54 protein-coding genes and 2 pseudogenes (1 of these 56 only partly in view) are annotated in these 55932 nt (G+C 73.4%); 28 read left to right on the plus strand and 28 right to left on the minus strand.

The genetic code is table 11. From position 1 onward, the window contains the following. Positions 1 to 180 precede the first annotated feature (180 nt). A complete protein-coding gene (locus tag AB0B76_RS39985) occupies positions 181 to 621 on the plus strand; it encodes a hypothetical protein (protein ID WP_360385511.1) in 441 nt (146 codons plus the stop codon). Between the two features lie 617 nt (positions 622 to 1238). After that, positions 1239 to 1502, plus strand: coding sequence for an alcohol dehydrogenase catalytic domain-containing protein (locus tag AB0B76_RS39990; RefSeq protein WP_360385512.1), 264 nt, complete (start codon positions 1239 to 1241; stop codon positions 1500 to 1502). On the opposite strand, the gene AB0B76_RS39995 is transcribed toward AB0B76_RS39990, so the two are convergent. The 4 genes from AB0B76_RS39995 to AB0B76_RS40010 all read right to left on the minus strand — a co-directional run bounded on the left by AB0B76_RS39995 (position 1453) and on the right by AB0B76_RS40010 (position 4832). After that, positions 1453 to 2076, minus strand: a complete 624-nt coding sequence (locus tag AB0B76_RS39995; RefSeq protein WP_360385514.1) for a CBS domain-containing protein — start codon at positions 2074 to 2076, stop codon at positions 1453 to 1455. The two genes, AB0B76_RS39990 and AB0B76_RS39995, sit on opposite strands and share 50 nt — an antisense overlap. A 98-nt stretch (positions 2077 to 2174) precedes the next feature. Further along, a complete protein-coding gene (locus AB0B76_RS40000) occupies positions 2175 to 2606 on the minus strand; it encodes a lycopene cyclase family protein (protein ID WP_360385516.1) in 432 nt (143 codons plus the stop codon). 22 nt (positions 2607 to 2628) lie between these two features. Further along, the gene (locus tag AB0B76_RS40005) at positions 2629 to 3861 is read right to left on the minus strand and encodes an acetyl-CoA hydrolase/transferase C-terminal domain-containing protein (protein WP_360385518.1); all 1233 of its coding nucleotides are present in this window, start codon (positions 3859 to 3861) and stop codon (positions 2629 to 2631) included. Next, a complete protein-coding gene (locus AB0B76_RS40010; protein WP_360385520.1) occupies positions 3849 to 4832 on the minus strand; it encodes a nitroreductase family protein in 984 nt (327 codons plus the stop codon). The genes AB0B76_RS40005 and AB0B76_RS40010 overlap by 13 nt, the downstream gene beginning before the upstream one ends. Positions 4833 to 5051: 219 nt before the next feature. Here AB0B76_RS40010 and adhE point away from each other — a divergent pair, with 219 nt between their 5' ends. Both adhE and AB0B76_RS40020 read left to right on the plus strand, forming a co-directional pair. Then, positions 5052 to 7709, plus strand: coding sequence for a bifunctional acetaldehyde-CoA/alcohol dehydrogenase (adhE, locus tag AB0B76_RS40015; protein ID WP_360385522.1), 2658 nt, complete (start codon positions 5052 to 5054; stop codon positions 7707 to 7709). Next, positions 7687 to 8667 (plus strand): nitroreductase, encoded by a 981-nt coding sequence (locus AB0B76_RS40020; protein WP_360385524.1) that lies wholly within the window; start codon positions 7687 to 7689, stop codon positions 8665 to 8667. The genes adhE and AB0B76_RS40020 overlap by 23 nt, the downstream gene beginning before the upstream one ends. An 81-nt stretch (positions 8668 to 8748) precedes the next feature. Here AB0B76_RS40020 and AB0B76_RS40025 read toward each other — a convergent pair whose 3' ends face one another. From AB0B76_RS40025 to ppdK, 6 genes and pseudogenes are all read right to left on the minus strand, one after another. Then, entirely contained in the window at positions 8749 to 9006 is a 258-nt protein-coding gene (locus AB0B76_RS40025; protein WP_360385526.1) for an SHOCT domain-containing protein, read from the minus strand. Positions 9007 to 9014: 8 nt separating this feature from the next. Continuing rightward, on the minus strand, positions 9015 to 9335 hold the full coding sequence (locus AB0B76_RS40030) for an HPF/RaiA family ribosome-associated protein (protein ID WP_360385528.1): 321 nt from the start codon (positions 9333 to 9335) through the stop codon (positions 9015 to 9017). A gap of 53 nt (positions 9336 to 9388) precedes the next feature. Continuing rightward, positions 9389 to 11881, minus strand: a complete 2493-nt coding sequence (locus AB0B76_RS40035; protein WP_360385744.1) for a cation-transporting P-type ATPase — start codon at positions 11879 to 11881, stop codon at positions 9389 to 9391. A gap of 51 nt (positions 11882 to 11932) precedes the next feature. After that, a pseudogene (locus AB0B76_RS40040) lies at positions 11933 to 12061 on the minus strand (cation-transporting P-type ATPase); the annotation flags it as partial. Positions 12062 to 12207: 146 nt separating this feature from the next. Further along, a complete protein-coding gene (locus tag AB0B76_RS40045) occupies positions 12208 to 13074 on the minus strand; it encodes a universal stress protein (RefSeq protein ID WP_360385530.1) in 867 nt (288 codons plus the stop codon). Between the two features lie 96 nt (positions 13075 to 13170). Continuing rightward, entirely contained in the window at positions 13171 to 15786 is a 2616-nt protein-coding gene (gene ppdK, locus AB0B76_RS40050) for a pyruvate, phosphate dikinase (protein ID WP_360385532.1), read from the minus strand. Between the two features lie 142 nt (positions 15787 to 15928). On the opposite strand from ppdK, the gene pflB reads away from it, so the two are divergent. Continuing rightward, positions 15929 to 18178: a formate C-acetyltransferase gene (gene pflB / locus AB0B76_RS40055; RefSeq protein WP_360385746.1), complete on the plus strand. Its 2250-nt coding sequence runs from the start codon at positions 15929 to 15931 to the stop codon at positions 18176 to 18178. Then, a complete protein-coding gene (pflA, locus tag AB0B76_RS40060) occupies positions 18175 to 18903 on the plus strand; it encodes a pyruvate formate-lyase-activating protein (RefSeq protein ID WP_360385534.1) in 729 nt (242 codons plus the stop codon). The genes pflB and pflA overlap by 4 nt, the downstream gene beginning before the upstream one ends. A gap of 4 nt (positions 18904 to 18907) precedes the next feature. Here pflA and AB0B76_RS40065 read toward each other — a convergent pair whose 3' ends face one another. The 3 genes from AB0B76_RS40065 to gap all read right to left on the minus strand — a co-directional run bounded on the left by AB0B76_RS40065 (position 18908) and on the right by gap (position 21601). Beyond that, entirely contained in the window at positions 18908 to 19069 is a 162-nt protein-coding gene (locus tag AB0B76_RS40065) for a hypothetical protein (RefSeq protein WP_360385536.1), read from the minus strand. Positions 19070 to 19172: 103 nt separating this feature from the next. Then, the gene (locus AB0B76_RS40070) at positions 19173 to 20519 is read right to left on the minus strand and encodes a GAF domain-containing protein (RefSeq protein WP_360385538.1); all 1347 of its coding nucleotides are present in this window, start codon (positions 20517 to 20519) and stop codon (positions 19173 to 19175) included. Between the two features lie 59 nt (positions 20520 to 20578). Next, positions 20579 to 21601 (minus strand): type I glyceraldehyde-3-phosphate dehydrogenase, encoded by a 1023-nt coding sequence (gene gap, locus AB0B76_RS40075; RefSeq protein WP_360385540.1) that lies wholly within the window; start codon positions 21599 to 21601, stop codon positions 20579 to 20581. A 221-nt stretch (positions 21602 to 21822) separates the two neighbouring features. Here gap and AB0B76_RS40080 point away from each other — a divergent pair, with 221 nt between their 5' ends. Next, on the plus strand, positions 21823 to 22581 hold the full coding sequence (locus AB0B76_RS40080; protein ID WP_360385542.1) for a hypothetical protein: 759 nt from the start codon (positions 21823 to 21825) through the stop codon (positions 22579 to 22581). Positions 22582 to 22622: 41 nt separating this feature from the next. Here AB0B76_RS40080 and AB0B76_RS40085 read toward each other — a convergent pair whose 3' ends face one another. Continuing rightward, positions 22623 to 22964 carry a hypothetical protein gene (locus AB0B76_RS40085; protein WP_360385544.1) on the minus strand — a complete coding sequence of 114 codons (342 nt, stop codon included), beginning with the start codon at positions 22962 to 22964 and terminating at the stop codon, positions 22623 to 22625. 159 nt (positions 22965 to 23123) lie between these two features. Between AB0B76_RS40085 and AB0B76_RS40090 the strand changes: the two genes are divergently transcribed. The 3 genes from AB0B76_RS40090 to AB0B76_RS40100 are packed head-to-tail and all read left to right on the plus strand — an operon-like array spanning position 23124 to position 25339. Beyond that, positions 23124 to 23783 carry a CBS domain-containing protein gene (locus AB0B76_RS40090; RefSeq protein ID WP_360385546.1) on the plus strand — a complete coding sequence of 220 codons (660 nt, stop codon included), beginning with the start codon at positions 23124 to 23126 and terminating at the stop codon, positions 23781 to 23783. Between the two features lie 32 nt (positions 23784 to 23815). Continuing rightward, the gene (locus tag AB0B76_RS40095) at positions 23816 to 24724 is read left to right on the plus strand and encodes a universal stress protein (RefSeq protein ID WP_360385548.1); all 909 of its coding nucleotides are present in this window, start codon (positions 23816 to 23818) and stop codon (positions 24722 to 24724) included. Positions 24725 to 24772: 48 nt separating this feature from the next. Then, a complete protein-coding gene (locus AB0B76_RS40100; protein WP_360385550.1) occupies positions 24773 to 25339 on the plus strand; it encodes a hypothetical protein in 567 nt (188 codons plus the stop codon). Positions 25340 to 25408: 69 nt separating this feature from the next. Here the strand turns inward: AB0B76_RS40100 and AB0B76_RS40105 are convergent, their stop codons facing one another. The 5 genes from AB0B76_RS40105 to AB0B76_RS40125 all read right to left on the minus strand — a co-directional run bounded on the left by AB0B76_RS40105 (position 25409) and on the right by AB0B76_RS40125 (position 29997). Continuing rightward, the gene (locus AB0B76_RS40105; RefSeq protein ID WP_360385552.1) at positions 25409 to 25846 is read right to left on the minus strand and encodes a hypothetical protein; all 438 of its coding nucleotides are present in this window, start codon (positions 25844 to 25846) and stop codon (positions 25409 to 25411) included. An 11-nt stretch (positions 25847 to 25857) separates the two neighbouring features. Then, on the minus strand, positions 25858 to 26283 hold the full coding sequence (locus AB0B76_RS40110; RefSeq protein WP_360385554.1) for an Hsp20/alpha crystallin family protein: 426 nt from the start codon (positions 26281 to 26283) through the stop codon (positions 25858 to 25860). After that, positions 26280 to 28880 carry a cation-transporting P-type ATPase gene (locus AB0B76_RS40115; protein WP_360385556.1) on the minus strand — a complete coding sequence of 867 codons (2601 nt, stop codon included), beginning with the start codon at positions 28878 to 28880 and terminating at the stop codon, positions 26280 to 26282. Before AB0B76_RS40115 ends, AB0B76_RS40110 begins: the two co-directional genes overlap by 4 nt. Positions 28881 to 28925: 45 nt before the next feature. Next, positions 28926 to 29393, minus strand: a complete 468-nt coding sequence (locus AB0B76_RS40120; protein ID WP_360385558.1) for an FMN-binding protein — start codon at positions 29391 to 29393, stop codon at positions 28926 to 28928. A gap of 121 nt (positions 29394 to 29514) precedes the next feature. Continuing rightward, entirely contained in the window at positions 29515 to 29997 is a 483-nt protein-coding gene (locus AB0B76_RS40125) for a DUF2231 domain-containing protein (protein WP_360385560.1), read from the minus strand. Between the two features lie 98 nt (positions 29998 to 30095). Here AB0B76_RS40125 and AB0B76_RS40130 point away from each other — a divergent pair, with 98 nt between their 5' ends. The 17 genes from AB0B76_RS40130 (at position 30096) to AB0B76_RS40210 (ending at position 47795) form a co-directional block, all read left to right on the plus strand. Further along, a complete protein-coding gene (locus AB0B76_RS40130; RefSeq protein WP_360385562.1) occupies positions 30096 to 30755 on the plus strand; it encodes a response regulator transcription factor in 660 nt (219 codons plus the stop codon). Continuing rightward, a complete protein-coding gene (locus AB0B76_RS40135) occupies positions 30752 to 31960 on the plus strand; it encodes a HAMP domain-containing sensor histidine kinase (RefSeq protein ID WP_360385564.1) in 1209 nt (402 codons plus the stop codon). The genes AB0B76_RS40130 and AB0B76_RS40135 overlap by 4 nt, the downstream gene beginning before the upstream one ends. Positions 31961 to 32033: 73 nt before the next feature. Next, positions 32034 to 33320, plus strand: a complete 1287-nt coding sequence (locus AB0B76_RS40140) for a wax ester/triacylglycerol synthase domain-containing protein (RefSeq protein WP_360385566.1) — start codon at positions 32034 to 32036, stop codon at positions 33318 to 33320. A gap of 64 nt (positions 33321 to 33384) precedes the next feature. Further along, the gene (locus tag AB0B76_RS40145; RefSeq protein ID WP_360385568.1) at positions 33385 to 34245 is read left to right on the plus strand and encodes a slipin family protein; all 861 of its coding nucleotides are present in this window, start codon (positions 33385 to 33387) and stop codon (positions 34243 to 34245) included. Position 34246: 1 nt separating this feature from the next. Beyond that, entirely contained in the window at positions 34247 to 35083 is an 837-nt protein-coding gene (locus AB0B76_RS40150) for a universal stress protein (RefSeq protein WP_360385570.1), read from the plus strand. Between the two features lie 477 nt (positions 35084 to 35560). Then, entirely contained in the window at positions 35561 to 36334 is a 774-nt protein-coding gene (locus AB0B76_RS40155) for a hypothetical protein (protein WP_360385572.1), read from the plus strand. Positions 36335 to 36352: 18 nt separating this feature from the next. After that, a complete protein-coding gene (locus tag AB0B76_RS40160; protein ID WP_360385747.1) occupies positions 36353 to 36976 on the plus strand; it encodes an ABC transporter ATP-binding protein in 624 nt (207 codons plus the stop codon). Then, positions 36973 to 38460: a DUF6297 family protein gene (locus AB0B76_RS40165; protein ID WP_360385574.1), complete on the plus strand. Its 1488-nt coding sequence runs from the start codon at positions 36973 to 36975 to the stop codon at positions 38458 to 38460. The genes AB0B76_RS40160 and AB0B76_RS40165 overlap by 4 nt, the downstream gene beginning before the upstream one ends. Positions 38461 to 38614: 154 nt before the next feature. Beyond that, positions 38615 to 40426, plus strand: a complete 1812-nt coding sequence (locus AB0B76_RS40170; protein ID WP_360385576.1) for a cellulose binding domain-containing protein — start codon at positions 38615 to 38617, stop codon at positions 40424 to 40426. Beyond that, positions 40423 to 42093 (plus strand): extracellular solute-binding protein, encoded by a 1671-nt coding sequence (locus AB0B76_RS40175; protein WP_360385578.1) that lies wholly within the window; start codon positions 40423 to 40425, stop codon positions 42091 to 42093. The genes AB0B76_RS40170 and AB0B76_RS40175 overlap by 4 nt, the downstream gene beginning before the upstream one ends. After that, positions 42090 to 42995, plus strand: a complete 906-nt coding sequence (locus AB0B76_RS40180) for an ABC transporter permease subunit (protein ID WP_360385580.1) — start codon at positions 42090 to 42092, stop codon at positions 42993 to 42995. Before AB0B76_RS40175 ends, AB0B76_RS40180 begins: the two co-directional genes overlap by 4 nt. Then, positions 42992 to 43888, plus strand: coding sequence for a carbohydrate ABC transporter permease (locus AB0B76_RS40185; protein ID WP_360385582.1), 897 nt, complete (start codon positions 42992 to 42994; stop codon positions 43886 to 43888). The genes AB0B76_RS40180 and AB0B76_RS40185 overlap by 4 nt, the downstream gene beginning before the upstream one ends. Further along, positions 43885 to 45372, plus strand: coding sequence for a glycoside hydrolase family 43 protein (locus tag AB0B76_RS40190; protein ID WP_360385584.1), 1488 nt, complete (start codon positions 43885 to 43887; stop codon positions 45370 to 45372). The genes AB0B76_RS40185 and AB0B76_RS40190 overlap by 4 nt, the downstream gene beginning before the upstream one ends. 4 nt (positions 45373 to 45376) lie before the next feature. Next, positions 45377 to 46411 carry a substrate-binding domain-containing protein gene (locus AB0B76_RS40195; RefSeq protein WP_360385586.1) on the plus strand — a complete coding sequence of 345 codons (1035 nt, stop codon included), beginning with the start codon at positions 45377 to 45379 and terminating at the stop codon, positions 46409 to 46411. Positions 46412 to 46444: 33 nt separating this feature from the next. Beyond that, the gene (gene yidD / locus AB0B76_RS40200) at positions 46445 to 46846 is read left to right on the plus strand and encodes a membrane protein insertion efficiency factor YidD (RefSeq protein WP_360385588.1); all 402 of its coding nucleotides are present in this window, start codon (positions 46445 to 46447) and stop codon (positions 46844 to 46846) included. An 18-nt stretch (positions 46847 to 46864) separates the two neighbouring features. After that, positions 46865 to 47515 (plus strand): DUF2278 family protein, encoded by a 651-nt coding sequence (locus AB0B76_RS40205; RefSeq protein ID WP_360385590.1) that lies wholly within the window; start codon positions 46865 to 46867, stop codon positions 47513 to 47515. A gap of 52 nt (positions 47516 to 47567) precedes the next feature. Next, the gene (locus AB0B76_RS40210; protein ID WP_360385592.1) at positions 47568 to 47795 is read left to right on the plus strand and encodes a DivIVA domain-containing protein; all 228 of its coding nucleotides are present in this window, start codon (positions 47568 to 47570) and stop codon (positions 47793 to 47795) included. A gap of 3 nt (positions 47796 to 47798) precedes the next feature. Here AB0B76_RS40210 and AB0B76_RS40215 read toward each other — a convergent pair whose 3' ends face one another. From AB0B76_RS40215 to AB0B76_RS40235, 5 genes and pseudogenes are all read right to left on the minus strand, one after another. Continuing rightward, on the minus strand, positions 47799 to 48311 hold the full coding sequence (locus tag AB0B76_RS40215) for a tetratricopeptide repeat protein (protein WP_360385594.1): 513 nt from the start codon (positions 48309 to 48311) through the stop codon (positions 47799 to 47801). Between the two features lie 4 nt (positions 48312 to 48315). Further along, the gene (locus AB0B76_RS40220) at positions 48316 to 48624 is read right to left on the minus strand and encodes a hypothetical protein (RefSeq protein WP_360385596.1); all 309 of its coding nucleotides are present in this window, start codon (positions 48622 to 48624) and stop codon (positions 48316 to 48318) included. Between the two features lie 110 nt (positions 48625 to 48734). Beyond that, the gene (locus AB0B76_RS40225; RefSeq protein ID WP_360385598.1) at positions 48735 to 49400 is read right to left on the minus strand and encodes a dihydrofolate reductase family protein; all 666 of its coding nucleotides are present in this window, start codon (positions 49398 to 49400) and stop codon (positions 48735 to 48737) included. Next, on the minus strand, positions 49400 to 49864 hold the full coding sequence (locus AB0B76_RS40230; protein WP_360385749.1) for an SRPBCC family protein: 465 nt from the start codon (positions 49862 to 49864) through the stop codon (positions 49400 to 49402). Before AB0B76_RS40230 ends, AB0B76_RS40225 begins: the two co-directional genes overlap by 1 nt. A 21-nt stretch (positions 49865 to 49885) precedes the next feature. Continuing rightward, positions 49886 to 50224, minus strand: a pseudogene (locus AB0B76_RS40235) (metalloregulator ArsR/SmtB family transcription factor); the annotation flags it as partial. 99 nt (positions 50225 to 50323) lie between these two features. Here AB0B76_RS40235 and AB0B76_RS40240 point away from each other — a divergent pair. Further along, positions 50324 to 52546: an MMPL family transporter gene (locus AB0B76_RS40240; protein WP_360385600.1), complete on the plus strand. Its 2223-nt coding sequence runs from the start codon at positions 50324 to 50326 to the stop codon at positions 52544 to 52546. Between the two features lie 9 nt (positions 52547 to 52555). Here the strand turns inward: AB0B76_RS40240 and AB0B76_RS40245 are convergent, their stop codons facing one another. The 4 genes from AB0B76_RS40245 to AB0B76_RS40260 form a co-directional block, all read right to left on the minus strand. Next, the gene (locus AB0B76_RS40245; protein ID WP_360385602.1) at positions 52556 to 53296 is read right to left on the minus strand and encodes an ATP-binding protein; all 741 of its coding nucleotides are present in this window, start codon (positions 53294 to 53296) and stop codon (positions 52556 to 52558) included. Between the two features lie 337 nt (positions 53297 to 53633). Continuing rightward, entirely contained in the window at positions 53634 to 54104 is a 471-nt protein-coding gene (locus AB0B76_RS40250; protein WP_360385604.1) for a nucleoside deaminase, read from the minus strand. A 16-nt stretch (positions 54105 to 54120) separates the two neighbouring features. Then, positions 54121 to 55578, minus strand: a complete 1458-nt coding sequence (locus AB0B76_RS40255) for an MFS transporter (protein WP_360385606.1) — start codon at positions 55576 to 55578, stop codon at positions 54121 to 54123. 78 nt (positions 55579 to 55656) lie between these two features. Beyond that, positions 55657 to 55932: the 3' portion of a YbhN family protein gene (locus AB0B76_RS40260; protein WP_360385608.1), read on the minus strand. Its footprint extends 711 nt past the window's final position; the window shows 276 of its 987 coding nt (coding positions 712-987); the start codon falls outside the window, past its right edge — the gene reads right to left on this strand; its stop codon occupies positions 55657 to 55659.

Here is a 55932-nt window from a genome sequence, read left to right on the forward strand (position 1 = left end):
GGTCACACTGGCGCCGCCGACGCCAATACCAAGCCCGCCTCAGCCACTACCGACGACGCGGCCACCCACTCACCTAACTGCCGTTGCAGTACTAGAGCCCACTCTAGAACACCGGCCCAGGCCGTCTCTTGACACAGAGGGGTGCCATGAGTGGCCCGTTGTCGAGTAAGGTCGAGATCTATGCAGGTCGACGGGGCCACTTCGGACCTGCGATGTCCGTCATGCGGCGGCCCCACCGTGCATGAGGTTTCCGAGGGCGTGCAGGGTGGCCGGCTGGTCTGGTCAGAGGAGATCAGTTGTCGGGACTGCCCGCATCTCGTACTCGCATGCGGCGAGGGCGATCTGCCGTCCTCGCTCCGTGCCAAGCTGCTGGCCCGGTACGGCGCGGCAACAGTCCACCTGGACCCCGCCGAGGCCGGTCCACTGCGAGTCCGGCTGCTGAGCGTCCTACGCGCGTCCGGTGATCGGTCGATTGCCGCTGCGGTCGCCGAGTACGACCGCCTCACCGGTGAGGGCGTGACCGGCACCGCCGGCGAGATGCGGCTGCTGGCGGACCGACTGACGGCCGCCGGCGCCCGCGTCTACCTCGACCCACCGACGCACCCTGAGCGCCTCGAATGACGACATCGGCCCGGTAGAAGACCCTGCCAACGTTCATCGGGCCCGACCCAACCTTCCGCGACGGGCGCCAGCGGCCGTCGCGCGCCCACAGCGGCAGATGCGCTGCGCCGCGAGGCGCCTTGTTGTACCCCCGGTGCAGCTGGGAGGGCGCTGTTGCATTGAGCCATCGTCAAGATCGCCTGCCGCAAGAATTTCGGCCGAGGTCCGCGTTCGTGTGCCGTGGCGGCAACGAAACTGGATATAACGGACAGCAAAAGGGGGTGCTGCACAGCGACAGCCGGCCTCCGGCGGACTTCGCGACGAAGAATATCCGGTGCTCGCTCAACTCGATCGCTCAATGCAACAGCGCCCGGAATTCTCATGTCCGTCAGCCCGGAGCAAACTGTCCGCCGACCCGGATCATGCCGCGTCCGCTGGCAGATGAAAGCAATGGTGTCCGAGGTCCGGGTTGGAAGACCCGGACCGATGTGCCGGAACAGGCATCCAGGACCCTCGTGATGCCATCATCCGCATCGACACCATGACGATCTGCGGCACGGACCTGCATATCCTAGCCAGCGACGTGCCGGCCGTGCAGCCCGGACGCGTCCTGGGGGCACGAGGCGGTCGGTACCGTCGTGGGGGTCGGCAGCGCTGTCAGCGGCCTGGCGGCCGAGCACCGTGTGCTGGCGTCGCGCATCTCGGCGTGCGGCGTCTGCCGGTTCTGCCGGGCCGTGCACTCCGGGCAGTGCCTGGGTGGCGGCGGCTGGATTCTGGGCCACCGCGTGGACGGGGTGCAGGCGGAGTACGCGCGGCTGCTCGAGCGGGACCCGGCGCGGCTTTCGCCCGGCGTCACGCGGAGCGCGAACGGTCGGTGGCGATGTTGCTGCGCACCGCGGTAACGCCGGTCAGGTTCGCGGCGATCTCGGCGGCCAGCCGGGCGGCGTCGCGTCCTCCGGGCCCCCCGGACAGCTGCACCTCACCGTCGTGCACCGTGGCTGTGATGTCGCCCGGCTTGTGCCAGAGGCCGTGCAGCAGTAGCTCGTCCATGAGTTCCCGCTCGATCGCCTCGTCGGAACGCAGCGCGTTGCGCAGCAGGTCTCGGCGTGTGACGATGCCGACCAGCGTGCCGCGGTCGTCGTCGAGGACGGGGAGCCTTTTGACGCGGTACCGCTGCATGAGCCCGGCCGCCGTGCTCAGCGCCGCGCCCGCGCGGACGGTGACCGGCGGGGTGCTCATGAGCTCGCCGGCCGTAAGGCCGTCCGCCGGCGGCGTGTCAGCGCCATCCCTGGCAGTGAGCCTGGACAACAAATCGGCCTCCGAGATCACGCCGATCACCCGGTCGTCCTGGCCGACCACCGGCACACCGCTTACGCCGAACTCGGTGATGACGTCGGTGACGTGCCGGCTGGTGCAGTCCGCGGTCACCGCGACCACCGACGGACTCATGACATCTCGGACGCGCAGCTCGCTCATCGGAGACTCCCTTCGCCCACCTTCGACCCCTACGATGTCACCGTCCCGGGGCCGGCACCTGGGCCGAAGGACACCTCTGCGCCGGGACGGGAGCCCAGTCATGGCGTGCCGAGCGGGTTGCCGGCCAGGGCGCGCAGATATGGCGCGGGCGGCAGTGACGCGACGATCCGCAGATCGTCGCGGAGCGAGCTCTGCTCGTCGAGGAACCGCAGGACCCGATCGGCCGGACTGGCGGCGAACAGCCGGGCGAACGCGGTTTCCAGCTGGTCGGGATCGCGGTCGAGGACGCGCAGCAGCACGGTGTCCAGGCGGCGGAACCGCCGGCTCGTCGTCGGGACCGCGAAGGGGTGTCCGTGCCGGGCCAGCGAGGCGGCGATGGCGGCGCTGTCCCGGCACCGGTGGACCTCGTCGATGAGCACGGCGCGTACCTCGGCGCGGGCCGCTACGCGGAGGATGGCCGGCGGGGCTTCGGTGCTCCGCTGGAGCTCCTGCGGGGTGAACGAGGCGCGCCCGTACCAGGCGCCGGTCATGTTTTGAAGGGCCGGGACGGTGTCAGCGCAGGGGTAGCCCGAGGCGCCGTCCCGCGTCCAGTAGCGAGTCGTGCACGCCCGGGTGGGCGGCGTGGTCGAGGATCTCCTGTGCCTGCTCCACCGAGTCGCGGCCCCAGATCTGGGCGGTACCCTGCTCGGTGACGATGTAGCTGTGCTGGAACGAGGTTACCGGCCCGGACAGCAGCGGCACGACCGCCGACACGTCCGCCTTCGGGTGCCACGAGCGCAGCGCGATGATCGCGTGGCCGCCCGGGGAGTGCATCGCCCCGACGATGAAGTCCGTCTGGCCGCCGAAGCCGGAGTGGGTCCGGGCGCCGACGCGGCTGGCGTTGGCTTGGGCGAACAGGTCGACCTGCAGGGCGCTGTTGATGCTCATGAGGCCCGGGTGCGCGGCGATTGCGGCCGGGTCGTTGGTCTTCTCCGTGCGCAGCATCCGCACCCGGGGGTTGCGGTCGATCCAGTCGTAGAGCTCCTGGGAGCCGAAGCAGAACGACGCGGTGACCGGGGTGTCGGCCTCCAGCGCGCCGGCCTTCTCCAGCGCCAGGGCGCCGTCGGTGAACATCTCCGACCAGACGCGCAGCCCGCGCCGGTGCCGCAGCGCCTCGAGGGTGGCGTCGGGGATGGCGCCGATGCCGAGCTGCAGGGTGGCCTGCTGCGGTACCAATGCCGCCACCCGCTCGCCGATGGTCCGGGAGGTGTCGTCGGGCGCGGCCGGGGCGTGCGTGGCCAGGGGCTCCCCGGCCTCGACGAGGTAGTCGACCGCCTCGACCGGCAGCTGGGCGTCGCCGTACGTGACCGGCATGTGCGGGTTGGCCTGGGCCACGACGATGCCGCCGCGGGCGCGGACCGCCTCGACCGCGGCGGGCAGCACGTTGACCTCGACGCCGAGGCTCACCGCGCCGCCCGAGGCCGGCGACGTGTGCAGCAGGACGACGTCCGGCACGAGACGCTGGCGCAGCAGGTCGGGGACGAGCGAAAGGCGGCAGGGGAAGTACCGCAGCCGCGCACCACCCCGCATGCCCGGCCCGACGAACGACGTCTCGTGGACGACGCCCTCCCGGTCCGGGATGCCGGGCTGGGCGTTGAGCATCACGAGCCGGAACTCGGCGATGCTGGCGTCGGCGATGGCCAGCAGCCGCGCCGGCGCGGCGAAGTTGCCGCTCGCGACGATCCTCGGCACGCCGGGCAGCGCGCCGAGGATGTGGCCGAGCTCGGCCTCGCTCACCGTTCGCATGGGTTCTCCCTCCGATGGGAATGCAGCAGGAACGTTCGCAGCGGCCGGCGGCGGCTCGCCTCGACGGGGCCGCCGTAGCCGACGCGCAGGATCATCTGCGGATGCCAGACACCGCCGGGCGCGGCGAGCATCCGGCGCAGGTGTGCCACCTCGAGCGCCTGGGTCATCGGCTGGACGGCCAGGCCGTGCAGGGTGGCGGTGAGCAGCACGCGCTGCAGGGCACCACCGGCGTCGAGCCAGGCCTCGGGGGTATCGCCGCGGGCGTGCAGGACGACGAGCGTCGGGTGCCGCTCGAACCGGGCCGCCTCCCGCGACAGCCGGGGCAGCGCGAGCCCGAAGTCCCGCAGCGGCAGGCCCGCGGTCGTCGCGCGGGGCCCGAACCAGGGGGCGAGCACACCGTCGCGCCGGTCGCCGCGTTCGCTGGTCCACCGGGCGAGCTCCCGCCGGTACCGCGGATCCGTCTGCTGCCAGGCGTCGGCGGCCTGGGTGATGGCCAGCACCGCGCCGCGGCGCACCGGGTCGAGTACGACGAGCCGGCTGCTCCCGCCGGCGGCGGCCCGGCGCAGCGCCTCGAGCAGGGCCCCGGGCACGGCGGCGTCGTCGTAGGGGCCGCGGTTGGTCCGGCGGCGGTTGATCGCCAGGGCGAGGGCCTCGATGTCCGAGCTCGGATCGCGGGTGGCGACCGGCACCACGCGCACCGGCCCGCCGGCGGTCGCCGGCCGTTCCAGCCGCGAGACCCAGCCGTCGGCCGCGAGCGCGAGCCGCAGGTTGCACACGGCCGCCCCGACGCTGATGTGCAGGGCGCGGCCCGCGGGGTCGGTGGCCGGGAGGGCGCGCTCGGCGTCGGCATACACGTCGAACCCGAGCCCGTCGAACCGGAACCGCCACGGCTGGGTGTTGTGCATCGAGGGTGCGGCGACGGCGGCGTTCAGGCACGCGGCGGTCGTTCGGTCCGGCAGCTGCTCGGACATGGTGTCGTCACCTCCAGCGGCGGATGCCCCTCCGACGGTGGCGGATTCGGGCCGACGCGGACAGGGCCGATGGTCCCGATCCCGGGGGCCGGTCCGGCCGCGGCCGGGGTTCGGGACCAAAGGCGGAGCCGCGCGGGACCGGTGGCCCTGGGGGGCCGGGCCGGCACGGCGAACGATCGAAGGTGGATCGACCGATCCGTGCCGCCGAGAAGGGATGTGATGACGGTGACCGGGACGCTTGCCCCGACGCCCGCCGAGCTCGAGCTGAGTGTCGAGGACACCGCGGCCGCGATCGACCGCCTGGTTCTGCGGGCGCTGGGGGCGCTGGACGGGTACACCGGACTCGACCAGGAACGCATCGACCACATCGTGAAGAAGGCGTCGGTGGCCGCCCTGAGCGCGCACGGCCGCCTCGCCGAGCTGGCCATCGAGGAGACCGGCCGGGGCGTGTTCGAGGACAAGGCGGTGAAGAACGTCTTCGCCTCCGAGCACATCGCCCACAGCCTGGCCGGGCTGCGCACGGTCGGGGTGGTGGCCCGCAACGAGATCGACGGCATCGTCGAGATCGCCGACCCGGTCGGCGTCGTCTGCGCCGTCACGCCGGTGACGAACCCGACCTCCACGACGGTGTTCAAGGCGCTCATCGCGCTCAAGACCCGCAACCCGGTCGTCTTCGCCTTCCACCCGTCGGCCCAGCGCTGCAGCGCCGAGGCGGCCCGGATCGTGCGCGACGCCGCCGTGGCCGCCGGCGCGCCCCGGCACTGCATCCAGTGGGTCGAGCAGCCGTCGATCGAGGCGACCCAGGCGCTCATGGCCCACCCCGGCGTGGCCGTCATCCTGGCCACCGGGGGCGGCGGCATGGTCCGGGCCGCCTACTCGGCCGGCAAGCCGGCGCTCGGCGTCGGGCCGGGCAACGTTCCCGCGTACATCGAGCGCAGCGCGGACGTGGTGCGCGCGGTCCACGACATCGTGGTGTCCAAGACGTTCGACAACGGCATGATCTGTGCCTCGGAGCAGGCCGTCATCCTCGACGAGGCGATCGAGGAGGAGGCTCTCGCGCAGTTCGAGCGGCTGCACGCGCACGTGGCCACGCCCGAGGAGAAGCGGCGGCTGGAGCGGCTCATCTTCGGCGACGGCCCGCGGGTCAACCCCGACGTCGTCGGCCGGTCCGCGGCCTGGATCGCCGCGCAGGCCGGGTTCGAGGTCGCCGAGGACACGTCGGTCATCCTCGTGCCCGTCGCCGAGGTCGGCGCCCAGGAGCCGCTGACCCGGGAGAAGCTCTGCCCGGTCCTGGCCGTGCTGCGGGCCGGCTCCCGGGAGGACGGGTTCCGCCTGGCCCAGGAGATGGTCGAGCTCGACGGGCTCGGCCACAGCGCCGTCATCCACACCGCCGCGGCCGACGTGGCCGAGGAGTACGGCCGGCGGGTGAAGGCCGTGCGCATCATCTGGAACTCGCCGTCGTCGCAGGGCGGGATCGGCGACGTCTACAACGCCTTCCTGCCCTCCCTCACGCTCGGCTGCGGCAGCTACGGGCGCAACTCGGTGTCGGGCAACGTCTCGGCGGTCAACCTGCTCAACATCAAGCGGGTCGGGCGGCGGACGAACAACCTGCAGTGGTTCAAGATCCCGCCGAAGATCTACTTCGAGCCGAACGCGATCCGGTACCTCACCGACATGCCCGACGTCCACCGGGTGACAATCGTGACCGACCCGACGATGACCCGGCTCGGGTACGTCGACCGGATCCGCACGGCGCTACGGGCCGGCGCGAACCCGGTCACCGTCCAGATCCTGGACGACATCGAACCCGAGCCGACGATGGCCACCGTCGAGCGCGGCGCCGAGCTGATGCACCAGTTCCGGCCGGACACGATCATCGCGCTCGGCGGCGGCTCGCCGATGGACGCGGCCAAGGTCATGTGGCTGCTGTACGAGCACCCGGGCACCGAGTTCGCCGACATGCGGGAGAAGTTCTTCGACATCCGCAAGCGCGCCTTCACCTTCCCGACCCTCGGCCGGCTCGCCCGCCTGGTGTGCATCCCGACCACCTCGGGCACCGGCGCCGAGATCACGCCGTTCGCGGTCATCACCGACACGAAGACCGGCCTGAAGTACCCCCTGGCGGACTACGCGCTCACCCCGAGCGTCGCGATCGTCGACCCGGTGCTCACCGCCGACCTGCCGCCGGCCGTGACCGCCGACAGCGGCTTCGACGCGCTCACCCACGCCACCGAGGCGTACGTGTCCGTGTACGCCAGCGACTACACCGACGGCCTGGCCCTGCACGCGATCCGGCTGATCTTCCAGAACCTGCCCGCGGCCGTGCACCGCGGCGCGGCCGACCCGGTGGCCCGCGAGAAGATGCACAACGCCGGCTCCATCGCCGGCATGGCGTTCGGCAACGCGTTCCTGGGCATCGTGCACGCCCTGGCCCACACGCTCGGGGCGACATTCCACGTCGCGCACGGCCGCACGAACGCGCTGCTGCTGCCGCACGTCATCCGGCACAACGGCAAGGTGCCGGCGAAGCTCAACTCGTGGCCGAAGTACGAGCGGTACGTGGCCCCGGAGCGCTTCCAGGACATCGCCCGGATGCTCGGCCTGCCCGCGGCCACGCCCGAGGAGGGCGTCGAGTCCTACGCCCGGGCGGTCGAGCGGCTGCGCGCCGACGTCGGCATCGAGCCGTCCTTCCAGGCGGCCGGCGTCGACGAGCAGGCGTTCCTGGAGGCGCTGCCCCAGCAGGCGATGAACGCGTACCTCGACCAGTGCGCCCCGGCCAACCCGCGCATGCCGATGCTGGCCGACCTGCGCGAGATCATGCGGACCGCCTACTACGGCGGGGAAGGAGCGGGTCATGACAACCCCCGGACGAGCTGAGATCGACCAGGTCGCGGAGGCGTCGATAGCGGCCCTGCGCGCCCCGTCCATCTTCAACACCCAGCCCTGGCGCTGGCGGCTGACCGGCAACCACGGCGAGCTGTGGGCCGACCACACCCGCCGGCTGGACGGCCTCGACCCCCACGGCCGCCTCCTGCTGCTCAGCTGCGGCACCGCGCTGCACCACGCCGCGGTCGCCCTGCTGGCCGCCGGCTACGCGGCCGACATCACGGTGCTGCCGGACCTGCACCGGCCGGATCTGGTGGCCCAGGTGCGGCAGGGCTCCCCGTGTGAGCGGCACGACCTGCTGTACCGGGCCATCTACCGCCGGCGCACCGACCGGCGCCCGTTCGCCGACGCCCGACCGGCCGGCGCGATCCTCGCCGAGCTCCGCTTCGCCGCCGAACGCCACGGCGTGCGCCTGCACCTGCTGCACTACGACCAGCTGGCCGCCCTGGCCGCCGCGGTCGACGACGCCGGCGCCTTCGAACGCGCCGACCCCGCGATGTGCGACGACGTGCAGAAGTGGACCACCCGCACGCGGCCGGACCGCGACGGCGTCTCGCCCCGCAGCGTCACCGGACCCACCGACCGCCGGATCGCGCCCCGGGACTTCGCCGTGGCCGCACCGGCGGCGCTGGACCCGGGCCCGGGCAGCGACCGCGGGACCGTGTACGTGGTGCTGGCCATCGACGGCGACGAGCCGCGGGACTGGGTCGCGGCCGGGGAGGCGCTGTCGGACGTCTGGCTGACGCTTACCGCCCGCGGCCTGGCCGCGTCGCCGATCAGCGAGGTGATCGAGGTCGAGCCGGTACGGCAGGCCCTTGGCCGCCTGCTCGGCGCGGGCAACCCGGCGATCGCGCTGCGTCTCGGCGTGCCGGTGCCCGACAGCGAACCGGTACCGCCGGCCGTGCGCCGCTCCGGTACCGACATCATCGGACTCCCCGGACAATCCTGAACGACACCCGAAGCGCTGCGCGGACCGGACCGGTCCGCGCAGCGCCTTCATGACCGGGGGGCGGCGTCATTTGCTGTCGTGTCAGGACGTGCGCAGGCGGTTCAGGCGGCGGTGGTACTCCTCATCGTCGATCTCACCGCGGGCGTAGCGCTCCGCGAGGATCGCCGCGGCGTCCCGGCCGCCGTCCGGCGAACCGGGGCGGCGCAGGGCGTAGACGACCAAGCCGGCGGCCGCCAGGAACACCAGCAGCGTCAGCACCAGGCCGCCCATCGGAAAGCCCATCATCCCGTAGTAGTGATGCCACATCATCGTGACCTCCTCCAGATGGCGCCGCCGCATCTCGACGGCTATCGGTGTTCGTGGGTGTCTCGCCGGTCCAGGCGCGCCTGCAGGCGGTCCTGCAGCAGGTCGAGGGCCTCGTACGGGGTGTCGGCGCACGCCTCGGCGTGCAGGACCCGGCCGTTGAGGTCGATCTCCGCGCGGGCCTTCACCGGCCGGTCCGCCGCCGGGTTGCCGATCCGGTCCAGCCGGACCCGCGCGAAGAGCACCGGCCGGGCGGTGTGACCGAGGACCGCGGTGACCTTCTCCCGGGCGTAGCGCTGGATCTGCGGCTCCATCCCCGGCTGCAGCTGCACGTTGATCTCGACCTCGTCGTGGGTGCGGGACATCGTTATCGTCCTTTCGCCGAACGGGCCGGCGGTGGAGATCCGACCGCCTGAGATCATTTGATCTCCGTCGCGGGCCTTCGGGCAGGGTCTTGCGACCCGCGTTCGGGGACAGTGGTCCCGTACCGGGCGTCCACCCGGCGCAGCCGGGCCCGCCACAGCTCGTCGGCGCCCCACACGACCAGCGGGAACGGCAGCAGCAGGGCGATCTGGCCGGGGCCCGGGACCGCCGTGTCGAACAGGCCGTGCAGCGCGGGATTGCCGACCAGCGCGGCGGCGAAGGCCACCTCGAAGCCGATGCCCCACAGCAGCAGGCGGTTGGTGAGCAGCCCGACGGCCCGCAGCGGGGCGGTCTGGGTCCGCGCGGCGAACGCGGTGCCGATCTGGCAGGCGACGATGCCCAGGAAGGTCATGGTCGTGGCCTGCTGCCAGACGTGGTGCAGCGGCGTGCCCGGACCGGTGGCGTCGCCCGGGTGCCATCCGCCGCCGTAGAGCGTGGCGAAGAACCCGGCCAGCACGAGCAGCGCCGAGACGCCGCCGAGCACACCCCAGGCACGCACGAGCATCCGCCCGTGGATGACACCCTGCCGGCGCGCCCGCGGCGGCCGGTCCATGAGACCGGGCTCGGCCGGCTCGCGGCCCAGGGCGAGGGCCGGGAGTGTCTCGGTGCCCAGGTCGATGGCCAGGATCTGCAGCACCGTCAGCGGCAGCGGCACGGCGCCGCCGGACAGGGCGAAGACCAGGAACGGCACGACCTCCGGCGTGGCGTGCGCGAAGATGTACAGGATGAACTTGCGCACGTTGTTGTAGACCCGCCGGCCCGCCTGCACCGCGGTGACGATGGTGGCGAAGTTGTCGTCGGTGAGGATCATCGTGGCGGCCTCGCGGGCCACGTCGGTCCCGCCCCGGCCCATGGCGACGCCGATGTCGGCCCGCCGCAGCGCCGGGGCGTCGTTGACGCCGTCGCCGGTCATGGCCACCACGTGCCCCTGGGCGCGCAGGGCGTCGGCGATGCGCAGCTTGGCCTCGGGCGAGCTGCGGGCGAAGATCAGCTCGCGGTGCTCGGTGAGCAGCCGGTCGAGCTCCGGCTCCGGCATCGCGTCGAGCTCGGCCCCGGTGATGACGCGGGTGTCGCCGGTCGCGATGCCGACCCGCCGGGCGATCTCCGCGGCGGTGAGCCCGTGGTCCCCGGTGACCACCATCAGCCGGATGCCGGCGGTGTGGCAGCGCGCGACGGCGGCGGCAACCTCGGGCCGCGGCGGGTCGAACATGGCCACCACGCCGAGCAGCGTGAGATCCTGCTCGGCGTCCTCGCGGCGCTCCGGCACCGGGCCCGGCGGAAGACGGCGCACGGCAACGGCGAGGAGGCGCAGCCCGTGGGCGGCCAGTTCGGCCACGGCGGCCGCGACGCGCTCACCGTCCGCGTCCGTGAGCGCGCGGTCGCCCGTGGCGTCGGCAACGCGGGTGCACAACGGCAGCAGCTCCTCCGGCGCGCCCTTGGCGTGCAGCCAGGCCTCGCCGTCGAGGTCGTCGACGGTGGACATCCGGCGCAGCGCCGGGTCGAAGTGGAACTGACGGCGCTGGTCCCGCCGCGCGCCGGCGTCGGCCGGCCGGCCGAGCGCGGCCGCGGCGTGCAGCAGCGCGATCTCCGTCGGATCGCCGGTCTCGGGCTCCAGCCCGGCGTTGTTGCACCGGACCACCGCATCGGCGAGCCGCCGCGCCGGGCCGGCCGGAGCCGGATCGCCGGGCTCCAGGCCGAGGCGCTGCGGCAGCGTCCACACGGTGGTGACCCGCATCCGGTTCATGGTGAGCGTGCCGGTCTTGTCGGTACAGATGACGGTGGTGGAACCCAGGGTCTCCACGGCGCTGAGGCGCTTCACGACCGCGCCGCTGCGGGCCAGCTCCCGTACGCCCATGCCGAGCGCCAGGGTGATCGTGGGCAGCAGCCCCTCGGGCACGTTGGCCACGAGCAGCCCGATGGCGAAGGTGAAGGCGGCGGCCACGCTCAGGTGCGCGGCGAACGTGCCCAGCGGCAGGAAGGCCAGGCCCGCGGTGACCGCGACCAGGGCGATGAGCCACGCGACCCGCTTCACCTGGGTCTCCAGCGGGCTCTCGTCGCGGCCGACCCGCTGGGTCAGGGCGGCGATGCGGCCCAGCTCGGTGCGCATCCCGGTGCCGAAGACGACGGCGGTGGCCTCGCCGCCGGTGCAGTTCGTGCCGCTGAAGACCAGATCGCGGGCGTCCAGCAGGGGCCCGCCGCGGTCGGTCTGCGTGGCCGAGCGGTACGCGGGCAGGGACTCGCCGTTGAGCGTGGACAGGTCGACCTCGACCCCGCCGGTCAGGAGGCGGGCGTCGGCGCAGATGCGCTCGCCCTCCTCGACGACCAGCACGTCGCCGGGCACGAGGTCGGCGGCCGGGATGGCGGTGCGTACGCCGTCGCGCAGCACGGTGGCCTGCTGCGGCAGGTAGGCGGCGAGGGCTTCGACGGCCCGCTCCGCCTGCTGTTCCTGCACGAACGCGAACACGGCGTTGACCAGCACGACGATCACGATCGCGATCGCCAATGCGGTGGTGGCGGCGATGAGCGCCAGCGCGGCGGCCAGCCACAGCAGCGCGGCGAGCGGATGGACGAGCTGGCGCACCAGTTCGCGCCACCACCGCCGTCCGCCGTGCCGGGTGAGCTCGTTCGGGCCGTACACGAGCCGCCGGCGGTCGGCCTCGCGTGCGGAAAGGCCGCGCGGACCTTAGCGCAGGTCCCGCATGAGCAGGCCGACCGGTTCCCGCGGATCCTGCGCGACGGGCACCGCGCCAGGTTGTTCGGATGCGGTGCTCATCGCGGCTGCTCCCTTCACCGCGGCGGCGCGGTGGCGATCGGTCATGCGTCCCGGCGCTCGTGTGCGATGAGCACCGGGCACTCGGCATGGTGCATGAGCTGCTGTCCGACGGAGCCGACGAGCAGGCCGGCGAACCCGCCGTGGCCGCGGCTGCCGACGACGACGAGCTGGGCGGTGTGCGAGACGCCGATCAGGACCCTCGCCGCGCGCCCGGCGGTGACGAGGGCCTCGACCTTGACGTCGGGGTACTGCTGCAGCCACGGGGCCAGCGACGCGTCAAGCGCCGCCCGCTCGTACTCCTCGACGTCCCGCGCCGGCAGCGAAGGCTGGGCCGGGATGAGGTGGGCGCGGATCGCGACCAGCTCGACCCCCCGGGCCCGGGCGGCCGCGAACGCCAGACCGAGCGCGTCCGCGCCGGAGTCGGAGCCGTCGACCCCGACCACGACCGGCCCGTACGTCACCGCGGTCCGCCCGCGCACGACGGCGACGGGGACGCGGGCGTGCGTGGCGACCTGCTGGCTGACCGAGCCCATGAACAGGTTGGTCAGCCCGCCGGAGCCGCGGTTGCCGACGACGAGCAGCCGGGCGCCGGCGTCGCCGAGCTCCAGCAGGGTCGACGCGGGCGGCGCGTCCACGCTCAGGCCGACGACGTCGATGCCGGTGCCCCGGGCGCGGATCCGCTCGGCGATCCCGCCGACGAGCTTCTGGGCGGCCTCCTGGGCGGCGCCCGTCTGCTCGGTGAACGTGGCGTAGTACGCGCCCGGCCACAGGATCTGGTAGGCGTTGACGATCTGCAGCTGCACGGCGGTGCGCTCGGCCTCGTCCGCGGCCCACTCGACCGCCTGGCGGGCCTCCTCGGACCCGTCGTAGCCGACGACGATCCGCGGGGGGTTGGTGTTGGTGCTCATCGCTCCTCCTCGATTGTCCCTGGCTTCAGGCTCGGCCCGGCGCGTTCCTGCGGCCAGGGACCATCGGTGTCACCCAGCGGGTCCAAGGACCCGTCCTCAGCGGGTGTCGGAGCCGGCGGCGACGACCGCGCTGCGGCCGGCCTCGAGCCGGGCGACCGGCACGCGGAACGGCGAGCAGGACACGTAGTCGAGCCCGGCGTCGTGGAAGAAGCGGATCGAGTCGGGGTCGCCGCCGTGCTCGCCGCAGACCCCGATGTGCAGGTCCGGCCGGGCGGCGCGGCCCTCGGTGACCGCGATGCGGATGAGCCGGCCGACGCCGTCGCGGTCGATGGACTCGAACGGCGAGACGCCGAAGATGCCCAGCTCGAGGTACCGCGAGAAGAAGGCTCCTTCGACGTCGTCGCGGGAGAACCCCCAGCCCATCTGGGTCAGGTCGTTGGTGCCGAACGAGAAGAAGTCCGCGGCGCGCGCGATCTCGCCGGCCGTGAGCGCGGCCCGCGGCACCTCGATCATCGTGCCGATGCGGGCCTCGACGCCGAGCTCGGTCAGCAGCCGCCGGGCCTCCTCGCGTACGGCCTCCAGCTCCTGCACCGCCCCGACGAGCGGCACCATGATCTCCGCCCGGGCCCCCGGCACCAGCGCGGCCGCCTCGGCGATCGCCCGGACCTGCATCGCGAAGAGGCCGGGGATGACCAGGCCGAGGCGCACGCCGCGCAGGCCCAGCATCGGGTTGTCCTCGTGCATGCGGTGGACCGCGTCGAGCAGCTCGCGGTCGTGGCCCGGGTCCTCGCCGCGCTCCTCGGCCACGGCGACCTTTACCGCGAGGTCCTCCAGGGGCGGGAGGAACTCGTGCAGGGGCGGGTCGATCAGCCGGACGGTCACCGGTAGTCCGGCCATCTCGCGGAACAGGTCGGTGAAGTCATTGCGCTGCAGCGGGAGCAGCTCGGCCAGGGCGGCCTCGCGCTGTTCGGTGGTGCGGGCCAGGATGAGCCGCTCGACGAGGGTGCGGCGCTCGCCGAGGAACATGTGCTCGGTGCGGCACAGGCCGATGCCCTGTGCGCCGAAGCGCCGGGCCCGGGCCGCGTCCTCGCCGGTGTCGGCGTTGGCCCGCACCGCCAACCGGCGGCGCTTGTCCGCGTGGGTCAGCAGACGGTCGACGGCCCGGATCAGCGGATCGGCGTCGGGGGACAGGGTCCCCTCGAAGTAGCACACGACGGGCGAGGGCTGCACGGGCACCGCGCCGAGGTAGACCGCGCCGGCGGTGCCGTCGACGCTCAGCAGGTCGCCCTCGTGCAGGTCGACGTCCAGCGACGCCCCGCACACGCACGTCTTGCCCATCCCGCGGGCCACCACGGCGGCGTGACTCGTTTTGCCACCGCGGCTGGTGAGGATGCCCTGGGCGGCGATCATGCCGGGCAGGTCGTCGGGGTTGGTTTCGCGGCGTACCAGGATCACCGGCGTGCCGTCCGCGGCGACCTCGGCCGCGCGGTGCGCGTCGAACACGGCGACGCCCACCGCCGCGCCGGGGGAGGCGGCCACCCCGGACCCCACCCGCCGCGGCGCGCCCGAGAGGTCGAAGGCGGGGAACATCAGCTGGGCCAGCTGCGCGCCCGTCACCCGGCTCAGCGCCTCGTCGAGGTCGATGACGCCCTCGTCGACGAGCTGGGCCGCGATGACGAACGCGGCGGCCGCGGTGCGCTTGCCGACGCGGGTCTGCAGCATCCAGAGCTTGCCGCGCTCGATGGTGAACTCGATGTCGCACAGGTCCTTGTAGTGCTCCTCGAGCGTGGACATGATCGACATCAGCTCGTCGTAGCTGGCCTTGTCGCGCTGCTCGAGGTCCTGCAGCGGCATGGTGTTGCGGATGCCGGCCACGACGTCCTCGCCCTGGGCGTTGGCGAGGTAGTCGCCGTACACGCCGCGCTCGCCGGTGGCCGGGTCGCGGGTGAACGCCACGCCGGTGCCGGAGTCGGCGCCGAGGTTGCCGAAGACCATGGCGACCACGTTCACGGCGGTGCCGAGGTTCGAGGGGATGCGCTCCTGGCGGCGGTACAGCACGGCGCGCTCGGCGTTCCAGGAGTCGAACACGGCCCGGACGGCCTGCCGGAGCTGCTCGTGCGGGTCCTGCGGGAACTCCTCGGCGGTGTGGGCGGTGAAGATGTGCTTGTACCGCTCGACCAGCCCGCGCAGTGTCTCGGCGTCCAGGCCGGTGTCGTCGGCGGCGCCGGCCCCGGTCTTGGCTTCGTCGAGCGCGTGCTCGAACACCTCGCCCGGCACACCCCGGACCGTCTTGCCGAACATCTGGATGAGCCGGCGGTAGGAGTCCCAGGCGAAGCGCTCGTCGCCGGCCCGGGCGGCGAGACCGCCGACGGTGGCGTCGGTGAGGCCGACGTTGAGAATGGTCTCCATCATGCCGGGCATGGAGAACTTGGCGCCGGACCGCACCGAGACCAGCAGCGGGTCGGCCGGATCGCCGAGGCGCCGGCCGGCCTGGCGCTCCAGGCCCTCCAGGTGCAGCGCGATCTCGTCCGCGAGGCCGAACGGCTCGCGGCCGGTGCGCAGGTAGGCCCGGCACGCGTCGGTCGTGATCGTGAAGCCGGGCGGCACCGGCAGGCCCAGACCCGCCATCTCGGCGAGGTTGCCGCCCTTGCCGCCGAGCAGGTCCTTGAGGTCCCGCCCGCCCTCGGCGAAGTCGTAGACGAATTTGGTCACGGCGCACCTCCACGTCGTTGTGGTGTCGCTCCCGAAGCTAGGCATCCCCGGGTCGCGCGCGTAGGGCCGAGGGCCCGGGGACTGAGGGACTTCGGCCCTGCCCGCACGGGCGGGGACGGACGACGCTAGGGGCATGACCACCATGAGCCTTCCCGCGAACACCGAACTCGTCGCCTGGCGTGGATTCCGCGGCGGGCCGTGGCGCGACGAGGTCGATGTCGCCGGCTTCATCCGCGCCAACGTCCAGCCCTACGAGGGCGACGGGGCGTTCCTCGCCGGCCCGACCGAGCGGACCACCCACATCTGGGGCCTGCTCACGGCGATGTTCCCGGCGGAGCGCGAACGTGGCGTCTACGACGTCGACGCGAGCACGCCCGCCTCGATCACCTCCCACGCACCGGGTTACATCGACCGGGACCGGGAGCTGATCGTCGGGCTGCAGACGGATGCGCCGCTGCGCCGGGGCATCATGCCCGCCGGCGGCCTGCGCATGGTCAAGAACGGCCTGCGCGCGTACGGCTACGAGCTCGACCCGGTCGTGGAGGAGTTCTTCACCCGGTACCGCAAGACCCACAACGACGCCGTGTTCGACGCCTACACGCCGCAGATCCTCGCGGCCCGCAAGGCCGGCATCATCACCGGGCTGCCCGACGCCTACGGCCGCGGCCGCATCATCGGCGACTACCGGCGGGTGGCGCTCTACGGCGTGGACTTCCTCGTCGAGGACAAGCGGCGCGAGAAGGCCTCGCTGGATCAGCACGCGGCCACCGAGGACGTGGTGCGCGACCGGGAGGAGCTGGCCGAGCAGCTGCGGGCGCTGGCCGAGCTCAAGACGATGGCGGCCTCCTACGGGTACGACATCGCGAAGCCGGCGCGGACCGCCCGCGAGGCGATCCAGTGGCTGTACTTCGGCTACCTCGCCGCCACCAAGGAGCAGAACGGCGCCGCGATGTCGCTCGGGCGCACCTCGACGTTCCTCGACGTGTACCTCGAGCGCGACCTCGCCGACGGCACGCTGAGCGAGGCCGGGGCGCAGGAGCTGGTCGACGACTTCGTCATCAAGCTGCGCATCATCCGCTTCCTGCGCACGCCCGAGTACGACCAGCTGTTCTCCGGCGACCCCACGTGGGTGACCGAGTCGATCGGCGGCATGGGCGGCGACGGGACCACGCTGGTGACGCGGACGTCGTACCGGTACCTGCAGACGCTGTACAACCTGGGCCCGGCGCCGGAGCCCAACCTCACGGTGCTGTGGTCGCCGGCCCTGCCGGAGCCGTTCAAGCGCTTCTGCGCGAAGGTCTCGCTGGACACCAGCGCGATCCAGTACGAGAACGACGACCTGCTGCGGCGGTACAGCGACGACGACACGGCGATCGCGTGCTGCGTCTCGGCCATGCGGGTCGGCAAGGACATGCAGTTCTTCGGCGCCCGCGTGAACGTGGCAAAGGCGCTGCTGTACGCGATCAACGGCGGCCGCGACGAGATGTCCGGCGCGCAGGTGGCCCCCGCGACCCCGCCGGTGGCCGGGGAGGTGCTCGACTACGACACCGTGCGCGCCGCCTACGACCGCACCCTGGACTGGCTCGCCCGCACCTACGTCGACGCGCTGAACATCATCCACTACATGCACGACAAGTACGCGTACGAGCGCCTCGAGATGGCCCTGCACGACTACCCGGTGCGCCGGTTCCTGGCCTGCGGCATCGCCGGCCTGTCGGTCGCGGCGGACAGCCTCGCGGCGATCCGGTACGCCACCGTCCGCCCCGTGCGCGACGAGACCGGCCTCGTCGTGGACTACGAGATCGAGGGGGAGTACCCGGCGTACGGCAACGGCGACGACCGCGCCGACGCCATCGCCGTGTGGCTGGTCGAGACCTTCATGCGGAAGGTGAGCGGCAACCCGGCCTACCGCGACGCCGTCCACACCCAGTCGGTGCTCACCATCACCTCGAACGTGGTGTACGGCAAGCACACCGGCAACACGCCCGACGGCCGCCGCGCCGGCGAGCCGTTCGCGCCCGGGGCCAACCCGATGAACGGCCGCGACGTGCACGGCATGGCCGCCTCGGCCCTGTCGGTGGCGAAGCTGCCCTACGCCGCCGCGCGCGACGGCATCTCCCTCACCAGCACGGTGACGCCCGACGGGCTCGGCCGCGCCGATGGGGAGCGGGCCGCGAACCTCGCCGGGCTGCTCGACGCGTACATGGGCGCCGGCGGGTTCCATCTCAACGTCAACGTGCTCAACCGCGAGACGCTGCTGGACGCGATGGCGCACCCCGAGCGGTACCCGCAGCTGACGATCCGCGTCTCCGGGTACGCGGTGAACTTCGTCAAGCTGACCGCGGAGCAGCAGCGGGACGTCCTCGGCCGCACCTTCCACGGCGCGCGATGACCACCGGCCGGCTGCATTCCTGGGACCTGTCCACCGGTGTGGACGGTCCCGGGACCCGCTTCGTCGCCTTCCTGTCGGGCTGCCCGCTACGCTGCCTGTACTGCCAGAACCCGGACACCTGGCACATGCGCGACGGCAAGTCGTCCACTGCGGAGGATCTGCTGTCGACGGTGGCCGGCTTCGCGGGCTTCCTGCGCGCGGCCGGCGGCGGCCTCACCGTCAGCGGCGGCGAGCCCCTGCTCCAGCCGGCCTTCACCCGGGCGCTGTTCGCCGGCGCCCGGGGCCTGGACCTGCACACGGCCCTGGACACCTCGGGCGCGCTCGGCGTCCGGGCCGACGACACGCTGCTCGACCTGACCAGCCTCGTCCTGCTGGACATCAAGTGCTGGGACCCGGCCGGATACCGCCGGCTGACCGGTGGCGAGCTCGCCCCGACCCTCACCTTCGCCCGCCGCCTGGCCGAGCGGGGCTCGCCGGTCTGGCTACGGTACGTCCTGGTGCCCGGCCACACCGACAACCCCGACGACGTGCAGGCCCTGGCCGGGTTCGCCGCGGACCTGGGCAACATCGAACGCGTCGACGTCCTGCCCTTCCACAAGCTCGGCGCGGCGAAGTACGAGCGGCTGGGCCTGCGGTTCGCGCTGCGTGACACCCCGGCGCCGGACCCCGGCCTCGTGGAGCGGGTGCGCGCCCAGTTCCGCGAGGCCGGCCTGAAGGCCGTGTGACACCTCAGCCGATGCGCAGGTCACGGCGGGCAACGCCGGCGAGCCCGGCGCCGGCGGTCACGACCGCGGCGAGGGCGATCGGGCCGGGCCACCCGTGGTGCTCGAACGGGCCGAGGCCGGACAGCGCCTCCGGCACCCTCAGCAGCGGGCCGAGCAGGGCGAGCACGCCACCGGCGGCCAGGGGCAGCCACGCCTGCCCGGTGAGCCGGGGCAGGAACAGGCACGAGCCCAGTGTGCGCAGTGACGTAACGTCACACGCACGACGCGGGTCAGTCCCGGTCGGGCCGCGGCTCCATCGCGAACACCGCGGTGCGCACCGCCCGGATGATGCGGTCCAGGTCGTCGACGCCGGCCGCGAGACCGGCCCGGGTGTCCGGGTTGGTGTTGCGGGCGGCAACACCCTGCAGTGACAGCCCGAGCGCGAACAGGTCCCGGATCAGGGTGTCCTGCAGCTCGGTGGCGATGCGCTGCCGATCCTCCAGCGCCTGGATCTGCTCGTTCTCCCGGCGCAGCGCCGCGACGTCCAGCACCAGGCCGGCGTGCACGGCGAACGCCGCGAACTGTTCGAGGTCGGCGCCCTCGAAGCGGTCGGAGCCACGGCGGTGGGCGATGGTGAGCACGCCGTGCAGGCCATGGTTGCCGGCCACCGGGGCGGCCATCATCGAACCCAGCTCAGGCACGGCGCCGACCGCGGCGGCGGTGCGCGGGTCTCCGGCCGGGTCCGGCACGAGGGCCGGCTCGCCACTGTCGAGCACACTCTCGGCCAACGTGCCGATCGGCGACACGGAACGGCCGTGCCATGGCTCCAGCAGGCCGAAGCCGAGCGTCACGCGCGGCCCGGGCGCCGAGTCGCCGGGCGGCGCGGTGAAGGCCGCGCCGTCCGCGCCCGACGCCTGCAGCGCACAGTCGGCCAGGCAGCGCACCGACTGGTCGCGGCCGGCGCCCCGGAGCAGGTCGGTGGTGACCGCGGTCATCGCCTCCTGCCAGTCGCGGCGCCGGCGGGCCTCGTCGAACAGCGTGGCGTTCTCGATGGCGACCCCGGCCGCGCCGGCGAGCGCCTTGGCGACCTCCTCGTCGTCGCGGCTGAACTCGGCCGCGCCCTGCTTCTCGGCCAGGTAGAGGTGGCCGAAGACGCGGTCGCGGACCCGGATCGGCACCCCGAGGAAGCTGTGCATCGGCGGATGGTCCTCCGGGAACCCGGCCGACGCCGGGTGCTCGGCGATCTCGGCGAGCCGGATGGGCTGCGGGTCGTCCACGAGGGCGCCGAGCAGTCCCTTGCCCTCCGGCAGGCCGCCGATGCGCCCGACCGTCGCCGGGTCCATGCCCTCGTGCAGGAAGCGGGCCAGGTGCCCGTCCTGCACCACGCCGAGCGCCGCATAGCGGGCGTCGACCAGCTGCCGCGACGCCGAGACGATCTGGCGCAGCACCTGCTCCAGGTCCACGCCCTGTGCGATGTCGAGGTTGGCCCTGAGCAGCCCACGTAGCCGGCCCTGGGTGTTCTGCACGTCGCGGATGCGTTCGACCAGCTGCTCCAGCAGCTCGTCGAGCTCGAGGCGCGCGTCGGCGACGAATGGGACCTCCACGCCGTCGCGGCCCCTGCCCCCGGTTTTGGTCATCCCGCCTCCCGTCGTCGGCAACAGTGTGCCCGCCCGGGAGGCGGGAGCGTCAAGTGGCCTTACCGGTCGGCGCCGGCGAACAGCAGAGCGAGGTCGAGGAGGCGGTTGGTGTAGCCCCACTCGTTGTCGTACCAGCCGAAGACCTTCACCAGGTGCCCGTCGGCGGCGGTCAGGCCGGAGTCGAAGACGCAGGACGCCGGATCGCCGATGATGTCACGGGACACCAGCGGTGCGTCGCTGTAGCGCAGGATGCCCGCGAGCGGCCCCGCCGCGGCCGCGGCGAAGGCGGCGTTGACCTGCTCGACGGTGGCGGGCTGGGCCAGCCGGACGGTCAGGTCGGTCATCGAGCCGTTCTCGACCGGCACCCGCAGCGCGACGCCGCCGAGTTTCCCGGCGAGCTCGGGCAGCACGAGTCCGATGGCCTTGGCCGCGCCGGTGCTGGTCGGGATGATGTTCGTGGCGGCGGTACGGCCGCGGCGCGGGTCCTTGTGCGGGGCGTCGAGCACGACCTGGTCGTTGGTGTACGCGTGCACCGTGGTCAGCATGCCCTGCTCGATGCCGAAGGCGTTGTGCAGCACCTGCGCCATCGGTGCGGCGCAGTTCGTGGTGCAGGACGCGGCGGAGACGACGTCATGCAGGTCGGGGTCGTACGCGGCGCCGTTCACGCCGAGCACGATCGTCGCGTCGACGTCCTTGCCCGGCGCGGAGATGAGCACCTTGCGGGCGCCGGCCTTGAGGTGGACGGCGGCGTCCTCGCGGCCGCGGAAGCGTCCGGTGGACTCGATGACGAGGTCCACGTCGAGGTCGGCCCACGGCAGGAACGCGGGATCGCGCTGGCGGAGCACCTCGATGTACTGCCCGCCGACGCTGAAGCCACCGCCGGACGGGTCGACGTCGACCGTGGCCCGCAGCCGGCCGAACGTGGAGTCGTACTGCAGCAGGTGCGCCAGGCTCGCCGTGTCGAACAGGTCGTTTATCGCGACCAGCATGATCTGGCCTCCGAGCAGCTTGCGCTCGACGAGACCCCGGACAACGTCCCGGCCGATCCGGCCGAAGCCGTTGATGGCGATTCGGTAGGTCATGACATCCTCCCAGCAGCGCGGCGCGGGGCTCATCCGTCCCGCCCCTTCACCGTCTCCCCCGGCCGCACGGCGCGCACGGGCCGAAGGTCACCTCCGGCCCGGGCCGAGGTCATCGGCAAGACCCGTCCCGGCCTGCATCGGGACCTTCGCCCCTGCACGCCACCGCGATCGGGCGGCACGGTGGTAGGGACGAATCGGACCGAGCGCATCGGGAGCGCGCCATGGTGGCGATCCAGTACATCGACCGCACGCCGGCGGCACGAACGAGCGACTCCGGGCACCTGCTCATGCGGGCCGCCATGGTTTCCCAGGAAGCGCCGTCGGCCGGCGACAGCCAACCGTGGCGCTGGCGGATCGACGGCGACCGGGCCGCGCTGCTCGAGGACGACCGCGGCCGGGTGCCGGGCGACATCGACCGGCGCCTGGTCACGGTAGGTTGCGGCGCCGCGCTGCACCACGCTCTGGTAACGCTGGCGTCCGGCGGCGCCGCAGCGGCGGTGCAGCGGCTGCCGGACGAGCGCGACCCCGGCCTGCTCGCCGTCGTGCGGTACACCGGACCGGCTCCGCGCCGCCGCCGCGACGACCGGCTCCACCGGGCCATCGCCGTCCGGCGCACCGACCGGCGCTCGTTCGCCGACGCCCGGCTCGGCCCGGACCACGTCGCGACGCTGGAAGACGTCGCCGCGCGGTTCGGCGCCACGCTGCGCCCCATCGCGGACCCGCCGTCCTGGGCGCTGCCCGGGCACCCGGGCCGCTACTTCGTCGTCGGAGCCGCCGGGGACACGCGCCGCGACTGGCTGGCCGCCGGCGAGGCGACGTCCGCGGTACTGCTCACCGCGGCCGCCGCCGGCCTGGTCACCTCGGTGGAGCGATTCGTGGCGGAGCCGGGTCCGGCCGATGGGCCCGCGGTGGTGCTCGGTCTCGGCATCGCCGGCCGGATCGGGACGCTCACGGCCTCGCCCGGTCGGTCCGCCCGGTGACGTGATCTCCCGTCCCGTTCGTCCGGGGTCCCGCAGGACGCTCATTCGGCGACAACACGGTGCGCCCGCAACAGCCGCGCCCACCATGGGCGGGCGGAGCGGTCGGCCCGCAACGCGGACGGCCGGGCGTTCTTCAGGCTCACCCAGCCGCCGGGTCCCATGCGGACGGAGCCGATCGACGGGCCGCGCCCCCGCCGGCTCCACGCGACCGCGACGGTGGCCGTGGCGCCCACGGCCGCGCCGGCGACGGCGTACCGGGCCAGCCGCTGCACGTCGAGCACGGGCACGAACCGCGCGCGGCCCTGCTCGTCGACGGCATAGGCGCCGATGGGGACGGTCCGGCCGGCGCAGGAGCGCACCACGGGCAGCAGTGTTTCCTTCATGCATCCAGTGCAGGGGTGAGGGCGGCGGCGAAGACAGGGAGGCCGGCCCGGCGCAGGCGGGACCTTCAGCCCGTGTGCCGGGCGGGCGGGAAGAACACGGTGGTGGGAGGAGACAGGAGAAGGGAGCAGGCGATGCGCCCGCTGCTAGTACGTGATGTGATGAGCACGACCGTGGTCACGGTCTCGCCTGGCCTGGGCTACAAGCAGGTCGCGGACCTGCTCGTGGACATGGGAGTCAGCGCTGTGCCCGTGGTCGAAGACGACGGGCGGGTGATCGGCGTCGTGTCGGAGGCCGACCTGCTGCACAAGGTCGAGTTCAACGGCGCGGACGTGCACCCGGCGCTGTTCGAGCGCCGCCGGTCGCGCCAGGCCAAGGAGAAGGCCACCGGGGAGACGGCCGCAGAGCTCATGACGAGCCCCGCCATAACCGTGCTCGCGTCGGTCCCGCTGACGACGGCGGCCCAGCTCATGGAGCGCCACGACATCAAGCGCCTGCCTGTCCTGGACGACGCGGGCAAGCTGGTCGGCGTCGTGGCCCGGCGCGACCTGCTGCGCCGTTACCTGCGCACGGACGACGAGATTCGGGCCGACGTGCTGGAAGGCGTGCTGCTCGGCGTCCTCTGGCTCGACCCGATCGAGGTCACCGTCGCCGTGGCGGACGGTCACGTGACGCTCACGGGCAAGGTCGACCGGCGCAGTACCGCGCAGATCGCGACCCGGCTGACCCGGGCTCTCGACGGCGTCGTGGGCGTCACCGACGAGCTCGAGTGGGGCTTCGACGACACCACGTTGCAGCGCCGGTACACCTTCGACGTCTGACCGCGCGCGGTCCCGCCTTCAGGAGGGGTGCGATGCTCAGCAGAATCGTCGCCGGGGTCGACGGGTCCGACGCCTCGCTGGCGGCGGCCCGGCTCGCCGCGGCCGAGGCGGCCGCGGAGCACCGGCCCCTGCGCCTGGTGCACGCCCGGCTGCCGGTCGCCGACTACGCGCTGCTGTTGCCGCCGGGCATCGCCGCCGACGACGCCCTGGCCCCGCGTGCGCTCATCGACGCGGTCCGCAAGGATCTCCGGCGCGCCTACCCGGGCCTGGATGTCCGCGCCGTGGTGACCGAGTCCGGACCCGCCGCTGCCCTGCTGCGCGCATCCCGGTCCGCCGGCCTGCTGGTGGTGGGCCGCAGCGGGCTGCACCCCGGCCGCCGCTCGCCCGCGGGCTCGACCACGGCGCGGGTGGCGGCCGGCGCGAACTGCCCGGTGGTGGTCGTCGGTCCGCAGCTGCCCGAGCACGGCGAGGTCGTGGTCGGCTTCGACCCGGCCGACCCGGGATCGCCGGCGGTGCCGTACGCGTTCGCGGCGGCCCAGTGGCGCGGCTCGAGCCTGCGGATCTGCTGCGTACGCCCGGTCGACGGCGGACGCTGGCCGGACGACGCCACGGCTCGGCGCGCGGTCAGCGAGGCGGTCGCGGGCTGGCGTGCCGCCTTCGCCGACGTGCCGGTCGCCATCGACGTGCTCGCCGGCCTGGACCCGGTCGCCCGGCTGCTCGACGCCTCCGTCGAGGCCGGCCTGGTCGTCGTCGGTGAGTGGGACCGGGGCCGGGCCGATCCCGGCCCGGCGGGACGGCTGCCGGAGGTCCTCGTCCGCAACGCCGCGTGCCCGGTGGCCGTGGTGCGCCCGTCGCGGCGCCACACACGCCGGGCCGACCCTGGCCCAACGGCTCCCGCGGGGAGGCCGGATGACCCTGGGCCGGGCACTCGTCGTTCGTAAGGCTCAGGGTGTCAGCCATCGTCATCGATGTGAAAGGAAGCGTGCACCATGGCCACCCTCGCACACGGCGGTGCCTCCGCCAGTTCCCGTCCGACCCCGGCGGTGAAGGCGGTGGCCGGCGTCTCGGCGGCGACCGTCGCCCGCTACACGTTCGCCGGCGTGCGCATCGCGCTCGGCTGGGTGTTCCTGTGGGCGTTCCTGGACAAGCTGTTCGGGCTCGGCCACGAGACCACCGGCCAGGCCGCCTGGATCAATGGCGGCAGCCCGACGAGCGGCTTCCTCGGCCACGCGGCCGCCGGACCGTTCAAGGGCCTCTACAACGACATGGCGGGCGCCGCGTGGGCCGACTGGCTGTTCATGATCGGCCTGGCCGGCATCGGCATCGCGTTGATCCTCGGCATCGGCATGCGGATCGCCGCGACCGCGGGCGCGCTGCTGCTCGTGCTCATGTGGAGCGCGGTACTGCCCCCGGCGAACAACCCGTTCATGGACGACCATCTGATCTACGCGGGCACGCTGGTCGGCCTCGCGCTGATGCGGGCCGGCGACACGGCGGGCCTCGGTCGTTGGTGGAGCCGGATCCCCCTCGTCAGCCGGGCGCCCTGGCTGAAGTGAGTCCGGCTCGACCGCGAGGAAGTGGACGGGGCCAGTCGGCCTCGTCCACTTCCTGTGCCGCCCGCCGGTTCAGCGGATCTCGACGCGGGGCGGCAGCGCATCCCTGTGCTGTTCGAGCAGGACCTCGGCGTGCGGCGGTTCGACCGGCTCGCCGCGCGATCCGGCCACGGCGTGGTGCACGGTGGTGAACAGCCACAGCGCGAGGGTGATCCAGACCTGCAGGCCCAGCGCCGCCCCGCTCGCCCCCGCCACGGTGACCAGAGCGGCCAGCAGTGCGACGACCCCGAGCGTGGCGGCGACGTACACCGCCGCGCCCGGCCGGGGGAAGGCCGCCGGGACCGCGCCGAGGACGCACATCGCGATCCCGGCCAGGAGCACGGCGGCGCCGGCGACGCGGGTCGCGCCGGAGCCGGGCGCGGGCGACGCGGCGGCGAACGCCGCGTAGGACGCGAGGATGACGGCCGTCAGTGCGGTGGCCACACCGTCGCGCCACGTCAGCCTCATCATCAGGGCTCACCTCACTTCGGTTTGGCGGCGCTCGTCGGCGGCTTCGTCGCCGGCTTCGCCGTCACCGGGATCTCCCGGCCCGGCGCCACGGTGCCGGCGAGCGGGACCCGGACCTCGAGAATGCCCGCCACGTAGGAGGCGGTGATGCCCTCCTCGCGGGCGTGCAGCGGCAGCGTCACCGCGCGGGCGAACGTGCCGTAGTGGAACTCCGAGTGCGCCTTGTCGACGCGCTCCTCCGTGCGCTCCACGCGGATCTGCAGCCGGTTGCCGAACACGGACACCGTGATGTCCTTGTCCGGGTCGAGCCCGGGCGTCTCGGCGCGCACCACGAAGGTGTCGCCGTCGGTGTACTCCTCGACGCGGACGGCCTGCACCCCGAACAGGGTGCTCGGCAGCTGCATCAGGTCCAGCGGGAAGAGCCTGCTGGTCGTGCTCATCTCACGCCTCCTTCCGGCGTCGTTGCACCCTCATCACACGCCGTCGCGACCGGCGGCGCGTAGGGCGTGCGACCCCCGGCGACAGGTCGTCCGGCCTGTTCGGCCCCGCGCCGCCGCCGGACCAGCAGGAGCGTGACCAGACCCGGCACGGCCGCGAACCCGGCCGCCGCGGCGAACTGCGGCAGGCTCAGCGCCTCGGTGCCGAGCAGGTCGCGCAGCCACGGTAGCCAGAGCGCGCCGAGCTGCAACGCCAGCGACAGCGCGACGGCGGCGTCCAGGCCCCAGTTGCGCTCGCGGCCGCCCCGCACGCGCACGGCGAGGGCAACGCCGAGCTGGGCCAGGCCGAGCACGGTGAACAGGACGCTCTGCCACGGGCCGCCGGCGTGCCGGGCCAGGAGCGCGGCGCCGAGGGCGGCCGCGGTGATGAGCGTGCCGGTGATGGCGATGCGCGCCGCGAGACCGCCCAGGATCGCCTGGCCGGGCCGGCGCGGCGGGCGGTGCATGAGGCCGTCCTCGGCGGGCTCGCCGCCGAGGGCGACGCCCGGCAGGCCGTGCGTGTTCATGTTGATCCACAGGATCTGGGCCGGCAGCAGCGGTACGGGCAGGCCGAGCCACGGCCCGGCGAGCATGATGAGCACCTCGGCGGTGCCGCCCGAGAGCGCGTACACCAGGAACCGGCGGATGTTGGCGTAGATGCGCCGGCCCTCGCGCACCGCCCGCCCGATGGTCGCGAGGTTGTCGTCGGCGAGGACCAGGTCGGCGGCCTGGCGCGCGGCCTCGGTGCCGCCGCGGCCCATGGCGACCCCGATGTCGGCCCGGCGCAGGGCCGGCGCGTCGTTGACCCCGTCGCCGGTCATCGCGACGACGGCGCCACTGTGCTGCAGGCGGCCGATGATGGTGAGCTTCTGCTCCGGGCCGGTGCGGGCGAACACCTCGGTGCGCAGGTCCGCGGCGGCGGCGTCGTCGCCGAGCGCGACCCGGGCCGGGCCGGCGGTGAGGCCGACCCGCTCGGCGATGGCGGCGGCCGTCGCCGGGTGGTCGCCGGTGATGAGGACGAGCTCGATGCCGGCCTCGCGGAAGGCGGCCACGGTGTCGGCCGTCTCCGCGCGCACCGGGTCCGCGAGCGCGACCAGGCCGAGCAGGTCGAGGTCGTGCTCGGCCCCGGATTCGTCGCGTCGGGCGCCGGCGACGGCCAGCACGCGGTAGCCGGCCCGGGACAGCTCGGCCGCGGCGTCGAGGGCCCGGCGCCGCCCGTCGTCGTCGATGCGTACCGGTCCGCCGGGCGCGAGCAGGACGTCGGGCGCGCCCTTGCACGCGACCACGTGTCCGCCCGCGGGATGGCGGTGCACCGTGGTCATCCGGCGCCGGGTCGCGTCGAACGGCACCTCGCCGACGCGGGGGAGCCGCTCGCGCAGGTCCGCCGGCACACCGCAGCGCGCCCCCGCGACCAGCAGAGCGGCCTCCATCGGGTCCCCGACCGCGCGCCACAGCGGCTGGTCGGCCCCGGGCGCCGCGAGCGCGGCGTCGTTGCAGAGCACCATCGCCTCGGCGAGCCGCCGCGTGTCCGCGCCCGCAGCGGGCTCGGCGGAACCCTCCGGGTCGTAGCCGCGGCCGGTCAGGGTGACCTCGGTGCCGTCCGGCAGCACGAGCCGGTCGACGGCCATGACGCCCTCGGTCAGGGTGCCGGTCTTGTCGGTGGCCAGCACGGTGACCGAGCCGAGCGTCTCCACCGCCGGCAGCCGCCGCACGATCGCCGCCTGGCGGGCCATGCGGTGGGCGCCGAGCGCGAGGGCGAGCGTCACCACGGCCGGCAGCGACTCCGGCACGGCGGCCACGGTGAGGCTGACCGCCGCCAGCAGCATCTCGCCGAGCGGCTGGCCGCGGGCGACGCCGACGGCGAGGACGACCGCGGACAGCCCGGCGGCCGCGAACGCCAGCACGCGCCCGAGGCCGGCCAGGCGGCGCTGCAGCGGGGTCGCGCGGCGGGGCTGCCCGGCCACCAGGGCGGCGATGCGACCCAGCGCGCTGTCGGCGCCGGTGCGGCTCACCTCGCCGACGGCCCGTCCGGTGGCGGCGACGGTACCGGCGGAAAGCTCCTCCCCGGCGTCCCGCGCCACCGGCACCGACTCGCCGGTCAGCGCCGCCTCGTCGACGCTGAGCCGGACCGCCTCGAGGAGGCGCAGGTCGGCCGGGACGATGTCGCCGGCCTCGACCCGCACGACGTCGCCCGGCACGAGCCGCGCCGCCGGGATCGTGACATCGGCGCCGTCGCGCCGGACCCGGGCGGCCGGGGCGGCCATGCGCCGCAGCGCCGCCACCGCGCGGTCGGCGCGGATCTCCTGGACCACACCGACGGTCGTGTTGAGCACGATGACGAGCAGGATGACCGCCAGGTCGCTGAGGTCGCGCAGGAGCGCGGTGATCACCGCGGCGGCGAGCAGGACCAGCACGAGCGGATCGCGCAGCTGCGTGAGGATGCGGCCGGTGACCGAGGGCGGGCGCGGGGCGGGCAGTTCGTTGGAGCCGTAGCGGCGCTGCCGCTCGGTGACCTCGGCGGTGGACAGTCCGGCGACGGCGGTTGCTGACGAAGCGACCATCGTTCCACTGTTCCGCGCCGGGGCGCGGCCGGGCAGGGCCGAAGGTCACCCCACGTGGGCGGCGTCCAGGGCGGCCTGGAGGGACTCGATGTAGCCGTCGCTGGTGACGGTGGCGCCGGAGACGGTGTCGATGTCGGCGCTCTGCGCGCTGATGGTCTCCCGGGTGAGGATCGGCAGGGCGCGGGCGTTGATCTGCTTGTCCTTGCCGTTGCTGTTGGGATAGACGGGCACGGACACGGCGGTGATCTTGCCGTCGGCGACGGTGATGCTGACCTGGACGTCGCCCCAGCGCGTGGACGCGACCGAGCCCTGGTAGGTCTTTCCCGACGTGGTGGTGCCGGTTTCGCCGGTGGTGGGACCGGTGCTGGCCGTGCCAGTGTTCCCGGTGCCGCCTGCGCCGGTGGCGGCCGTGGTGGTCGTGGGCGGCGTCGCGGCGCCGAGGCTGGTGCGGTAGCTGAACAGCAGGACGACCGCGGCGAGGGTGGACAGTATCCAGAGGGTGATGCGTCGCACGGTGCGGCTCCTACCAGGCGAAGGGTTCGGTCGAGGTCCAGCGGCGAGGTGTCGTCTTGACAGCAACCATCGGCAGGAAACCTGTGAACCGGCTGCGGGCAGCCTGAAAACTCCCCTCGGCTCAGCCCCGCCCGGAGGTCCAGGCGGCCCTGGCCCCGGAGTCGCCGATGCGGTACATGCCGTAGACGCCGGCCGCCGCGACGACCAGGGCGAGCACCACCACCACACCCGTCACGGCGACCGACAGCGGGGCGAGGTACGTCCGGCGCCCGGAGGCCACCCGGGCCTCGCGGTCGCGCCACCAGACGACGAGCGCCAGCACGGCGATCGGAACGGCGTAGAAGATCGCGGAGTCGCCGAGCTCGGCGTGGTTGCGCACGAGCTCGCTGCTCGGCACGCGTCGCTCCAGCCACTCACCGGCGTCCGTGGTCAGCGGCACGAGCAGTACCACCAGCACGGCCAGCACGGCGTTCGGACCGGCGAGCCGGCGGCGGGCGGCGGGCCACACCGAGGTCAGCACGAGCAGCAGGGCCGACAGCGGCAGGAGCACGACGACGCCGTGGACGAGCAGGACGTGCGCGGGCAGGCCGTTGAGTGTGTTCATGAACGAGATCCCCGTCGAGAGCCGGTGAACAGTGACGGGGCAAGATTAGGAATCCGATTCTTCGAGTTCTCCAATCCCGCGCCTGTGAGAGTGGCAACGTGACCCGTGTGCTCGTCGTCGAGGACGACCGGGAGCTCGGTGAGCTCCTCGTGCGCGCGTTCGGCAACGCCGGGTACACGACCGATCTGGCCGGCGACGGGCAGGCCGGACTGCACCGGGCCCTCACCCGCGGCTACGACCTGCTGATCCTCGACCGCGGCCTGCCGGCGATCGAGGGCCTCGACCTGCTGGCCCGGCTGCGCCGCAGCGGCGTGCAGGCCCCGGTGGTGATGCTCACCGCGCTCGGTACCGTCGCCGACCGCGTCGCCGGGCTCGACGGGGGCGCCGAGGACTACGTGGTCAAGCCGTTCGACCTCGACGAGCTGCTGGCCCGGGTCCGGGTGCTGCTGCGCCGGCCGCCGGCCCCGGCCGGGCACGTCATCGCCGTCGGCACCGCCGAGTTCGATCTGATCACCCGCACGGTGCACACCGAGGACGGCACGGCCACGACGCTGTCCGGCCGCGAGAGCGACCTGCTGCGCCTGTTCGCCGAGCACCCGAGCCGGGTGTTCAGCCGCCGGGAGATCGCCGCGCGGGTCTTTCCGGAGTCCGGTACCGACACGCTGGCCGACACGTACGTGCACTACCTGCGCCGCAAGCTCGGCGCGGCCGTGGTGACCACCGTCCGCGGCACCGGCTACCGGCTCGGCCGCCTGTGACCCGGCCCGATCCGGACGAGGAGCTCGTCCGCCGCGCACGGCGCACCCTGGCCGTGCGGCACACGGTGGTGATCGCCCTGATCCTGCTCGCCGTCGGCGCCGTCGCGCTCTACGTGGTGTCCCGGGAGGAGCGGGCCGCCCTCACCGCGTCCATCCAGCAGACGGCGGCCACCGAGGAGGACGTCGTCGACCCGCCCGCCGGCAGCTGGATCTTCCGGCTGGACGCCGGCGGCGCCCTCACCGCCACCGACGACGCGCCGCCGGGGTTCCCCGACCGCGCGGCGATGGACCGGGTCCGCGCCGGCGGCCCGGCCGAGCAGAGCCGGATCGGCGACTACCTGCTGGTCACCCAGCGTCATGGGACGTCCACCGTCCAGGTCGTGGGCAGCCTCGCCGCGCCGCACGCCGAGACCCGCCGCCTGCTCGCCGCCCTCGGCCCGGCGGAGCTGCTCGGGCTCGCCGCCGCCGTCCTCGCGGGCCGGCTGCTCGCCCGCCGGGCCACCGCGCCGCTCGGTGACGCCCTGGCCCGGCAGCGCCGCTTCGTCGCCGACGCCAGTCACGAGCTGCGCACCCCGATCGCCCAGCTGCACACCCGCGCCCAGCTGCTCGAGCACGATCTGCGGGCCGGCGTTGCGGCCGCGGACATGGCGCCCGACATCGACCGTCTCGTCGCCGGGACGCGGCAGCTCGGCGAGATCGTCGAGGACCTGCTGCTGTCCACCCACCTGACCGATCGCACGGAGGCCGGCGCGGAGGTCGATCTCGGTGTGCTGGCCGACGCCGTCGTCGCCGGCTTCCAGGAGCGCGCCCGCTCCCAGCACGTCGAGATCGCGCTGCGGGCCGACCCCGAGCGGCCATCCGTCACCCACGGACGGGAAGCGGCCCTGCGCCGGGTCCTCACCGCCCTGATCGACAACGCCCTCAGCCACACCCCGCACGGCGGTCACATCAGCGTCGAGCTCGGCCGGCTGGACTCCCCGCCCCGCGTGGAGGTCGTGGTCCGCGATGACGGCGCCGGACTCGACCCGGCCGACGCGAAACGCCTCTTCGACCGCTTCGCGCGCGGCCACGACGACCACCGCCGCTTCGGCCTCGGCCTGGCCCTCGCCCGTGAGGTCGTCACCGGCCACGGCGGCACCATCGAGGCCGACGGTGCACCCGGCGGCGGCGCCACGTTCACGATCCGCCTTCCGGCGTCGGGGTGAGCGGGCCGAACGTCCTCCCGTGACGGGACCGCTCGCCCTGTCATGCACCGTGTCCGGGGGCGAGGGTGGGCGCATGGCGGCGGCCCGTGCACTCGACCGGCTCAGCGCGTTCGACCTGACCAGCCTGGCGGTCGAGGCGCCCGACACCCCGATGCACGTCGGTGTGGTGGCGGTGCTGGACGGCCGGCTGCCGCTGGCGGACATCCGGGCCCGCATTCTCGACGGTGTCCGGGCGGTGCCGCGCCTGCGGCAGGTCGTATGTCAGCCGGCCCGGCGTCCGCGGTGGGTGGACGCCCCCGCGTTCCGCATCGAGGACCACGTCGTGCCGGTCGCGGTCGAGCCGCCCGGGGATGAGGCCGAGCTGCTGCGGCTGACGGCCCGGCTCATGGCCGTACCGCTGGACCGGTCCCGGCCGTTGTGGCGGATCTGGGTGGTGACGGGGCGGCCCGACCGGCGGCTGGCTCTGGTCGTGGCACTGCACCACGCCATCGGCGACGGCACGGCGGCGCTGCGGATCATCCGTACGCTGCTGGACCCGTCGTGGCGCGATGCGGCGGGGCGGCCGCGGCGGACGATCGGGGGAACCGGGGTGCGGCGCTCGCCGCGGGCGGTCTGGCGCACGCTGCGGCAGACCGGATCAGCGCCGCGGACTTCGCTGAACGCGCCGATCGGGGCCGGGCGGCGGCTGGGCCTGATCCGGCTCGACCTGGCCGAGGCCAAGGTGGTCGCGCACCACGCCGGCGGCAAGGTCAACGACGTGGTACTCGGCCTGATCGGCGGCGGCCTGCGCAGCCTGCTGCAGACGCGGGGCGAGCCGGTCGAGGGCGTGGAGCTCCGGGTCGCCGTGGCCGTCTCGCTGCGCGAACCGGGCGAGCGGGCGGCGTACGGCAACCGCAACGGCAGCATCGTCGTCCGCCTGCCGCTGCACGGGGCGGACTGCGGGGCGCGGCTGCGCGCGGTCGCGGCCGCCACCGCCCGGGCCAAGCGTGAGCAGGCGGCCATCGCCCAGCAGCACTGCATGGTGCTCGCCGTCCGCGCCGGTCTGGCCCGGCGCCTGAGCCGCAACCAGCACATGGTGAACCTGGTCGAGAGCAACCTGCCCGGGCCGCCGGACCCGGTCCGGGCTCTCGGCCTGCCGGTGCTGCACCTGCTGCCGATCGGCGCCATCGCCGGCAACCTGACCATCACGTTCCTCGCCCTGTCCTACGCCGGCGAGCTCGTCATCACCACGATCGCGGACCGCGGTCGTGTCCCGGACCTTCCGGTCGTGCTGGCCGGGATGAGGCGGGAGTGGCACACCCTGAGGTCCGGCACGCGCGTCGGGACGTTCGGCCCTGCCGCCGGGTCGTCCGGCGCGTGACGCTGGCATCGGTGGGACCGGCGCACACCGCCCGGTCCGGTGCAACACGCAAGGGAGCGTGGCCATGAACACCGTGCTCATCGTCGCCGCGGCCGTGATCCTCGTGGTCGCGGTGCTGTCCGTCCGCATCGTCAAGCAGTACGAGCGGGGCGTGGTCTTCCGCCTCGGCCGTGTCGTCGGCTCGCGCGCGCCGGGGCTGCGGCTGCTGATCCCGATCATCGACCAGATGCACCGGGTGTCCCTGCGCATCGTCACGATGCCGATCCAGTCGCAGGGCATCATCACGCGCGACAACGTCAGTGTCGACGTGTCCGCCGTCGCGTACTTCCGCGTCGTCGACGCGGTCAAGTCCGTCGTGGCGATCGAGAACGTGCGCGCCGCGATCAACCAGATCGCCCAGACGACACTGCGCAAGGTCGTCGGCCAGCACTCGCTGGACGAGACCCTCGCCGAGACCGACAAGATCAACGTCGACATCCGCGAGATCCTCGACGTCATCACCGTGGAGTGGGGCGTGGAGGTCACGCTGGTCGAGCTCAAGGACATCCAGCTGCCCGACAGCATGAAGCGGGCGATGGCCAGGCAGGCCGAGGCCGAGCGGGAGAAGCGCGCGAAGATCATCAACGCCGAGGGCGAGTCGCTCGCCGCGGCGGCGCTGGGGGAGGCCTCGGACACGATGATGGCCCACCCGCTCGCGCTGCAGCTGCGCAACCTGCAGAGCATGGTCGAGATCGGCGTGGACAAGAACACGACAGTGGTGTTCCCGGCCCCGCTGATGAGCACCATCGGCGAGCTCGGCTCCTTCCTGGCCCGTGAGGCGTCCGCTGCCCGTGAGGCGTCCGCCGCCCGTGCCGCGGCCCCCGGCCCGCTCGCCGCGACCGTGCCCGGGCCCCGCGCCGGTGCGGCCGTTGCGGCCAAGACCTGACGTGGCGGCGCCGATCGCGCGGCCGGTGGATGTGGTCGTCGGCGTCGACGGCGGACGGTGCGCACTCACCGCCGTCGGCGTCGCCGCCGCCGAGGCCGCCGGCCGCGGCGCCGCGCTGAAGATCGTGCACGCCGACGGCTGGACCGTTCCGCCGGTGTACGACCTGCACGCGCTGGACCGTGCGCCCGAGGACCCCGGTGATGTCGTGGCCGAAGCGGCCGGCCTGGCCGCGCTGCGCCACCCGGAGCTGACCATCCGGACCGAGGTGGCCGCCGGCCCGTCGGTCGTCGCGCTGCTCGCCGCCTCGCGCGGGGCGGCCCTGACGGTCGTCGGCCGCCGCGGGCTGGGCGGGTTCGCCGACCGGCAGCTGGGCTCGACCGCCGGTCAGATCGTCATGTACGGCCGCTCCCCGGTCCTGGTCGTCCGCGGCGCGGTGCGGCCGCGCGGCCCGGTGCTGGTCGCCGTCGACGCCCGGCACCCGGCCCCGCCGGTGCTCGCCTTCGCGTTCCACGAGGCGCACCTGCGCGGGGTGGAGCTGCATGTGCTGTACGGCTGGAGCCCCGCGGACGACGAAGCGTTGCCGGCGGGGGAGTGGCGGGCCGCGGCGCCGGAAACCGGGGCGGTCAAGGTGGTGACGCAGGAGCGGTACACGCCGGATCTGCCGCGAACGCTCGTGCGGGCCTCCGCCTCGGCCGGCCTGGTCGTGGTGGGGTCCCACCGCCGCGACGACCTGAGCGGCATCGTGCTCGGCCCGGCGGCGTTCGCGCTGGCGCACCAGGCCCAATGCCCCGTCGCGGTGGTGCATCCCGACGATCGTGCGACCGCCGACCGGTTGTAACGGCAGTGGGCGAGACGACGGCCGTGCACCAGGTGCCGCCGCCCCTTCGCGCTGCAGCGAACCGAGGCCCGCGAAGTCCAGCCGCATGAGGGCGGGCCGGGCCCCGCGCAGGTACGTCACCCGGACGGTGAGGGTGCCGTGCCGCACGCCGTCGGCGGCCGGGCCGAGCACGAGTTCGCCGGCCGTGACGCCGGTCTCGGTGACGGCCGGGTTGACCGGGAACGCGGCCGGGCCTCACCGCCGGTGAACTTGATGCGGCCCGCGGGCCCGGTCAGGTTGTCGGCCGGCCAGGCGGGGATGTCGAGCGTGGCGTTCTCGAGCGTCGCCGCGGCGATCGTGCCCTTCCGGGCCGGCCGACGGCGATGGGGCGGGGGCCTCGCCGTATCGGCCGATCGGCCAGGTGGCGGTCCTACCTACGGCCGCGCCCGTGAGCCCGGTAAGCTCGGCGCCCGAGGGTGGCGTATCGACTGGAGAAGGATGACCGAAGTCACTGTCGTCTACAGCCCGTGGTACATCCTCGGAGTCTTCCTCGCCAACGGCATCGGTCTCGTGCTGACCGTGTTCTGCCTGGTTCGCATGGCCGACGCGCGCCGTTCGACAGGCAACCGGGTGCTGCTCGTCTTCGGCGCCGCCTGGGGCCTGATCGAGACCGCGCGCGACGACGCGCTGTTCGTGCTCGCCACCGCCGTGCACCTGCGCGACGACCGGGTGCTGTTCTACCTCGCCCCGGGTCTCTTGCTGACCATCGGCGCGATGCTCATCGCCGTCGCCGTGCTCGGCGTGGCCGCGGCCTGGCCGCGGACGCTGTGGACGATCTGCGCCGGGGTCACGGTCGGCCTGCTGGCCTCGGGGATGGTCGTGCAGTCGGTGCTGTCGGCGCGGTCCGGGTACGTCACGTCGATCGACGTGCCGGACGTGGTCGCGGTCGCGGCCGGCCTGACCGCGATCATCGCCGTCGCGGTGTGGCTGGCGACCGGGGCGACCGAGCGGTGGGCGATGGCGATGCCGATCCTGGTGGTGGCGGCGGCCATGACCGTGGCGCAGTACATGATGGCCGGCGAGGTGACGGTCGACCTCTCCGAGACCGTCGACGACGCGTCCGGCGCGCCGCCGCTCACGCTGATCTTCATCACGGTGGCGGCGCTCGGCGTGCGGATGATCGCGCTCACCGTCCTCAGTATCACCGACGAGGACAGAGTCGAGCGGGACGCCGAGGCCTACGAGGGCGCCCGCCGGGCCATGCGGCCGTAGACTCGGCCGGTGCTGACCATGGACCGGCTCAAGGTCGGGTACGGGGACCGGGTCGTCATCGAGGAGCTGAGCCTCACGCTCGAGGCGGGCGAGGCCGTCGCCCTGCGCGGCCCCAACGGCATCGGCAAGTCCACGGTGCTGCGCTGCGTGGCCGGGCTGCTCGAGCCCACCGACGGCACGGTGCTCGTCGGCGGCGAGCCGGTCGACGAGCGCGGCGCCGGGTTCCGCCGGGCCGTGGCCTCGCTGCTCGAGCCGCCCGCCTGGTACCCGGGGCTGTCCGCGCGTGAGCATCTGACCCTGGTCCGGCTGGCCAACGCCCCGGTCGGCGCGGACTGGTTCGCCGACGGCGAGCTCGCCGGGCGCCTCGGCGTCGACGGGTTCGCCGACGCCTCGCCGGGCAGCCTCTCCTCCGGGCAGCGCCAGCGCCTCGCGCTCGCCATGGTGCTCGACCGCCCGAGCCGGCTGCTGCTGCTCGACGAGCCGGAGCGCCACCTCGACCAGGAGGGCCGGGGGACCGTCGCGGCGCTGCTCGACGAGTACCTCGGCCGGGGCGGCGCCGCGCTGCTCGCCTCCCACGACCCGACGGTCACCGCCGGCTGCGAGGTCATCGAGCTCGGCCACGACTGGGTCGACGAAGAATGACCTCGAGCAGCGTTCGCCGCTGGATCCGCAAGCGGCAGCGGGCCCACGGCGACGCGTCCGACCGGTTCGAGACCGTGTACACCCTCGTGCTGCTCGCGGCGATGGTCGGGTACATGATCTGGGCCCAGGTGCGCTCCGTCCTCAGTGGCCAGACGGCGGCCCCGGCCGGGGTCCGCGAGGGCGTCGTGCTCGCCGCCGGGCTGGCCTGGTGTGCGGCGCTGCTGGCGGCGGCGGCCGCGCTCGGCCCGGTGTCGACGTCGGCGCCCGCGCTGCAGTGGCTGTTCACCGCCCCGCTGGACCGGCGGCCGCTGCTCGCCCCGGCGGCGGCGCAGGTGCTCGGGCTGGGGCTGCTGGCCGGGCTCGCGCAGGGCCTGCTCACCCTGACGCTGTCCACCACCGGCGCGGGCGCGGTACTCATCGCCGCGGTCGCCTGCGGGGTGCTGGTCGTCGGGGCCGCGGCGCTCGTGCAGTCCGCGAGCCGTCGCCCGGCCCGCCGCCTCTCCGCCGCCGCCACGGTCCTCGCGATCGCGGCCGCCGCGGTCGGGGTCCTCGCCGCCACCGGCACCCCGGTCGGCGCCGTCGCCGCGACCGGCCCGTGGGGCTGGCCGCTGCTCGCCGGCCGGCACGCCTGGGTGGCGGTCCTCGTCGCCGCCGCGGCCTTCGGGGTGCCGTTTCCGCTGTGGTACCGCCTGAGGTCCTACACCCTCGCCAACCTCACCGACGCCGCTCAGAGCAGCGGCGCGGCCACCGCCGTCTTCGTCACCCTGGACCCGGGCCTCGCCTCGCGCGCGGCCGAGGAGCGGCGCTGGCGCGGCCGCCGGCTCGGCCCCGACCGCCTGCCGCGCCTGAGGGGCCGGCTCGCCGTCACCGGCCAGGACGCGCTGCTGGTGGCCCGTTCCCCGGTGCGGCTGCTGCTGGCCGGCGCGCTGACGACCGTGCCGGTGCTCGCGACCGGGCTGCCGGTGTCGCGCTGGGTGATCGCCGCCGCGTGGCTGCTGGCCGGGGTGGTCGCGGCCGCCGCCGGCACCGCGAACGCCCGCCGCGACCGCGACGACCCGACCCTGGCCCGGCTGCTGGGCCTGACCGACGGGCAGCTGTTCACCGGCCGCGTCGCGGTGCCGGTCGTGCTGTGCACCGTGTGGTCCACGATCGCGATGACCGCGGTCGGCGCCCAGTCCGGCGGCGGCCTCGGCCCGTGGGCGCTGCTCGGCGTGTGCGCCGGCCCGGGCCTGGCCGCCGGGGCGCTGCGCTCGGCCCGGCGCCGCCAGGTCCGCCACGACATCGCCCCGCTGGTGTCGCCGGCCGGGACCATGCCGACCGGCCTGCTCATGTGGCTCGCCGGCGGCGTCGACGTCGCCGTGCTGGCGCTGTGGCCGGCGCTCCTCGCGATCGTGACCCGGCACCCGCAGGCGGCGCTGGCGAACCAGCTGCCGTTCTCGGTCGGCGCGGTCGCGGCGATGATCATCGCCGCTCGCCGCCCCTGACTTTCTGAAAGTTTCTCGCCCCGATTCCCTGGTCATGGCGGCGTACGAGGCCGTCGTGTTGACCCCCTCGTGCTCGCGACGCAAGTATCGAAGCGCTTCGTAGAAAGTTTCCGGGCATTTCGCCCGCAACAGAAAGCGTCTTTGAGGAGGCGTCATGCGAGGGTTTCCCGTGCGACCGGCCCCGCGCCGGCTCGCGCTGGCCGGGGCGGTGCTGCTCGCCGCCGGCGGCCTCGCCGCGGTCGTCATGCGGCCGGCCGCGGCGGCCACGGCCACCACGGTGTCGGTCGACGCCGGGCAGGCGCTGCGCACCATCGACGGCGCCGGCGTCGGCATGAACGTCGCCGTCTGGGACGCGCACATGAACGAGGCGGCCACGTCCACGCTGCTCAGCGGCGCGGGAGTCAAGACGGTCCGCTATCCGGGCGGCGGGTACAGCGACGGCTACCACTGGCAGACGCACACGGTCGAGGGCGGCGGCTACGTCGCGGCCAACACCGAGTTCGACCCGTTCGTGGCCATGGTGCACGCCGCCGGCGCGCAGCCGATCATCACCGCCAACTACGGCTCCGGCACGCCCCAGGAGGCGGCCGACTGGGTGCGCTACGCCAACGTCACCAAGGGCTACGGCATCAAGTACTGGGAGATCGGCAACGAGCTGTACGGCAACGGCCTCTACGGCGCCACCTGGGAGACCGACAAGCACGACAGCCACACCGCGACCACCTACGCCACAAACGTGCTGCAGTTCGTCACCGCGATGAAGGCGGTCGACCCCACCATCAAGATCGGTGCGGTGCTTACCACGCCGGGCGCCTGGCCCGACGGGATCGTCGGCCCCGGCGACACCCAGGACTGGAACCACACCGTGCTGTCGATCGCGGGCTCGAAGATCGACTTCGGGATCGTGCATCACTACCCGTACAGCACCAGCGAGTCGGAGCTGCTGACCAAGCCGCAGACCGAGATCCCGACCATGATGAACACCCTCAAGTCGCTCGCGCCCAACCTGGCCGTCGCGGTGACCGAGGCCAACTCGCAGTACGCGCTGAACACCTCGCCGTCCGGGCTCTACACGCCCGACATGTACCTGACCTGGATGGAGCAGGGCGCGTTCAACGTCGACTGGTGGAACATGCGCAACGGCACCGACTGCAGCAAGGTCACCACGATCCAGGGCGCGACCGACTACAACGACGGCAGCATCGTGTCCAGCGGCGCCTCCTGCGAGCCGGCGGTGAACACGCCGTTCCCGTCGTACTACGGCCTGCAGATGCTCCAGAAGCTCGGCGGGGCCGGCGACACCCTGGTCCGCGCGAACTCGTCCTCGGGGCTGCTGTCGGCCCACGCGGTGAAGAAGGCCAACGGCGACGTGAGCGTCATGCTCATCAACAAGGACCCGTCCAACGACGCCACGGTGAGCCTGAACTACGCGGGCTTCACCCCGGCCGCAGGGGCGCCCACGGTGTACTCGTACCTGAAGAACGCCACCGCGATCGGCTCGGCCTCGGCCGGTACCGCGGCAACCCAGACCGTTCCGGCGTACTCCATCGCCGTGGTCCAGCTGCACAAGGGCAGCGGCACGACGAGCGCGTCTCCAAGTGCGTCCCCGAGCCGCAGCACGTCGACCAGCGCCAGCCCGAGCGCCCCGGCGGGCACCTGCCGCGTCACCTACACCAAGCAGGAGTGGCAGGGCGGCCTCGTCGCCACCGTCACCATCGCGAACCCCGGCACCGCCGCGATCAACGGCTGGCGGCTGACGTACACCTTCCCCGGCGACACCAAGGTCGGCAACGCCTGGAACGCGACCGTGACCCAGAGCGGAGCGGCCGTGACCGCCGTGAACGCTTCCTACAACGCCGTCATCCCGCCCGGCGGCAGCACCTCCTTCGGCTTCCAGGGCTCGTGGACCGCGAACGACGCGAGCCCGGCGAGCTTCGCCCTCAACGGCTCGGCGTGCGCGTCATGAGCGCGGGCCCGTCCCGCCGCCGGCTGCTGGCCGGCGGGGCCGCGATCGCCGGCGCCGTGCTCGCCTCCCCGTTACTCGCGGCCTGCGGCGACGCGCCCAAGGCGAGCGGCCCCGGCACCACCGGCGCCGACGACCTGAAGAAGGCGCTGCCGAACTACACCCCGAGCCAGGCGGTGACCGCGGACATCCCCGCGGCCACCGGGGCCGGCGGCGCCGCCTCCGACCCGGCCTTCCTGAGCTACCCGGCCAACCCGGCGCAGACCGTCAGCGGCGTCCCGGGCGCCGGCGGCTCGTACACCACCCGCACCCCGCTGTGGGGCGCCATCCCGCCCTCGAGCGGCAACGCCTACTACGACGCGGTGAACAAGGCCCTCGGCGCGACCCTGAAGCTGCAGCCCAGCGACGGCAACAACTACGTCGACACGATCCCGGCGCTGTTCGCCTCCGGCAACCTGCCGGACTGGCTGCAGATCCCGAGCTGGGCCAACGCCAAGCTCAACCTGGGCGGGGCGCTGGACCATTTCGTGGACCTGACGCCGTACCTGTCCGGCGGCAACGTCGCCAAGTACCCGAACCTCGCGAACATCCCGTCCGCCGCCTGGCAGGCCGGGGTCTGGAACGGCAAGCTCTACGGCCTGCCGTGCTACCCGACCGCGGGCGGCTTCGGCGGGTACCTGTTCCACCGCAAGGACCTGCTCGACGCGGCCGGGGTCAAGCCCGACCTCAAGAACATCGACGACCTGTACGCGCTCGGCGCGCCGCTGACCAACGCGAACCAGGGCCGGTGGGCGTTCGACGACCTCTGGCCGTACCTCAAGTTCCCGTTCGGCCTCTACAACAGGTGGTCCGCCGACGCGAGCGGCAAGCTCGTCAACCAGTACGAGAACGACGCCATGGTCGAGGCGCTGAACTTCGCGGCCAAGCTGGCCAAGGCCGGCTTCGTGCACCCCGACGCGCTCGCGTACAACACCCAGCAGTCCCAGCAGCGGTTCTGGAGCGGCAAGGTCGCCATCCAGGGCGGCGGGACCGGCGGCTGGGACGGCGACGACGCCAAGGGCGGCACGGCGGCCAACCCGGCGTACAACCGGCAGGCCTTCAAGGTGTTCTCCGCCCACGGCGGCGAGGCCGGGATCGAGCTCGGCCCCGGCGCCGGCTGGTTCAGCTATCTGAACAAGAAGCTCTCCGAGCGGCAGGTGCGCGAGTGCCTGGCGATCGCGAACTACCTCGCGGCGCCGTACGGCTCGCGGGAGTACCTCCTGGTGAACTTCGGCGCGGAGGGCACCGACTACACGATGACCGGCGGCAACCCGGTGCTGACCGGCACCGGCCAGAAGGAGGTCGCCGGCGGGTACCAGTTCCTCGTCAGCCCGCCCCAGGTGACGCTGGTCAAGAACGGCTACACGCAGGTCGTGCGGGACTACGCCGCCTGGCAGGCCGACGCGGTCAAGCACGCCGTGCGGCCGCTGTTCTACGGGATGAACATCGCCGAGCCGGCCCAGTACGCCTCGATCGAGCAGCAGGTCGAGGACACCATCAAGGACGTGCGGTTCGGCCGCAAGCCGATCGACGCGTTCAAGTCGGCCGTGGATACCTGGCGCAAGCAGGGCGGCGACGAGCTGCGCAAGTTCTACGAGGACATCCGCAACAAGTACGGCACCGGTCAATGAACTGGCGCAACCGGTTGTGGCGCGATCGCCCGCTCGTGCTCATGACGCTGCCGGCGATCGCGCTCCTGCTCGTGTTCGCGTACACGCCGATGCTCGGGTCGGTGATGGCGTTCCAGTCCTACAGCGTGTACACCGGCTTCGCCCACAGCCCGTGGGTGGGACTGGACAACTTCGAGATCCTGCTCGGCGACCCGCTGTTCTGGCAGGCGCTGCGCAACACCCTGGTCATCAGCGCCGTGCAGCTGGTGTTGTACTTCCCGATCCCCATCGGGCTCGCGATCCTGCTCAACTCGATCCTGAGCGGCAAGGTGCGCGCGTTCGTCCAGTCGGTCGTGTACCTGCCGCACTTCTTCTCCTGGGTGCTCGTGGTCACGATCTTCCAGCAGATGCTCGGCGGCGCGGGCGTGCTCAACGCGTTCCTGCGCCGCCACGACCTCGGCGTGTGGGACGTCATGACCAGCCCGGACACGTTCAAGTTCCTGATCACCGCGCAGGCGGTCTGGAAGGAGGCGGGCTGGGGCATCATCGTGTTCCTGGCCGCGCTGGCCGCGATCGACCCGAACCTGTACGAGGCGGCCGCGGCCGACGGCGCCGGGCGGTGGCGGCGGATGTGGCACATCACCCTGCCCGGCATGCGCAGCGTCATCGTGCTGATGCTGGTCCTGCGCCTGGGCAACGCGCTCACGGTCGGCTTCGAGCAGATGCTGATCCAGCGGGACATGGTGGGCCGCGACGCCGCCGAGGTGCTCGACACCTTCGCCTACTACTACGGCGTCGTCAACAACAACTTCAGCTACGGCGCCGCGGCCGGGCTGTTCAAGGGCGTGCTGTCGGTGGCGCTGATCCTGGCCGCCAACCGGCTCGCGCACAGCTTCGGCGAGGACGGGTTGTACCGGCGATGACGCGACCGATCTGGGAGGAGCGGCCGACCGCGCTGGGCCAGGCCGGCAAGGGCGTGGCGCTCACCGTCGTGCTGGCGCTGCTCGTCGTGCCGGTGTACTCGGTGGTGCTCACCAGCCTGTCGGACCAGGCGTCGATAAACGTGGCCGGCGGCATGGTGCTGGTGCCGCACCACCTGACGCTGGAGTCGTACCGGCAGATCTTCGGCAACACGCTGATTCTGCACTCGGTGGTGGTGAGCCTGCTGATCACCGCCGTCGGTACCGCCCTGTCGATGGTCGTGACGATCCTGTGCGCCTACGGGCTGTCGCGCCGCGGCTCCTTCGCGCACCGCACGCTGCTCATGACGCTCATCGTCACGATGTTCTTCAGCGGCGGGATCATCCCGACCTTCATCGTCGTGTCCGCGCTCGGCGGGTACGACAGCTACTGGTCGCTGATCCTGCCCAGCGCGGTGTCGGTGTTCAACATCATCGTGATGCGCGGGTTCTTCATGAACACCGCGCAGGAGCTCATCGACTCGGCCCGCCTCGACGGCGCGGGCGAGTGGCGGACGCTGTGGTCGGTGGTGCTGCCGATCTCCCGGCCGGTGGTCGCGGTGATCACGCTGTTCTACGCGGTCGGCTACTGGAACTCGTTCTTCAACGCGCTGCTGTACCTGCCCGACAACGGCAAGTGGCCGCTGCAGATGATCGTCTACACGTACACCCTGCTGGGCAACCCGACGCCCGGCACCGGCATCACCGGCGGCCAGCTCGCCGGCCACCAGGCGCTGGCCCCGCTGTCGATCCAGATGGCCGTGGTCAGCCTGACCCTCGTGCCGATCCTGTTCGCGTACCCGTTCGTCCAGCGCCACTTCGTCAAGGGCATGCTGATCGGAGCAATCAAAGGATGACGTCGTTCGCCAACCCCGTCCTGCCGGGGTTCCATCCGGACCCGAGCGTCTGCCGGGTGGGTGAGGACTACTACCTCGCCTGCTCCAGCTTCGAGTACTTCCCGGGCGTACCCATCTTCCACAGCCGGGACCTCGTGCACTGGGCGCAGATCGGCAACGCCCTCGACCGCCCCGCCCAGCTGCACCTGCCGGCGGGCACGCGCTCGTCGGGCGGCGTCTACGCGCCGACCCTGCGCCACCACGACGGGCGGTTCTGGCTGGTCACCACCAACGTCAGCGGCGGCGGGAACCTGCTGTTCACCGCCACCGACCCGGCCGGCCCGTGGTCGGACCCGATCCCGCTGCCGGGCGTGCCGGGCATCGACCCGGACCTCGCCTGGGACGACGACGGCACCTGCTACTGCACCGTCGCCGGCGTCTCGCAGGTGCGCCTCGACCCGCACAGCGGGCGGGTGCTGGGCGAGCCCCGCCGGATCTGGTCCGGCTCGCCGGGGGCGAAGGCCCCGGAGGCGCCGCACCTGTACCGCATCGGCGAATACTGGTACCTCCTGCTGGCCGAGGGCGGCACCGAGCGCGGCCACGCGGTCTCCATCGCCCGCGGCCCGACCCCGGCCGGCCCGTTCGAGCCGTGCCCGGACAACCCGATCGCGACCCACCGCGGCCTCGACCACCCGATCCAGAACACCGGCCACGCCGACCTGGTGCAGGCGCCCGACGGCTCGTGGTGGATGGTGCTGCTCGGGGTGCGCCCGCACGGCGGCACCCCCGGCTGGCACGTGCTCGGCCGGGAGACGTACCTCGCCCCGGTGCGCTGGGCCGGCGGCTGGCCGGTCGTCGACGAGGTGCCGCTGGAGCTGCCGGCGCCGCCCTGGCCGCTGCGCCCGCAGGCCGCCGAGCCGGCCCGCGACGACTTCGACGACGCCGAGCTGCACCCGCGCTGGGTCTCGCCCCGCCGGCGCGCGGCCGAGCAGTGGACCACCAAGGAGCGCCCCGGCTGGCTGACCCTGCGGGCCGGCGACGGCTCGCTCGACGAGCTCGGGGTCACCTTCGTCGGCCGGCGCCAGCAGCACCTGTCCTGCCGGGTCCGGGTGCGGTTCGACCCGGGGGAGGGGCGCGGCGGCCTGGCCGTCCGGCTCGACGAGCGCCACCACTACGCGATCGAGGCCGCCCGCGGCACCGTCGGGGTGCTCGCCCGGATCGGCCCGCTGCGCACCCTGGTGGCGAGCCGCCCGATCCCGGCCGGCCCCGTCGTGCTGCGGATCGACGTGGCCGCGCCGGCGGACCTCGACGACCCGCGCGACGGCCCGGACCGCCTGACCATCGGCGTGGAGTGGTCCGACGGTACCTTCGCCGCCCTCGCCACGCTCGACGGGCGCTACCTGTCGACCGAGGTCGCCGGCGGGTTCACGGGCCGGGTCATCGGCCTGTACGCCGCCCAGGGCACCGTGCACGCGGACTGGTTCGAGTATGAGCGCCTATCCTGACCGGATGGATTCGACGCGGGCCGACCCGTCCACGCCGGTGACGATCGCCTACATCGCCGAGACCGCCGGTGTGTCCGTGCCGACCGTCTCGAAGGTGATCAACGGGCGTTCGGGTGTGGCCGCCGAGACCCGGGCCCGCGTCGAGGCGCTCGTCAACGAGTTCGGGTACCGGCGCCCGGCCCCGCCCAACCGCGGCGACCTGATGGAGCTGGTGTTCGAGCAGCTCGAGCACCTGTGGGGCACCGAGATCATCCGCGGCGTGCAGCGGGTCGCCCGCAAGCACCACGTCGGCGTCGTGCTGACCGAGTTCGGCCCGCAGGGCAGCGCCATCCGCTACTGGATCGACGACGCGATCGAGCGCCGCCCGGCGTGCGTGGTCACGGTGGCCCAGCTGACCCAGGAGCAGCGCGACCAGCTGCGGGCCCGCGGCATCCCGTTCGTCGTCTTCGACCCGATGAACGAGCTGCCCGACGATGTACCTTTCGTCGGCGCCACGAACTGGTCCGGCGGCCGCGCCGCCACCCGCCACCTCGCGGGGCTGGGCCACCGCCGCATCGCCATGGTGGGCGGCCCGGACCAGGTGCTGTACTGCCGCGCGCGCCTCGACGGCTACCGCTCGGCCCTCGACGCCGAGCGCCTGCCGGCCGACCCGGCCCTGCTGGTGCGGGCCGAGCTCTCCCTCGAGGGCGGCCTCGCGGCCGGGCGGGAGCTGCTCGCGCGGCCGGACCGGCCCACCGCGGTGTTCGCGGCCAACGACCTGCAGGCCCTCGGGGTGTACCAGGCCGCCCGCGAGCGGGGCCTGCGCATCCCCGACGACCTCAGCGTGGTCGGCTTCGACGACCTGCCGGTGGCCGCCCTGATGGACCCGCCGCTGACGACCGTGCACCAGCCGCTGATCGAGATGGCGGTGGCCGCGACCGAGCTCGCGCTCGCCCTCGGCCGCGGCGAGCAGCCGCCGCAGCTGGGCGTCGAGCTCGCCACCACACTGAAGGTCCGGGGGAGCACGGGCCCGTTGTCCGATCCGGTACAGCGGTCTTGATCACCGCCGCCGCCGCTGGGCACAATGCCGGGCGTGGACGAGGCGGTGACGAACCCGAGGCGGCGTTGGTGGCAGGGCTGGTCCAACTGTGACCTCAGCGGCTGCGACTTCGACCTCGACTTCTGCGACGGCTGCGACTGCAACCCGTTCATGCTGGGCTCGCTGCTGACGATGATGGCGATCGCGGCCCCGACCCGCCCGCCGCGGCGCCGCACCAGCGGCCCGGGCCGCGCGGGCGTGGTGGCGATCCGCGGCTACCAGCGGTTCCTGTCGCCGCACCTGCCGTTCCGGTGCCGGCAGACCCCGTCGTGCAGCAACTACGGCCTGGAGGCGGTGCGCCGCTACGGCCTGGTCGAGGGCTCGCGCCTGACCGCCGCGCGGATCAGGCGTTGCAACCCGTCGACCCCGCGGGGCACCCACGACCCGGTGCCGTAAAGACGGCACAATGACGGCATGTCACTGGACGAGTACGGCGTGCTGCTCGGCACGCTCACCGGGCACCGCCGCGACACCCCCGACAACGAGGGCCGCTGGTTCCACGTCAACCTCGACGTGACCGCGCCCGCGGGGAGGTACCGCTGCGCCGTCGACGTCGACAGCAAGCACACCACCACGGGCGTGCAGTGGCGGACCCGGACCCTGCACCCGGCGCAGCTGCCGGTGCTGTCGGGCCGGCCCGCCGGGCTGCACCGGCTGCCCATGAGCGCGGCCGGCGGCGCCGTGGACTACCAGCGGCACCCCGCGTTCCGCCCGGCGCTGGGCTGCCTCGCCGCCCTGGCCCCGTTCGCGCCGGGGCTCGAGGACTTCGTGCGCCGGCAGGGCTGGAGCACCGGCTCGAACCTGGACGCGGCGACCGCGCTGGAGGCGATCCTCGTGGTCGGGGCGCGGATCGTGGTGTTCGGCGAGCCGTTCACGGAGGGCCTGGGCGTGCACAACGTGCACCAGAACCAGGGCGATCCGGCGGACAGCCAGTGGTACGACGAAAACGACCCCTGGCAGGACGGCGTGACCATGGTCGAGCGCCCGGACGGCCGCTACGACGTGTTCCAGAACAAGTTCACGTCGCAGTCGTTCCACACCGACGACCGGGGCCATCCGGCGTGACCTTGGCGGACGGTGTGTGCGGTTCGGGTGGGGCAGGCGCACACTCGCAGGTATGACGCACTTCGCGAACGAGTTCCGCGGCTACGAGCGCACCGAGGTCGACGCGTTCGTGGACAAGGCCAACCCCGCCATCGCCTCCGGTGATCCGGCCCGGGTGGCCGAGGCCCGCGCCGAGGCCCAGGCCGTCACCTTCCACACCTCGATGCGGGGGTACAACAAGCAGGAGGTCGACCACTACCTGCGGCGCATCGCCAAGGGCCGCCCGGACGACCGCGACTGAAACCTACTGCGGTTCGACCAGCCGGCGCGCGTAGTTGGCCATCGAGCGCTGGTAGCGCGGCAGGTGCGGGGCGAGCGCCGCGACGGCGATCGACACCGCCTCCCGCTCCCGCCCGGTGTCGGCCAGGCACAGCGCGAGCGTCGCGCTGACCGCGTCGGCGAGACCCCGCGTCGGCTCGTCGAGCGTGGCCGGGTCGACGGCGCGCTCGGCCTCGAGCAGCGCGACGGCCTGCTCGACCCGCCCGACGTTGCGCAGCGAGCTGGACATCTGGATCACGGCCCGGCGGCGCCGGTACCCGCCCAGCCCGCCCGCGAGCGCCTCCTGGTACAGCGGGACGGCCCGGTCGGAGTGCCCGGTCGAGTCCCACGCACTGCCCCGCTCGAACGCGGCGACGGGATCGCCCGCGGGCCGCTCGCCGGCCAGGCCGTCGATCAGCGCCCGGAACGCGTCCTCGCGCCCCTCGTACTCGTCGATCGACGCCCACGCGCCCTGCACCCGCTGCTCCCACGTACTCATGCGATCAAGGCTGCCCGACGCCCCCGGCGAGCCGGCGGCCGGGGTCGAGGTCGATGATCACGCCGGGCCCGGACGCTCGTGGCGGCCGGCGCCGCAGCAGCCCCGCGAGGAGCGCCCCGGCCGCGGCCGCCACGAACAGGTGCAGGATCTCGGCGTCGCGATCGTGGTCGGGCACCGCGACGACGACCGTGCGCGCGGGCGCGCCGGACCCCTCCGGCGGAGGCGGCGAGCCGGCCGCGACCCCGCCCCCGGCGACGAGGGCGGCGACCACGCCGACGAGGCCGGATCCGGCGCGGCGAACAAGGTCTGACATACCATCGAGGCTGCCGTCCGGGGCCGTGCGCCGGCATCGGGAAGGGCTTCCCGAGTTTCCCGCCCGGCACCCCCGGGTTGCCCCGAGGGCCGCCGATATTGCGCCGCCGGCTACCGCTTCCCGACGGTGTAGGTCAGGTGGGTCACCCGGGACGACGCGTCCGAGCGGGTCTGCTCGAGGGAGATGCGGTCGCGGTCCACGCGGTCGAACAGGCGGATGCCGGTGCCGAACAGCACGGGCGCGAGGGTGACCGAGAACTCGTCGATCAGGCCGGCGTCCAGGTACTCCTGGATCGTCTCGCCGCCGCCGGCGATGCGGATGTCGCGGTCACCGGCGGCCTCGCGGGCCTGTTCGAGGGCGCTGGCGATGCCGTCGTTGACGAAGTGGAAGGTGGTGCCGCCCGGTCGCTCCCACGGCTCGCGCTTCGTATGGGTGACGACGAACACCGGGGTGTGGAACGGCGCCTCCTCCGGCCAGGCCAGCTCGCCGCCGTCGAACATCCGCTTGCCCATGACGCTCACGCCGGTGCGCTCGTACGTCGCCCGGGCGACGTCGTTGTCGATACCTTCCTCGCCGCCCTCGCCGAGCTTGAGGTTCTCCCGGAACCACCGCTGCGGGAACAGCCATGCCTGCAGCTCCGACCACTTCGTCATCCAGCGCTGGACCCCCGGGTCGCTCTGACCGGCGGGTGAGAAGGCGAGCTCGACGGACACCGTCTCCGGCGCCATGAACCCGTCGAGCGACATCGTCACGCTGAAGAACACCTTTCCGGCCATCAGCTCTGCGTTCCCTTCGGTGTGGTCTCGTTCCCGGTGAGTTCGGCGACGTAGGCCGCCAGGTTGTCCAGCGTCTGCCGGCCGCCCTCGATCGCGTGGTACTTCTCCACCGCCTCCTGCCGGAGCTCCTTGGTGGGGAACACCGTGCGCATCACGATCCGGGTCTCCTCGCCGGCCGGCTCGAAGGTCAGGACCGACTCGAAGGCGTTGGGGTCGTCGCGGGACTCGCCGTGCACCAGCGCGATCCGCTCCGGCGGCACGATCTCGGTCCAGGTGATCCACTCCTGGTAGTCGGTCCCGTCCGGCCCGTGCATCACGAAGTCCCAGTCCCCGCCGACGCGGAACTCGAAGGACCGCGTCGTGGTCGTGAACCCTGCCGGTCCCCACCACTGCGACAGGTGCCGGACCTGCGTGAACACCTCGAACACCAGCTCCCGGGGGGCGCCGATGGCCCGGGAGAGCACGATCTCGCGGTCCGCGGTGGTTTCCCCCGCCCCGCCTTGTTTCAGACTTCGCACGTACTCGTCCATTCGGTCGAAGGTCTCGTTCCAGAATTTCTCGAAGCCGCCCACCCACTCGTGGACCGGCCGCAGCCCGCGGGCGTCCAGGCCGTACAGCCGCTGCTTGCCCGCCTCGCGGACGCGCACCAGCCCGACCTCGCGGAGCACCCGCAGATGCTTGGACGCCTGGGGCTGGCTCATCCCCAGGTCCCGCGCCAGCGCGGTCACGGCCCGCTCGCCGCCCCGCAGCAGCACGAGGATGTCCCGCCGCTGCGGCTCGGCGATCGCGTTGAACGTGTCCGAGGTCGTCGCCGCTCGTGCCATGGCGCCATCATATGCCTATAACGGAATGCGTCAACCGTGACTTCGCACGAACGGGACATGGCCGTTTTCGCGCGTCGATGGGTGGGCACAACGCGGGGCATGGAGATGCGCAGCAGGTGGCGGCCGAGCTTGTTGCCGCGGGCGTACGCCACCCTCGTCGTGGCGTTGCGGTGGCTCGTGGTCGGCGGGTGGGCGGCGGCGGCCGTGGCCTCGGTGGTCTACCTGCCGGCCGTCGGGCAGGGCGGCAGCGACCTGGAGCAGCTCGTCTCCACCGACAACCCGGCGATCCGCAGCGAGCTGCGCTCGTTCGACAAGTTCGGGTTCCCGCTGCTCAGCCGGGTCGCGGTGGTGCAGCGCAACCCGCAGGGGCTGCCGAAGCAGACACAGGCCGATGCGATCGATCGGGCGCAGGCGGTCAGCGACGGGACGTACACCGACGCCGGTCCTATCCGGGCGGCCGTTCCCGTCATGAACACGCTCGGGCTGTTCCCGGGCTCGGCCGAGGACGGCACCACGATCGTGACGCTGCTGTTCACCGACCCCAGCGTCAACTTCGCGGGGCAGGTCGAGGCCGCGGAGCGGTTCGTCGCCGCGCACTACGACGCCGACGACCAGGTCGTGGGCATCACCGGGTCGGTACCGGCCCGTGTCGAGCAGGCGCGGATCGTGCAGTCGTCGGTGTCGCGGCTGGAGCTGATCACCATCGCGGCGGTGTTCCTCATCGTCGCTGTCGCGTTCCGCTCGATCGTCGCCCCGCTGGTCGCACTCACGGTGGCCGGCGTCGCGACCCTGCTGACCCTGCACGTCGGCGGGGCGCTGGCGCTGAAGCTCGGGGTACCGGTGCCGCAGGAAACCCAGCCGCTGCTCGTCGCGCTGCTGCTCGGCGTCGTCACCGACTACGTGGTGTTCTACCTCTCGGCGGTCCGGCGCGCGCTGGCCGCCGGCGAGACACGGCTCGACGCGGCCCGGCAGGCGACCGCCCGGTTCACGCCGATCATCGCCACCGCCGGGCTGACCGCGGCCGCCGGCACCGGGGCCCTGATCGTGGCCGGCTCGCCCGCGTTCCGCGCGTTCGGCCCGGGCATGGCCCTGGCCATCCTCATCGGCGTGCTCGTGGCCGTCACGCTCGTCCCGGCGCTGCTGGCGATCCTGGGCCGGGCGGCGTTCTGGTCACCGCTGCGGCGTACCGCACCCACCGAGCCGCCGGTGAGCGCGCCCGCCGGCGGCCGCTGGTGGGCGCGGCTGCTGACCCGGCGCTGGTTCGCGCTGCCGATGCTGCTGGTGTGCACGGCCGGGCTGGTCGTGGCCGCGCTGCCGCTGGTACACATCAAGCTCGGGGTGTCGTTCGTCGAGGCGCTGCCGGCGGACCGCCCCGCACGGGCCGCCGCGACCGCCGCCGAGACCGGGTTCGCCGACGGGATCCTCTCGCCCACGGAGGTACTCCTGGAAGGCAACGCGGTCGGCGGCCGCGAGGCCGAGCTCGGGAAGCTGCAGCAGGCCCTCGCCCGCGAGCCCGGCGTCGCCGCCGTGCTCGGCCCGACCACGCCCAACCTGCCGAAGGGCTACGACGTCTTCCGCTCCGCCGACGGCGCCGCCGCCCGGTACGTGCTGATCCTCGCCGACGAGCCGCTCGGCGCCCGGGCCGTGCAGACGCTGAACCGGCTCGATCGCGACCTGCCGGGCCTGCTGTCCGCGGCCGGGCTGGACGGCGTGCAGGCGAGCCTCGGCGGCGACACCGCGGTCGCCCGGGTCATCGTCGACCAGACCACCCACGACCTGGGCCGGATCGCGATCGCCGCGCTGCTGGCCAACCTGCTGTTCCTGATGCTGTTCCTGCGGGCCCTGCTCGCGCCGATCGGGCTGCTCGCGTGCAGCGTCCTGGCGATCGGGGCCACCCTCGGGCTCACCACGTGGCTGTTCCAGGACGTGTTCGGCGCCGACGGGCTGACGTTCTACGTGCCGTTCGCGGCGGCGGTGCTGCTTGTCGCGCTCGGCTCCGACTACAACATCTTCGGCATCGGCCCGGCCTGGCGCGAGGCCCGCACCCGGCCGCTGCGCGAGGCCCTGGCCCTGACCCTGCCGCACTCGGCGCGGGCGATCCGCACGGCCGCGTTCACCCTGGCGGTGAGCTTCGGCCTGCTGCTCATCGTGCCGCTGCGGCCGTTCCGGGAGCTGGCGTTCGCGCTGTCCGTCGGGGTGCTGATCGACGCGTTCGTCGTACGGTCGCTGCTCGCCCCGGCCCTGCTCAGTGTGCTCGGCTCGACGGTCGCGCCGGAGCCGGAGCCGGTCGACAGCGAGCCGGTCGAGGTGCCGGCCGGCTGAGTTCCCCGTTCACACCGGCCGCGCGCGCAGGGTGGCCCAGACCACCTTGCCGCGGGCGGTACGGTCGCAGCCCCAGGCCGTCGCCGCCCCGGCCACGAGGCGCAGGCCGTTGCCGCGCATCGCCGCCGTCACCGTGACCTCCTTGGGCCAGACGCGCATCCGCGGCAGCGCCGGCACCTCGTCCTCCACGGCGAGGTGCACCAGGTCGGCGGCCCGGCGCGTCATCGTCACGGTGAACGGGGTGCCCGCGTGGTCCACCGCGTTCGTGGCCAGCTCGGACATGACGAGGCGGGCCGGGTACAGCAGGCTGAGCAGGCCCCAGGCGCGGCAGGTGTCGTCGACGAGGTTGCGGGCCTCCGACGGGGACAGCACGCTGGGCTGCAGGTGCAGGCGGGCCCGCCCGAACGGCGGCGTGGTGCCCGCGAGCTGGTGCACGGCCACCGCCCGGTCCCGGTGGACGGGGACCCGGCTGGCCACGCCGCTGGCGTGCAGCCGGGCCACGTGGTCCGCACCGCCGACGACGACGAGCGGTACCCGAGGGCGTTGCACGGCGCCCTGCTGCTCGGCCAGCAGCACCGTCGGGGTCAGCGCGCGGTCGACGTCCAGCAGCCCCCCGACGTCGAGCACCAGCGCGCGCGGCTGCTGCGCCAGCGCCTTGCGGACCGCGGCCAGCAGATCGACCCGCAGTCGCCAGGTCCACCGCCCTCGGGCCACGATCTCGACCACGGCCAGATCGACGATGTCGCGCATGGTAACCGCTGCTTCCAGCATGTTCGGATGTCCTCGCCCAGTGGTCCGGCCGGATTTGGTCAGATGGTTGGCGCGCTGCCCATCGATATGCTCCGGCCGCTGAGCGGACTACGCAATCAGAAAGCGAAAGTTGCAGGCGGTACGTTGCACAAGCTGACCGTTCGCACGACGGCGAAGGAGTGAGGCCCTGCAAATACCTAACGTCGCCCCGGTACCGACACGGTCTGCTCCCGCACGAGGGAGTCGACGGCCTCCTGGGTCGAGCGCAGCGTCGCCATCGTGGCGTTGACCGCCCGCCTCGCGACCGCCCTGGGCCCCTCCGGGGCTGAGCGCCCGGTCAGGCCCAGAAGCCCTCGTGGACGGCGACCGCGCCGGGCAGCGGGACCGGGCCCTCGACGGCGATCGGGCGGCCGCCGCGGGCGAAGACCTCACGGCAGGGCAGGCGCAGCGGCGGTACACCCTCCTCCTCCGCGACCATCGAGGCCAGGTCGGCCTCGGAGAGCGCGAACACCACCCGGCCGATGCCCGACCAGTAGATGGCGCCGGAGCACATCGCGCACGGCTCGGTGCTGGTGTACAGCGTGCTGCCGCTCAGCGTCGCCCGGTCCAGGCCCGCGGCCAGCCGCACCAGGTTGGTCTCGGCGTGCCCGGTCGGGTCGGAACCGGTGACGACGCTGTTGCGCGCCTCGAGCACCGTGCCGCCGGGCGCGGCGAGGAGCGCGCCGAACGGGTGGTCGCCGCGCTCGCGGGCCTCGCGGGCGAGGGCGACGGCCCGCTCCAGGTACGCCCGATCGGCGGCGGTGAGCACGTCAGAAAGCGTAACGTCAGCGCCGGCCGTGGTGGACGAAGGGGACGTGCAGCTCCTCGGGCTCGGGCGGCAGGTCGGTGACGCCGGCGGCGACGGACTGCTGGTGGCGCTTGCGGGCCGAGGGCAGCGCCAGGGCGGCCCCGACGGCCAGGACGGCGACGGCCGCGCAGGCCCCGAAGCCGATGGTGAACGCGTCGTCGGCGGGCAGGCCCCGGGCCGTGCTGTTGGAGGTGATGACGGCCGCGACGACGGCGGTGCCGATGCTGCTGCCGATGGTCCGGGCGATGGTGTTGACGCTCGTCGCCTCGCCGGTCTGGGCGGCGGGAACGGCCTCGATGATGGCGTTGGACATGGCGGCGAAGGACAGGCCGATGCCGGCGCCGGTCAGGATGCCCGAGGCGAGGATCTGCCAGATCGCGCCGTGGCTCAGGGCGGGCAGCGTGAACGCGGCCACGACCGCGACGGCGCCGAGGAACAGGGGCAGCTTCGGGCCGTACCTGCGGTTGAGCGTGCCCGCGATGGGGCCGAACACGACCATGGTGAGGACGGTCGGCAGCAGGAACAGGCCGGACTGCGACACCGACTTGCCGAAGCCGTACCCCGTCGCGGCGGGCAGCTGCAGCAGGGTCGGGATCAGCACGAACGCGCCGAACATGGCGAAGCCGAGGATGACCGCGACCAGGTCGGTGGTCCACACGCCGCGCCGCCGCATCAGGCGCATGTCCACGAGGGGCTCCTTCACCCGCAGCTCGACCAGGACGAAGGCGACGAGGGTGACGACGCCGAGGACGAGCAGGCCGGCGGTCTTGGCGTCGTCCCAGCCCCACTTCTGCCCGTTGCTGATCGCCAGGAGCAGCGACACCAGCGACACCGACAGGATCCCGGCCCCGAGGACGTCGAGGCGCCCGGGAGTGCGCACCGGAGACTCCTTCATGCCGAAGATCGCGCCGAGCAGGGCGATGACGACGAGGACGAGCGGCAGCCAGAACAGCCAGTGCCACGACAGGTGCTCCACGATCGGCCCCGCCGCGACGATGCCGACGCCGGCGCCGATGCCGAAGATGGCCGAGAGCAGGCCGACGGTGACGCTGACCTTCTCGTGGGGGAGCTCGTCGCGCACGATGCCGATGGACAGCGGCAGGATCGCCCCGGCGGCGCCCTGCAGCACCCGCCCGAGGACCAGCACCATGAGGCTCGGCGCGAGCGCCGCCAGGAGCGTTCCCGCGGCCAGGGCGACCAGCACCCCGATGAGGACCTTGCGCTTGCCGATCATGTCGCCGAGGCGGCCGAAGATGGGGGTGAGCACCGAGGCCGACAGCAGGTACGCCGTGAGCACCCAGCTGGTGTCGGCGGTGGAGGCGCCGAGGTCCCGGCCGATGGTCGACAGGGCCGGCGCGACAAGTGACTGCAGGACGGCGAAGGACAGGCCGCCCAGGGACAGGTACACGACCAGCAGGTTTGCGTTCCGTTTCATGACGTTCCCCGGGGCTAGATGTAAACGCTTGCTTACTTAGTATGGCCCGCGTCAGGCGTAAGTCAACAGCCGTTTACGTCACACCCGCCGCTGGTCGCGGCGGTGCAGGCGCACATAGGCGAGCAGGCCCGCGGGGAGCACGAGCCAGCACGAGATGAGGCGGTACGCCAGCACGGCGGCGGCCGCACCCGACTGGGGCGCTCCGGCGGTGACGAGGCCGGCGAGCAGGCTCGCCTCGATCAGGCCGATGCCGCCGGGTGTCAGCGGGACCTGCCGCACCACCTGCACCGCCAGGTACACCGTGGCGAGCTGGAACGCCGTCAGCGGCAGGTCGCAGGCGTGCGCGACGGCGAT

The organism is Dactylosporangium sp. NPDC049140 (genome assembly GCF_040648435.1).

Excerpts from the sequence above, each read along its gene's own strand:
- AB0B76_RS39985 (WP_360385511.1), top strand. The coding sequence starts at position 181 with ATGCAGGTCGACGGGGCCACTTCGGACCTGCGATGTCCGTCATGCGGC.
- AB0B76_RS39995 (WP_360385514.1), bottom strand. The coding sequence starts at position 2,076 with ATGAGCGAGCTGCGCGTCCGAGATGTCATGAGTCCGTCGGTGGTCGCG.
- AB0B76_RS40000 (WP_360385516.1), bottom strand. The coding sequence starts at position 2,606 with ATGACCGGCGCCTGGTACGGGCGCGCCTCGTTCACCCCGCAGGAGCTC.
- AB0B76_RS40005 (WP_360385518.1), bottom strand. The coding sequence starts at position 3,861 with ATGCGAACGGTGAGCGAGGCCGAGCTCGGCCACATCCTCGGCGCGCTG.
- AB0B76_RS40010 (WP_360385520.1), bottom strand. The coding sequence starts at position 4,832 with ATGTCCGAGCAGCTGCCGGACCGAACGACCGCCGCGTGCCTGAACGCC.
- adhE (WP_360385522.1), top strand. The coding sequence starts at position 5,052 with ATGACGGTGACCGGGACGCTTGCCCCGACGCCCGCCGAGCTCGAGCTG.
- AB0B76_RS40020 (WP_360385524.1), top strand. The coding sequence starts at position 7,687 with ATGACAACCCCCGGACGAGCTGAGATCGACCAGGTCGCGGAGGCGTCG.
- AB0B76_RS40025 (WP_360385526.1), bottom strand. The coding sequence starts at position 9,006 with ATGCGGCGGCGCCATCTGGAGGAGGTCACGATGATGTGGCATCACTAC.
- AB0B76_RS40030 (WP_360385528.1), bottom strand. The coding sequence starts at position 9,335 with ATGTCCCGCACCCACGACGAGGTCGAGATCAACGTGCAGCTGCAGCCG.
- AB0B76_RS40045 (WP_360385530.1), bottom strand. The coding sequence starts at position 13,074 with ATGAGCACCAACACCAACCCCCCGCGGATCGTCGTCGGCTACGACGGG.
- pflB (WP_360385746.1), top strand. The coding sequence starts at position 15,929 with ATGAGCCTTCCCGCGAACACCGAACTCGTCGCCTGGCGTGGATTCCGC.
- pflA (WP_360385534.1), top strand. The coding sequence starts at position 18,175 with ATGACCACCGGCCGGCTGCATTCCTGGGACCTGTCCACCGGTGTGGAC.
- AB0B76_RS40070 (WP_360385538.1), bottom strand. The coding sequence starts at position 20,519 with ATGACCAAAACCGGGGGCAGGGGCCGCGACGGCGTGGAGGTCCCATTC.
- gap (WP_360385540.1), bottom strand. The coding sequence starts at position 21,601 with ATGACCTACCGAATCGCCATCAACGGCTTCGGCCGGATCGGCCGGGAC.
- AB0B76_RS40080 (WP_360385542.1), top strand. The coding sequence starts at position 21,823 with ATGGTGGCGATCCAGTACATCGACCGCACGCCGGCGGCACGAACGAGC.
- AB0B76_RS40085 (WP_360385544.1), bottom strand. The coding sequence starts at position 22,964 with ATGAAGGAAACACTGCTGCCCGTGGTGCGCTCCTGCGCCGGCCGGACC.
- AB0B76_RS40090 (WP_360385546.1), top strand. The coding sequence starts at position 23,124 with ATGAGCACGACCGTGGTCACGGTCTCGCCTGGCCTGGGCTACAAGCAG.
- AB0B76_RS40095 (WP_360385548.1), top strand. The coding sequence starts at position 23,816 with ATGCTCAGCAGAATCGTCGCCGGGGTCGACGGGTCCGACGCCTCGCTG.
- AB0B76_RS40100 (WP_360385550.1), top strand. The coding sequence starts at position 24,773 with ATGGCCACCCTCGCACACGGCGGTGCCTCCGCCAGTTCCCGTCCGACC.
- AB0B76_RS40105 (WP_360385552.1), bottom strand. The coding sequence starts at position 25,846 with ATGATGAGGCTGACGTGGCGCGACGGTGTGGCCACCGCACTGACGGCC.
- AB0B76_RS40110 (WP_360385554.1), bottom strand. The coding sequence starts at position 26,283 with ATGAGCACGACCAGCAGGCTCTTCCCGCTGGACCTGATGCAGCTGCCG.
- AB0B76_RS40115 (WP_360385556.1), bottom strand. The coding sequence starts at position 28,880 with ATGGTCGCTTCGTCAGCAACCGCCGTCGCCGGACTGTCCACCGCCGAG.
- AB0B76_RS40125 (WP_360385560.1), bottom strand. The coding sequence starts at position 29,997 with ATGAACACACTCAACGGCCTGCCCGCGCACGTCCTGCTCGTCCACGGC.
- AB0B76_RS40140 (WP_360385566.1), top strand. The coding sequence starts at position 32,034 with ATGGCGGCGGCCCGTGCACTCGACCGGCTCAGCGCGTTCGACCTGACC.
- AB0B76_RS40145 (WP_360385568.1), top strand. The coding sequence starts at position 33,385 with ATGAACACCGTGCTCATCGTCGCCGCGGCCGTGATCCTCGTGGTCGCG.
- AB0B76_RS40155 (WP_360385572.1), top strand. The coding sequence starts at position 35,561 with ATGACCGAAGTCACTGTCGTCTACAGCCCGTGGTACATCCTCGGAGTC.
- AB0B76_RS40160 (WP_360385747.1), top strand. The coding sequence starts at position 36,353 with ATGGACCGGCTCAAGGTCGGGTACGGGGACCGGGTCGTCATCGAGGAG.
- AB0B76_RS40165 (WP_360385574.1), top strand. The coding sequence starts at position 36,973 with ATGACCTCGAGCAGCGTTCGCCGCTGGATCCGCAAGCGGCAGCGGGCC.
- AB0B76_RS40170 (WP_360385576.1), top strand. The coding sequence starts at position 38,615 with ATGCGAGGGTTTCCCGTGCGACCGGCCCCGCGCCGGCTCGCGCTGGCC.
- AB0B76_RS40175 (WP_360385578.1), top strand. The coding sequence starts at position 40,423 with ATGAGCGCGGGCCCGTCCCGCCGCCGGCTGCTGGCCGGCGGGGCCGCG.
- AB0B76_RS40180 (WP_360385580.1), top strand. The coding sequence starts at position 42,090 with ATGAACTGGCGCAACCGGTTGTGGCGCGATCGCCCGCTCGTGCTCATG.
- AB0B76_RS40185 (WP_360385582.1), top strand. The coding sequence starts at position 42,992 with ATGACGCGACCGATCTGGGAGGAGCGGCCGACCGCGCTGGGCCAGGCC.
- AB0B76_RS40190 (WP_360385584.1), top strand. The coding sequence starts at position 43,885 with ATGACGTCGTTCGCCAACCCCGTCCTGCCGGGGTTCCATCCGGACCCG.
- AB0B76_RS40195 (WP_360385586.1), top strand. The coding sequence starts at position 45,377 with ATGGATTCGACGCGGGCCGACCCGTCCACGCCGGTGACGATCGCCTAC.
- AB0B76_RS40205 (WP_360385590.1), top strand. The coding sequence starts at position 46,865 with ATGTCACTGGACGAGTACGGCGTGCTGCTCGGCACGCTCACCGGGCAC.
- AB0B76_RS40210 (WP_360385592.1), top strand. The coding sequence starts at position 47,568 with ATGACGCACTTCGCGAACGAGTTCCGCGGCTACGAGCGCACCGAGGTC.
- AB0B76_RS40215 (WP_360385594.1), bottom strand. The coding sequence starts at position 48,311 with ATGAGTACGTGGGAGCAGCGGGTGCAGGGCGCGTGGGCGTCGATCGAC.
- AB0B76_RS40220 (WP_360385596.1), bottom strand. The coding sequence starts at position 48,624 with ATGTCAGACCTTGTTCGCCGCGCCGGATCCGGCCTCGTCGGCGTGGTC.
- AB0B76_RS40225 (WP_360385598.1), bottom strand. The coding sequence starts at position 49,400 with ATGGCCGGAAAGGTGTTCTTCAGCGTGACGATGTCGCTCGACGGGTTC.
- AB0B76_RS40240 (WP_360385600.1), top strand. The coding sequence starts at position 50,324 with ATGGAGATGCGCAGCAGGTGGCGGCCGAGCTTGTTGCCGCGGGCGTAC.
- AB0B76_RS40245 (WP_360385602.1), bottom strand. The coding sequence starts at position 53,296 with ATGCGCGACATCGTCGATCTGGCCGTGGTCGAGATCGTGGCCCGAGGG.
- AB0B76_RS40255 (WP_360385606.1), bottom strand. The coding sequence starts at position 55,578 with ATGAAACGGAACGCAAACCTGCTGGTCGTGTACCTGTCCCTGGGCGGC.